Raw genomic sequence first — 57,671 nt, forward strand, 5'->3', positions numbered from 1 at the left:
CCAGGTCGTAATAGTACGTCAGTTTTATTCGATAATGACCCGGCTCCTGATTAACGTTGGTCATCTGCATATGCCCGCCGACGATGTGATCTGCGTTCGCCGGTCGCATGGACAACGCAAGCAACACAAAGATTCCGCAAAGACGTAGAAACCAGTTCATTCGGAGATATAATTGGATAAAATTTTGATCAATAGCTTTTTAGATTGCAGAAAGCCTGATCTCGGTGTTTGAATTTACGCAGATTGCCCTACCTATACGCTTAAATCAACGGAGCGGCCCGTACTCCCTGTTGAATATCTATTGAACGGTTAGCTAAGCAAAAAGCCGCCTGAGATCGTCAGAGCGGCTTTTTGTTACGAAACTTACGTATCAATCAAACTCAAGGTTTCGTTATCCTGATTCGTTGCCCTTCCTTAACGCCGACGTCGGTCAGGTTATTCCATTCCCGAATCTGCTCAATCGTTACGCCGTATTGCTTCGAAATGCGAAACATAGTCTCGCCTTTCGCGACGGTATGATACGAGGTTTCAGACTGGGATGAAGCCGGACTCTTTGACGGCGACGAAGGCTGCACCACCCGACCAACGGTCGGTTTTACGGCCAGTTTCTGACCTGCTTCCAGCACGTTATCGGTCGTCAGGTTATTCAATGTCAGCAGTTCATCAACGGTCAGGCCATAGAGTCTGGCGATGCTGTAATACGTCTGGCCGGGTTCGACGGTGTGCGAACTCGCAGAACGATTGACTGGCGCTGTTGGCCGGGTCGCTGCCGATACCGAAGGGATAACGGGCTTCGGCTCAGGAGTGGTGGTAACAGGCGTTGACGAACGGGTTTCATTCTTTGCACTGGCGGGTGCCGACGAACGGGCCGACGATGGTACAGGCGTAATTGACCCATCGACTTGCTGTTCGCGGGAACCTTCGTAAGGCGTCCGCTCCGGCTGCGTGGCCGGTGCCGCTTTGGCCGGTTGCCGGCTGGCGTAGGTATCAGGCGTTTTAGCCGGTTTCGGGGCGGGGTCCCAGGCCGTCTGCGCAGAGGCCGACCTGGCAGCAGGCTGCTCCCGCTCCGGCGTTGTTGCAACGGGTACGGTCGTCGGCTGGGAATCCGGTGTGCGAACGATCACAACCCGCTGTGAGCCATCGCCCGTAGTGGTTGACCGGCTTGTCGTTACTGGAGCCGGTCGGTTAGCTGGGCGCTCCGATTCCGTAGGAGCCGCCGTAGCTGGCTGAGACGTACCATCGTTGGGCGTTACGCCCCCACCAACCAGCTTGGGCTGGTATACCTTTCGTTCCGACGCATTGCGCGGAATGTCGTTCAGGCCAGTCACTGACCGGCTGGAGCCGCTCGGACTGGTTGAGGCAACCTCCGGCCGAGCCGAGGGCGTGGGTGTCTGATCGTAAACGGGCTGGGTCGGTGAGTTGATAATTTCCACCGGCGTTTTGGCTGGTCGGCGTTCGCGCAGCCACATCACCCGGCCGGTTACCAGTTTCTGCACCCGATCAAGCCGGTTATAGCGCATCAGCTTCTTGAGCCGGATACCGTAACGCTGCGAAATGCTCCGGGCCGTTTCGTCGTCGCGGACGGTATGATACGGCACCAGGGCTTTCTTCCGCTTTTTGGCCAGGTAATACACGTCGTTGACAAGGATCGGGTCGCTATCGTTCATGTCGTTATAGCGCAAAAAGCTCGACAGGCTGATTTTCGCCTTACGGGCCAGCGATGCCGCGTTGTCGCCCGCCTGCGCCTGAATACCGGGCAGGCCGTTAATCTCGTACAGGACCGGATCGTTTTTGCTGCTACGGCCCACTGTTACCCGGCGCAGAACCGGAAAGCCAACGTCATTCTGCACAAACTCCGGCGTCTTTTTACCGCTGACGCTGACAATTTTCTGGCGCACATCGTTGATCTGATCGTTGGGTACCGGCACCGCCATAACATAGGTTTTGTCAACCGGTACGGCTTCGCCAATCACCCAGCGATTGTATTTCCGGAGTTCAAACTCATCGACGCCCAGCTCTTCCGCAATGGAGCGCATGGACTTGCCCCCCCCGTTCGGGTATTCGAGCAGGGCGAACTGGTTGCTGGCCTGGTGGAATTTCAGGGCGTTTTCAATCGCAATTTTGTGCGCGAAAAACCGCAGGATATACCGATCCGTGCGACCGTCGAGGGCGACCTCACGGGCGTAGGACCAGTCGGGCGGAATCAGTTTGGCAATACCACCCGCACCGAGGTAGTAGGAATAGAGTGAAGCCACCCAGTTGTTGAACTGAGCGTTACTTTTCTTGAGGTATTTGGCCGCACCGTGGGTTGAGGCCGTAATGCTTTTACGCTCGTCAATCTCATCATCAACGCGCAGACCGTAGCCCGTGGCCGTCTCGCGTTTGAACTGCCAGTAGCCTACCGCAGCAGAGGACGAAACCGCGTCGGGCGTGAGTGAGCTTTCCTGCACGGCAAGGTATTTGAAGTCGGTGGGAACGTCTTCGTCGATCAGGATAGCTTCGATCATCGGAAAATACAACGCCACCCGGTCGAGCTTGGCGGTCCAGTACTGGCGGTTGGCCAGCAGCGCATTAACATCCTGCTGAACGATACGTCGGGCGTCGGGGTCCAGCCGCACCAGGATGTCGGCGAAGGTTACCTGCTCCGGCACGAGCGGCACCGACGATTGCGCCCGGCTAACGAAGCCAATGAGGAGAAAAAGGAGAGTTAGGGAATACGTTAGTTTCTTCATAAGGTACACGTAAGGAAATAAGCCGCATCAGCGGGCCACAGTCAATATCTCACAGTTTGCGGATCATCATAATCCCGTCGCGGACGGGCAGCAGCACATTTTCGACCCGGGGGTCCTCCTGAATTTTCTGATTAAATGCCAGCACCGCCGTCGTATCCAGATCCGACGATTTGACCGGCGCGGTGACCTTACCGCTCCACAAGACATTATCGGCCAGAATGAAACCACCCGGCCGCAGCTTGTCGAAGATCAGGTCGAAGTAGAGCGAATTGTTGCGTTTATCGGCATCGATAAACACCAGGTCGAACGTCTCGTCAAGCATGGGGATAATCTCGGCAGCCGCACCAATCCGAAACTCAATCCGGTCGTTCAGGGGCGACTGCTGCCAGTAGGAGCGGGCAAAATCTTCGAGCTCTTCATTATGGTCGATGGTAATCAGCCGACCATCGTCGGTCAGCCCTTCGGCGAGGCACAGGGCCGAATAGCCCGTATAGGTGCCGATTTCGAGAATACGTCGGGGGCGAATCATCCACGCGATCATGGACAGCAACCGGCCCTGAAGATGCCCCGACAGCATCCGGGGCGCCATAACGTGGGCGCGGGTATTTCGGTTGAGCCGACGAAGCAGATCGCTTTCGGGCGAGGTATGCGCTTCGGCGTAGTCGGTAAGGTCGGCGGGCAAAAAATCCATTCGGCTATTTACCTGAAATCGCCGGAACGTTACAGGTAAGGGCTGGTTTCAGTAAAAGTAACGGATTCATTGTATATAGTGGTAACAAACGGATCAAATTCGATTCTTCGAATCAATCAGAATAGTGACCGGGCCGTCGTTAACCAGGGCCACTTTCATATCGGCCCCAAATTCGCCGGTCTGAATCGGCTTGCCCAAATCCGTCGATAGCTGGCTGATCATGGTTTTGTACAGCGGAATGGCGACTTCGGGCCGGGCCGCTTCGATGAAGCTGGGGCGATTCCCTTTTTTGGTGCTGGCGTGCAGCGTAAACTGACTGATCAGGAGAATCGTACCGTTCACGGCGGCCAGGTCGAGGTTCATCTTGCCATCGGCATCACTGAAAATGCGCATCCCAACAATCTTCTTACTAAGCCACTCGACGTCTTCGCGGGTGTCGGTATGCGTAATACCCAGCAGGACGAGAAAACCGGCTTCAATCTGACCGTTCACCTGATTATCAATCGTAACGGAAGCCTGCGAAACGCGCTGAATAACGGCAATCATGAATAAACGGGAAGTAAAGGAGCTAATATGATGCACCAAAAATAGGGAGAAGATCACTACTTATAGGCTTTGTTGCATGGCTCTTGTAAGGTAGCCCCCTGAATGCAAATAGCACTGGAATGGCGAACTTTGAGATTGTCAAACCTCCAAAGTTACCGTCTGACGGCTTCCAGTGCTATGCAATAACTACACTTTTTACCCAAGTCGACAACCAGGCTCCGAAAGCCGAAAAAGGAACCCAGAAGCCAAAACTGCCTAAAGATAAATACCGACTCACTAACTGGGCTGATAGGTATGGTCCTAACAACCCGGACACGATACTTACTTAACTCCGTGTTTGAGTTTTTAGGACCATACCAATTATGCTTTGCAGCGTGCTTTGGACTCTACTCCAACCTGGGTTGGAACACATTCAAACTAGATAAGCGTGTGGCAGCGTAGCCCCTAACGTCTACTCAGATACCTGAAAATGGCGGTTGGAGTTGCCAAATGTTCTGTTATTTACAATCGCGTTCTTCCTCTCTATGCCACTGACCAGATGATAGTGATCGCTGAGGAGTGAATGGTTTTCGCAGCGGCAAACTTTGGGCTGGCACCTGCTAGCTCAGTCTTCTGTTAGGCAGCGTAACGTAGGTACTGAACAGGGTCAACAGGCTGGTCAGCATTTCGATCAGCTTTTTAAAATCAAATGGCTTCACCAGAAACAGATTAGCTCCCGTATTATAAGCACTCTCGATATCAAAAGGCGCGCTCGACGTCGACATGATGCAAACCGGTATGTTACGAAGCCGGGGGCTAGCTTTAAGCTCTGCCAGAGTTTCGCGTCCATCTTTTATAGGCATGTTCAGATCAAGAATAATCAGGTCGGGCAAGTGATTCGCTGAATGAAGGTACTGAAGGGCCACTTCGCCGTTCTGAGCTTCCTGTATCTTGTGCTCTTTTCCGGTCATACTAACGGCATGAGCAAACAATTCCCGATCGGTAGCATCATCATCCACCAACAACAATTCCATAAAATCTTTAGTTTAAGGCGTCAGGCAAAGATAGACCTTTGAAAGTGCAAACGATGAAAATTGGTAAATTCTAAGGCTGTCGTAATTTTGAACGCGTTAGTTGCCCTCAACATAAATCTTTTCGCTTTGCGCACCAAAACCGTTTTTGAATTACTTTACGAAGCCAGTAAAGCAATCACCTCTGAAATCGAACTGCAAAATGTCGTTCAGAAAGTCACTGACATTGGCACCGAATTAGCTGGTGCCCAGTTCGGAGCCTTCTTCTACAATGTTATCAATCAGAAGGGTGAGTCTCTGGTACTTTACACTATATCGGGTGTAGCCAAGGAAGCATTTTCCAAGTTTCCCATGCCCCGTAATACAAAAATTTTTGAGCCCACATTTGCTGCTACCGGTACGGTGCGGTATGATGATGTGACCCAACAGCCCCACTACGGAAAGAACCCTCCGCATCAGGGCATGCCCCGGGGACATCTACCCGTCAGGAGCTACCTGGCGGTGCCGGTGGTGTCGCCGTTTACAAAAGAAGCAATTGGTGGCCTGTTCTTTGGGCATCCGGAACCCGGTAGGTTTACCGAAGAATCAGAGAAATTAGTGGAGGGTATTGCCGTGCAGGCCGCCATTGCCATTACCAATGCCCGCTTGTTTGAGGAAAAGATACATAATGAAACCCGACTGAAAGAGCAGCGGGAACAGTATAAAAGTATTTTTAATGCCATCACCGACTCAGCTATTATTTACGATGAAGACGGTACCATTGTAGAGGCTAACCCAACGGCCTGCCAGCTATACGGCTATAACTACGAGGAATTGATTGGCCTGAACGCCAGTCTGTTTTTCAGAAATCCAGGCGATTTTCAGGCGCTAAAGGAAATCGCTTTATCGGGGAGAGAATATGCCGGAGTCCATGACCGGATCCGGAAGGATGGTAGCCTGATTTCGGTGGAATACAAAGGATTACGGTTTATTTTCAAAGACAGCCCCCATGTTCTTTCCGTTTCCCGAGAAGCGGCTCTGCAACGGCAAACCAAAGAAGCCCTGCAAAAAGATGAATCGCTGGCACACATCATTACCAGTACTTCGCCGGTAACACTTTGGATGACAGACAGCGGAGGGCAAACCATCTACATCAATCAAACCTGGGTAGACTGGGTGGGGGGCAGCCGGGAGTCGCACCTGGAAAACCGGTGGCTGAATGCAGTCCTGCCTGAGGACAGAGAACGGGTGGCGAGTGCTTTTGACAAGGCCTTCCTGAACCGCCGGCTGTTTTCGACCGAATTCCGCATCCACCGAAAGAATGGTGAAATACGCTGGTGTTTTTCAAACGGCAGTCCCTACTACAAGGAAGATGGTAGCTTTGGCGGCTATGCAGGTTCTATTTCCGATACCACCGACAGGAAAGCCGCCGAACAAAAACTGGCCAGCCAGAATACCCTGATCAACACCATCACGAACAATACGCAGCAGGCATTATTCCTGATGAACGACCAGCAGGTCTGCACCTACATGAATCCGGCCGCTGAACAGATGAGCGGCTTTAAAATGGAAGAGGTGCGGGATAAACCACTGCATTATTACGTGCATCACACACATCCGGACGGCAGCCACTTTCCGATTGAAGATTGCCTGATCGACAGGGCTTTGCCAACGAAGGCTCAAACCAAAGGAGAAGAAGTTTTTGTACACAAAGACGGTCATTTTTACCCTGTAGCTTTTACTGCCAGCCCCATTGTAGAAAACGGAGTGCCGATTGGAACCGTGATTGAAGTGAGGGATACGACCGAAGAAAAACGAATTGAAGAGGCCCTGCGCAACAAGGAAAAGCAGGCCATGCAAATGCTGGAGGAAAAGGTAAAAGAACGAACCCAGGCCCTTGAGAAAACCAACTTCGAACTGCTACGGTTTACCAGCATCGCTTCACACGACCTCAAAGAGCCCGCCCGGAAGATCTCTATTTTCAGCAAGATGCTGCAGGACAGGCTTGATAACAACCTGGACGAAATCTCGGACAGGCACCTCCATAAAATCATACAGTCCTCCGACCGTATGGTGCTGCTGATTGACGATCTGCTTACTCTTTCCCGTCTTTCCAACACCCAGCGGCAGGTTGAGAAGGTAGACCTGAATCAGGTCATTAACGAAGTGATCAATAGTCTGGAGATACCGATACAGGAGCAAAATGCCCAGATAAAGCTGGAAAATCTTCCGGTCGTGACCTGTGTGGCCATTCAGATGGAGCAGGTGTTTCAGAATCTGATTAGCAATTCCCTGAAATTTTCGCATAAGCAGCGTTCAGCCTTCATTCACATTAGCGGTGAGGACAGCTGGCTAAACGGAAAAGAGGCCGTTACCATACTTTACAGGGACAACGGTATTGGCTTTCGATCTGACCAGGCAGAAAAAATATTTGATATTTTTTACCGCCTACACAACAAGGAGGAGTTTGAAGGCACGGGCATTGGGTTGGCCATCGTCAAAAAAATTATCGATACGCATCAGGGGACAATACGTGCAGAAGGAAAGGTAGGCGAGGGCGCTTGCTTTGAAATAACACTGCCGAAGTAAATGCACGCTCAGCACTTTCTGGTTTTATGTCGCTGATGCAGATGAACAGAACCTGAACGTTAAAATCAGGTGCACACGAATAAAAAAGCCACTTACAAGATAAAACTTGTAAGTGGCTTTTTTATTCGTGTGCACTCGTAGGGAATAGTATTTTAATCTGATTAACAGTATGTTGCACCTTATAAAAGCAATTTTTTACCAAAATAATATCAATTAATCTTAAAATACCTTAAATTACAATGTTGCCTATGATTAATAGGCAAATATTTACATATACACAAATTATACAATGGCAAAAAAGACTTTCATCTCCTTTAAAAGTGAAGATATTCTCAAAGTTTGGGCTTTGAGAGGGTTGTCAGAATTTAAGAATGTGGAATTTGAGATGGATGATGTCTCCTTGAGGGACGCTATTCGGAGTAGTAATGAAAGTTACATTAAGAGTATAATCAGGCCTAAAATTAAGTCGTGTGACGTTTGTTTATGTTTGATTGGAGACAATACTTATCGCAGCAGAAAATGGGTGCCGTGGGAAATGCAGTTGGCTAGTGATGAAGGTAAGAAAATTATTGCAATGCGGTTAAAAGATAAAACTAAGAATGTGTTTGGGAATTATCTTTTGCCATTCAAATGATCCGTTGCAATATAATCTGAATGTTGGCTAAGTACAGCCAGCAAACCGAAGATGATATCGTGTATTCATAATCTTTGACAATCCTTCGAAAGTGATTCGTCCAAGCAATGGTCCGTTCCACTACCCACCGTTTGGCTACGGGTACAAAGCCCAGAGTTGATTCAGGACGAGACGCTTTTTCAAAATCAAGGCTCCATCTAGCCAACTCTTGAGCGAAGACGCCATTATAAGATTGATCACCGTAGACTTTCTCCAAACGCTCTCCAACTAGCCATAGTAAGTCACTGACCATCGATACGGCTGAAGGGCCATCCGCTTGATTAGCAGAATGGACATCTGCTAGCCATAGACGCCCTTGGGTGTCAACGATGAGTTGCCTTTTTCGGCCATTCACTCGTTTATTCGCGTCGAGACCTCGGTTCTCCCAAATCATCGGAGCCAACTTAACACTTTGTGAATCAATACATACTGCAGATGGATATGCTTCTTTACCGACCCGCTTACGGTCAAGTTGATTTAAGGCCAGATTGATTCGACCAAAAGTACCATCCTGTTTCCAACGTCTAAAATAGTAATAGACGGTTTGCCAATTAGGCCACTCGGTAGGCAGATTGCGCCATTGGCATCCTGTGCGTAGCAGCCACAAAATACTGTTAACAATCTGTCGCAAATCATGAGTCCGCTGACGATCAAGTGGTAAAAAAGGAGAAATTGCATCCCACTGGGCGTCGGTCAGTGGCTTCCACTGTTTGGTCATTGCTTTGCATCTTGGTCGATACAAAAATGACTCGACGCTCAGCCTTTAACAATTCCCAAACAGCTTCTAATGCAATTACTCCTAAAATTATTACCGATCTAGGTGTTACCCCTTTCGATTGGAATCTTGACAAACTGTTCGGAATAGTACTAAGCTAAATCACTCTATCATGCAAGAACCTTTGTGTTTTGTCCTAATGCCATTTGGAAACAAGAAAGACGAAAATAATAAAGAATTTAAATTTGATGAAATATATAATTCTGTAATTGAACCAGCAATAGCAAATGCAGAGCTTGAATCGCTAAGGGCAGATGAAGAAATGGGAGGTGGAATAATCCATAAACCTATGTTAGAGCGATTAATCTTGTGTGAATTTGCCATTGCTGATTTAACTACGGCAAACGCAAACGTTTTTTATGAATTAGGATTACGACATGCCGTAAGGCCATGGAGTACTGTTCTAATTTTTGCAAAAGGGACAAGATTGCCTTTTGACGTTGAGGAATTAAGAGCCTTACCATATGAAGTAGATTCAGACGGTAAACCCATAAATATTTCGACAACAATAGATGCTTTAACTACAAAACTGAAATATGCAAAAAAAGAATCTAGAGAACATGAAATGGGTGGCTTTACTGATAGTCCGCTTTATCAACTAGTAGAAGATTACCCTCAAATAGACCATACTAAAACTGATGTGTTTAGAGAGAGGGTAGCTTATTCAAAGCAGAAGAAAAAAGATTTGAAAGATGCAAGGAAGAAGGAGACAGTCTCAAAAGCAGAACGCATAAAAATTATAAAAGAGATTGAAGCAAATGCAGGTGACATTGCTAACCTTGAATCAGGCTTACTAATTGATTTTCTTCTTTCCTACCGGGCCTTGAGTGCTTGGGACGAGATGGTGAGACTGGTTTTAGAAATGCCAAAATTTTTAGCAGGTACAATATTAGTACAAGAGCAATATGCATTTGCTTTAAATAGACTAGGAAGAGGTGAGGAGGCAGAGGAAGTTCTTAAAGAAGTTTTGAATAAAAGAGGCCCAAGCAGCGAGACACTTGGTTTGTTAGGACGAATTTACAAAGATCGTTGGCAAACAGCTAAGAAGAACGGGGAAACTGTCCTTGCGAATGCTTTACTAGGAAAAGCCGTTGAAACGTATTTACAAGGTTTTGAAGCTGATTGGAGGGACGCTTATCCTGGAATAAACGCATTAACTCTAATGAGCTTACAAGAGGAAAGAGACAGTAGGTTTGATAAAATAATTCCAGTTGTCAAATACTCTGTGGAGCGTCGTCTAGAGACTAAAGAGGCTGATTACTGGGACTATGCTACAATGGTTGAGTTAGCCATTTTAGATAGAGACAAACAACAGGCAGGAAAGTATCTGGGAAAAGCGTTGGTGCTGATTAGAGAAAAGTGGGAGCCAGAGACAACAGCCAGAAACATTAGGATGATACTTGAGGGCTCAACTGATGATCGAGAGTATTCAGATTGGGTTAGTCAAATTGAGTCAGTTTTACAACAATATTCAAATTAAAAAAAAGTATTCATGGCTTATCTAAATTTATCTAGGCTTCCAGATAGAAGATTCATGAAAGCTCAGACGCTCAATGAATCTCTCGGCAGTAGTTTATTTAATAAATATATATTCCTTTCATACAGAAGAAAAGACAGAGATTATGTAACGAAAGTTGCAGAGTTCTTAGAAAAACTTTCTGCTAAGGTTTATATAGATTATTTGGATGATGAATTACCTAGTACACCAAGTGATGCAACTGCTATTATATTAAGGAGTAGAATACAAAAATGCAGAAAAGTAATACAGTTCGTTACACCTAATTCTTCTGGATCAAAATGGATGCCTTGGGAGTTAGGCTTAGGAGATGGATTACTCGGATACAGAAATTCAGTTATTCTTCCTACTTCTATAGATTCTAATAACTCTGTCGATCAAGAATACTTAAATATATACGGTAGTATAAAAATGGAGAGCATTTATGAATCCTTTTATCCTTTGGATGATGAATGGATAGTTAAATATCCACAAGGCCAACAAGTATCTCTAAAAGTATGGCTTAATAATTAATATTAAAGCAAGAGGTAAAAAATAGTCAAATTTTTACCTCTTGCTTTACGTTTATATATCCTTCATTAATTCAGGATATTTAGCTCTGAGTCGCTCATTATTTTTTAAATGAGCTATCTCTTTTGCCGATAAATGAGTATATTGGTCTACTGGTTGACCAAATATTGCTGATTTATTGACCTGTGACTAGTCACAGGTCAATTATTATTTTGCGAATTGGGTTAAACAAGTATATCTTTATCAATAGTAACACATTATATTACCAATCTATTCACACCCAAATATTAATTCATGTGCAAATTATGTGCAATTAAAAAAGCCACCCACTACATTTTTTGTAGTAAGTGGCTATAATCAAAGTGCACTCGTAGGGTATGTAGCTAATATTCATCAATGCCTTATAAATCAATGTGTTAGATTAATAAATTCTTTTTATGTGACTCGAAAAAAAACTGAACCCTGATAGTATAGCAGCTATATGAATTTAAAATTGCCAAATTTGGCATTATAATGTGACTCATTGCAATTGTTTGTAAGTCGAAATGGTACTAGATATTAATGCTTGTTAAGGATATATGACTGTTAGCTCACTTACGTTTTTAGTGAAAGAAAGTTAATATATAACTTCGTTATAATACAGAATGCAGGCTAAAGGCATTTGTATAAATGAAGTACAAAATTGTATTTAGCGCTATATTGGTCAAGTACCATTGCTTAAAGCTCTATTAATGATGCTAGATTTTTAAGTAAAGGAACCTTTTTCCAATGTCTTAGCAAAGCCTCTTTGAATTCATTAGGCATCAAACCAGGAGCGTTTGATGTACTCCATGAATTTGCAATACTTTCTAGTGTTTCTCTAACAATACTAATTGTTTCCTTAACATTTCCACCACTTCGTTCTACCAAGCGTACAAAAGATGTTTCATCTATAGAATATAAATTTTTAGTGCCTGCAAACTTCAATGCCCATTGCCATACGTAAGGCTTTTCTAGTGGCCAAGCAATTGTTACGACTTGATCATAAAGAGGTGTAAGTTCTGCTGTTATACCATCGGGATATAAAAGAGACCAATTCTTTAAGTGAGCGTCAGTATTCCCTGTGGCGACCATAAATACTAAGCGCCGAATAAATTCATTATAACCTTCAACGCCACAAATAGCTAATACCAATTTAGCGCAGCTTTCATAGGTAATTTGATCATACTTTAGTGATGGTCTAAGATTAACAACTTGAGCAAAATCTTCTTGGTGAATTCGCTTGCCTTGTTGTCTATCATATCTACGAATTAGGAATACATTACTTCCAGGAGGAGTATTTGCTTTTAATTCTGGAGGTAGAGAATCGGCAGGTAATATCTGGCATTCTGGTACATTAAAACCAGCGTTTCTTGCCCATTCTAATGTAGCGAATTCATTTTCAACTAGCTTTGGAAAACGAAGTGAATCTTGCTTAACAATCCACTCTCCAAGTTGCCCCTTAACTGGAATAGTTAATCTATCATTTTCTTTCAAAACAGAAAACTTCATTTGGACGCCAGCTAATGAGAACCTAAATACAGGTTCCATTTTTTCAACTATTCCAATATCTTGATAGTCTGTGTTGCTATTTATTTCAAAGTTAAAAGATTGATCGCTTTTAATTATTTCTATAGCACCTGGTAAGTCTAGCCCTACCGCACTTAAAAGAGCTAAGTCATCGCCTTCCGGAATCTGAAGAGAATGCTCAAGTAACTCTCGTAAAGGCCCTTCTGGCGTCAAATTTGCAAAGAATGGAGGAAGCCCACCGGCACTTCCAGTATATACATTCTTTAAGTCATCCTCGAAGTACTGGAGCTGCTACATTTGACTGGACATTAAGTTAAGCATGATCTAACTTAGTGGACCATGAAAACCAGGAGACAATACGACGACAAATTTAAACGAATGGCGGTGGAGCTCTCAGTTACCAAGGGCTCATTAAAAGCGACCGCTGAAGAATTGGGTATCACTCAACAAATTCTGACTCGATGGCGCCGAGAGCATTTAGCTTCTAAAGCAGTTACGGCCGGTGAAGGGGGCCAAGTCAGCCAAGAGCAACAGGAAATTCTACGGTTGAAAAAAGAACTTCGACAAGCTGAGTTAGAGCGAGATATACTAAAAAAGGCGGTCAGCATCTTCTCCAGGAACGACGGGAAATATTTAGATTCATAAAAGCTCACCAGGGTGAATTTTCCGTTGAGATGATGTGTAACGTATTGAAGGTGAGTCGTAGTGGCTATTACTATTGGTTAGCCCAACGGCCCACCAAAAGAGCCAAAGAGAATGAAACGCTTATCGTACTAATAAGTGATTCGTTTACAGCCAGTAAGAAACGTTATGGCAGTCCAAAGATCACCCGAGAACTGAGGGCCAAAGGCATAAAGATATCTCGACCCCGAGTAGCCAGGTTGATGAGGAAGGCTAACCTGAAAAGTGTCATTCAGAAGAAATATGTGGTTACCACAACTGATTCCAAGCACACTTACCCAGTGGCCGAAAACCATTTAAACCGCCAGTTCAATCCTAGAAAACCGGGTCAGGCATGGGTTTCTGATCTGACGTACATTGCTACTTGTGAAGGCTGGCTCTACCTGACGATCATCATGGATTTGTATGATCGAAAAGTGATCGGTTGGGCTTTAAGCAAGTCGATGAAGGCAGCTGAGACGACCATTCCGGCTTGGCAAATGGCCCTTAAAAATCGCCCTATCGAACGGAATTTAATTTTCCATTCGGATAGAGGAGTGCAATATGCCTGTCATGCGTTTACCCGGCTGTTGAAAAAACAGCCGCTGGTTTTGCAAAGTATGAGTGGGAAAGGTAACTGTTGGGATAACGCTGTGGCGGAAAGCTTCTTCAAAAGCTTAAAGTCAGAAATGATCTACCAACACGATTTTAAAACTATTGAAGCGGCTAAACAGGCGACGTTTGAGTACATCGAGATCTGGTACAACCGGCAACGGAGGCATTCATCGCTGGGGTATGTTTCCCCTTTTGACTATTATAATGGGCAACTTCAACATGTTGCTTAAAGATTTGTCCAGTATTTTGTTGCAAGTCCAATCCTATCAAATTTGCCGCTTGCACTGTTACCATTTTTGTCCGGAAAGAAAGTAGCATGCTCGGTTTTCGAGTACGGTGCTGTGGCAAGAACAGTCCTTTTAAGTCATTAGGTATCAAGCTAAAACCTAATGAGTTCAACTCGAAAACGCTCCAGATTACTGGAGACCCTTACAACACTGCCCGCTTAGTTGATCTAAAAGCGAGTATCCTGAAAGTGTTTAAGGAGCGAGTACTAACGGGCCGTAGTTTAGACCCCACCTTGATTCGGGATATTGCTTTGGGATTGCGGGCCCATGACGAGCAAACACCCACCATCATCGAAGCTATTACCCGCTGGATTGAGCAAAAAGCCAAGCTCTTAGGGAATGGCCTTTCCCTTAGCTCACTTAAGCAATACCAACGCTATGGGCGAATCATCAGCGAATTCGTTACAAACACTTATGGCAAAGATGCTACTCTAGATACCTTAAAACCAGCTGTTCAGCATGAGTTGCTTGTCTATATGAAAGGCGATCGAAAGACCGGTCATAACTATGCCATTAAGACAATCCAGTTTTTAAAGGCAATCCTCGATTATGCAGTGGCTTATGAATGGTGTGATCGTAATGTGTTGCAATCGGTGCGATTGAATAAACAGCGTAAAGAAGTACGCACGCTGACAATGAACGATCTGGAAACAGTCAAAAACACGCACTTTGTCGAAACAACACTTAACGAAGTCCGAGATGTGTTCCTGTTTTGCTGTTACACAGGCTTGGCTTATACCGATGTGGCTAGTCTGAGCAAAGATTATCTGATTACGGTTGATGAGATTCAATGCATTTTAAAAGATCGTAATAAATCGGGGCAGCAATCTTTTGTGCCCCTTTTCCCAGAAGCTAAGGCTATCCTGGAGAAATACCGCTACCATCCCATTTGCCGCCTAAAAGGCATCTTATTACCCGTTTTAAGCAATCAGAAAATGAACAAGTGGCTAAAGGTGATTGGAAATGTGGCAGGTATTAAAGAACCATTACACACCCATTTAGCTCGTAAAACCTTTACCATGTTTGCTGAAGAACGCGGTTTCAAACTTGATCAAACCTCTATAATGATGGGCCATAGCCGTACCTACATGACTGAGCAGCATTATTATAAAGGTCGTAGAGAAACTGTCATTAAAGAGTTTAAGAAAATTCAACAGAACGACTCGCAAAAAAGAGCTAGCTAAGGATGGTCAGTGTACCTAGAGCGGACTCTGATAAGCTCTACTAATCCCAACCAATTAAACAAAGAAGCCCTACCAATCCTGGCGGGGCTTACTCCATTCGCTTTTATTAAACTTAAAGAATAGTGCAAAATTAATGATTAACACCAATCTACCAGCTAAGAACAAAGAATTGCCCACAAAGAGAAAACAGAAAGAGTCTGAATCAACATCGCCAGCCATACAGAGTAAACGGAGGCTGATTGAAGAATACTTGTCTTTTCGCTTCCAGTTCCGCTATAACGTCCTCAATGGCCGAATTGAGTATTGTGGTAAAGTCAAAGCCAATTTTGAAGCTCTAGAAGATTACTCGCTCAATTCCATTGTTCGACAGATAGACAATGAAACGGGTATACCTACAAGTCCGGAGAAGCTTAAGGTTATTCTTAAATCGGATTTTACACCCCGGTATAATCCCTTACACGCCTATTTTCAATCGTTACCGGCTCCTGCCTCAACCTATACACCAACCATTAAAGCGTTGGCTCAAACGGTGCAAACTGAGGACAACGAGCTATTTTGTTTGAGTCTGACCAAGTGGCTGGTGGCTAGCATTGCCAACGCCTTAAATGCTGATGGTTGTCAGAATCAAACTTGCCTTGTACTGACGGGCTCTCAGGGAGCTTTTAAAACGACTTGGTTGAATTTACTCTGCCCACCGGCCTTACTGCGCTATTTGTTTTGTGGTAAAATCAACCTAGAAAGTAAAGATACACTGATCCTGTTGGGAGAAAAGTTTATTGTCAACCTGGACGACCAATTGCGTAGCCTCAACAAGCGAGATGGTGAGACAGTAAAAACATTGATTACTCAAGGCAACATTACGATTCGTAGGCCGTATGATGCGCTTTCCTCAGAACTGCCTCGTATTGCTTCCTTTCTAGGCAGTGTCAACGGCAATGATTTTCTTACCGACCCCACTGGTAGCCGCCGGTTTTTACCCTTTGAAGCTTTTAGCATAGACATTCAAGCCGCTCAACAACTTGACATCAATCAGGTATGGGCCGAAGCCTACCAGCTCTTTCGGGAAGGATATACGTATTGGTTTACCGCTGAAGAAACGGCCGATCTATTTTCTAATAACGAAGCGTTCCAGGTGCATACGCTCGAATATGAGCTACTACTGGAGTATTACGAGCCGGTGGCTGAATCAAATGTGACGACTTCTTATCTAACCACCTCTGCCATTCAAACCTTTCTGAAAGCGGCTACTCGTCAGGAGATTCGCTCTAAACAATTAGGCGAAGCGCTGACCAAACTCAAGTTTCATCGCAAAAGCAAGAAAGTCAATGGCAAACCGCTGTACGTATGGGCGGTGCGCGAGCGCATGCTAATGGAACGCAACGAGCAAACCTGCCAAGAGTAGACCTGGCGGTAGTAGGAAGGGTAGTAAGGGGGTAGTAGGAAAGTGCCTACTACCCTCATTCATTTCTGAGCATCAGTAGGATAAATGATAAGCGTCTCATAGCCAGTCTACTTTCAGAAAATGACTTCTAGATTACCAAGTTCTACTTACTACCTTACTACCAGCCACAATAGAGTTCATTTCAAGCTTATCAAAGCTCATTCCTGGTAGTAAGATCCATCCTACTACCCACTTACGACCATCTTACGACTAGAGCTAGTAGTAAGGTAGTAAGACAAACCGACTACAAATCACAAACCATAAAATCCCACTAAGAAAAAAGTCAGTATGATTACCTTACAAACCATTCAAATTGCTAAAGCTGTAGCCATTGTTGATTACCTAGCTTACAAAGGTTTTCAGCCCGTAAGCCATCGCGGTCAACGATACGTATATTACTCCCCATTTCGCTCAGAAAACACGCCCTCTTTCTCAGTAAATACGGCCATTAACCGATATAAGGATTTTGGCAGTCCAGAAGCGGGAGATGATATAATTCGGTTAGTTCAACTGCTAAGTAGCTGTAGCTTCTCCCAAGCGGTGGCCAAGCTCACCAAGTTTGCCGGATTGGAAAGCAAGCCTTACTTTTCCCTTAGTGGGCCAATCCAGCCTACCCAATCTAAAGAGGAAATCCGTTCGGTAAAGTTGCTAGCTAACACGCAGCTCATCCGATATGTGGAGAGCCGGAAAATCAGCTTTCCTATTGCCCGAACGTATTGCCGGGAAGTATACTATAGCCAACATGGAAAGAATCTCTTTGCGCTCGGTTTCGCCAATGATCGAGGAGGGTATGCTTTGCGCAATGGCGTAGGCACGAAACGCAATCTAGGACCAGCTGGCTATACGACCATACAGGCTCCGCAGGCTACAACGATCAATGTATTTGAGGGTGTATTTGATTTCCTGTCAGCACTGGAATATTACAGGCTTAGTTCGCCTACTTTCCCAACTTTGGTGTTGAATTCAACGACTAATTTGGAAAGTGCCTTACCTGTCCTGAAAGGCTATCAGAAGGTAAACGCCTATTTCGATAATGATAAAGCTGGGCAAGAGGCCTTAAGTAGACTTTCCAATTCAGATGTGACTGTGACTAACCGCTCTGCTCTTTACGCCAGTCATAAAGATTTTAACGCCTTTTGGTTGGAAAGTAGTTCATTAATGCTTTGCTAAGGAGAATACCTACTTCAAACTTTCCTATGTAACGGCCATATGCTGCAATCGACTGTAAATCAATGTCTTACTCAAATACGGAAAAGTCGCACCCTACTTTTGGATTAATTGATTATTATTGAGTAAGTTACAGAAGAACACCCATCATTTTCGGGTGTTTTTTTTTCTTTTGACCCCGCCCTTTATCATTTTGGAAAGTACAAAGGAGGCCCCTTCCGAATATATGAAAATGCCATTATTGTGCTAAAATGTAGTTTTACCGCATCATTAACCTTAATTTCAACTAGTGTGAATATAGTTAGATAATTAGATTTGCTTAATAAATTAGTGATTAGCTAGCATATGTTATTCGACCAGATACTATCCGGAAGAATTGAGTATCAATAAGCCAATCATACATTATTTCTTAAGAGGAGAAATGGATAAATAATCCATTAATAATGCCTTTACTTAGCTATTATGACTCAACTAGACAGCCTACTCCACGAGATAATTGCGTTCAGAGATGAACGGGACTGGAAACAATTCCATAACTCTAAGGACTTAGAACGTGTTTTGGAATTATGTTTGGCTTGGAGGCTAGATACGTTGTAGCATAAGTTGAATATTAGCTAAATATAGCCAACTCACCGAAGAAGATGTGGTGTACTCGTAATCCTTGACCACACGCCGGAAGAAATTGGTCCACGCAATTGTTCGCTCCACGACCCATCGTTTAGCTACGGGTACGAAGCCTCGAGCCGATTCAGGTCGGGAAGCCTTCTCAAACTCAATACTCCACTCAGCCAGTGTATGGGCGAACACGCCGTTGTAAGCTTGATCGCCATACACCTTCTCCAAGTGTTCACCCACCCGCCATACCACATCAGCGATTAGGCCAACCCCCAATGCCCCGTCTGCTTCATTAGCAGCCCCTACGTCAGCCACCCATAAGCGACCCTGGGTGTCGACCACAAACGTGCGTTTACGACCGTTCACGCGTTTGTGAGCATCCAGACCACGATACTCACCACTCATGGGAGCTAACTTAATGGACTGTGTGTCAATACATAGCACTGAGGGCAGGGCTGCCCGTCCGTTACGGAGCCGATCCAACTCGTTGAGTGCGGCATTCAATCGCTCAATGGTTCCATCCTGTTTCCAGCGATGGAAATAATAACAAACGCTTTGCCAGGGCAGGCCCTCAAAAGGCATATTACGCCATTGGCATCCGGTGCGTAGCGGCCACAAGATGGCATTGACAATGCGTCTAAGATCATGCTGGCGTTTGCGCTGAATAGGCAAAAAAGGCGAAATTGCTGTCCACTGAGCGTCAGTCAGTGGAGTCCACTGTTTGGTCATTACTTCATGTCTTGGTCGACACAAAGATGCCCTGACGCTCAGCCTTTCTCAATTCCAAAACACGCTCTAAGCTTTAGCGGTATCAATTGAAGCAGCGGAGTTAAATGAGTTGTTTCTCTGGAAATCGGCTAATCAAGTCGATGTGCAAAAACTCAGCCATGAACTAGCTGACATCATGGCTTACTGCCTGTTACTCGCTCACAACCATAGCGTTGATCTGGAGCAAGCCCTCAGAGCTAAGCTAGAAATTAACAAGGCTAAGTACCCGGTCGACAAGGCGAAGGGAAATGCCAAAAAATATACTGAACTGTAGTCTTCAGCCATTTCATTACTACTTTATCGTTTACCTGCCTATATGCGGTTATATTCAGGGACCACTGCTCAATTCATCAAAGACTCTACACTTAATCAAATCGCTGACAAACTGAAGTTAGCTTTCTTTAACTACTACCGCTACAATCCTTCTCCGAACGAGCTTAATTCCTGGCGTAACTCCTTACGTGCTACCTCTCAGGTACTCCAGCATGCTAATTTGACCCAAAATGGCATTCTATTAGAGTATCAACTTCCCTTATCTTCCAAGCGATTGGATGCTATGATCTGTGGCAAAGACTCGCTTGGCAATGATAACGCAGTCATCTTGGAGCTTAAGCAGTGGGATCACTGTAATGATTCGGACGGAGCCAATGAAGTGATGACTTTTCTGGGAGGAGCCAAGCGAGACGTATTACACCCCTCGGCTCAAGTAGGTCAATACAAAGCATACCTAGAAGACTCCCATACCGCATTCTACGAGGGAAACAAGGTCAGTCTATCTGCGTGTTCGTATCTGCATAATTACAGTGCCCCAGCAGATGACGTACTCTTTAGCGATAAGTTTACTAGTCTATTGCAGGTAGCACCTGTCTTTACAGGTGATCATGTAGAAGAGTTAAGTGACTATCTCAAAACAAAGCTGGATGAAGGTGATGGGGAAAGGGTACTGGGTAGAATAGAGGAAAGTAAGTACCGACCCAGTAAAAAGCTGATGGAGCATGTAGGTCAGGTGATTAAAGGCCAGCCGCAATATGTCTTGTTAGATGAACAGCTTGTTGTGTATGATCGGGTCTATGCTTGCGCTAAGAAAGGTTTCCATGACAAAAGAAAGTCGGTAGTGATCGTCAAGGGAGGGCCAGGTACAGGCAAATCCGTTGTTGCCATTAACTTATTAGCAGATCTGTATCTTAAGGATCAATTCAATGCTCAATACGCTACAGGTTCTAAAGCCTTCACAGAAACCTTGCGGGAAGTGATCGGGAAAAGAGGGGCTTCGCAGTTTAAATACTTCAACAGCTATACGCAAGCCGAGTACAATGAGATAGACGTACTCATATGTGATGAAGCCCATCGCATCCGAAAGACCAGCAACAACATGTATACACCTGCGGCTAAACGAAGTGATGTAGCCCAGATTGAAGAGATCATTAACGTAGCCAAAGTAGCAGTATTTTTCATCGATGATAACCAGATTGTGCGGCCTGATGAAATAGGCTCGGTACGTTACATTAAAGAGTACGCCCAAAAAAATGAATGCAGCTTGTTTGAATTTGAGCTAGAAGCGCAATTTCGTTGTAACGGCTCGGATGGGTTTGTGAACTGGATCAACAACACACTGGGTATACAAAAGACCGCGAACGTGATCTGGGATAATAAGGAGGCCTTCGACTTTCGAATAATGAGTAGCCCGGAAGCCTTAGAACAAGCAATACACCAGAAAGTAGATGAGGGGTATACAGCTAGGATGACAGCCGGTTTCTGTTGGCCTTGGTCTTTACCAGACACTAAAGGAAACCTGGTAAATGATGTTACAATAGGCAGTTATCAACGGCCTTGGAATGCCAAACCGGATGCTAAGAAGCTAGCCAAGGATATTCCTAGGGCTCCCCTATGGGCATATGATAAGAACGGGATTAACCAAGTAGGTTGTATTTACACAGCACAAGGCTTTGAGTTCGATTATGTTGGTGTAATTTTTGGGCAAGACCTAGTATACAGGTTTGATAAAGGAGGTTGGATAGCCAACAAAGAAGCATCATTTGACACAACGGTAAAAAGGTCCCGAGATCAATTTGTTGATCTTGTAAAGAATACCTACCGAGTTCTTTTATCTCGCGGAATGAAAGGTTGTTATGTTTACTTTCTTGATAAAGAAACGGCTTTGTTGCATAGCTACATTGAATGCTGTTTAACCGCTTTGGGCATTCCCAGTTTAACGAATCGATTTAGACAACTAGCTTTGATTTGGGCCTCGGTTTGCTGATTCGCTAACAAGCGTGTCGATAACCGTTCGCCAAAACTCGTCTTCCACCGAAACATAGCGGTCTCTGCTTTACTACGACGATGGTAGCCGCATTGCCGTTTCCAAGCCGATAAACCGATTGCCTTAATCGTGGTAAGTAACTCATTACGAGAATGCATCAAGACAATCCCCGCTTCATCAGTCCAGATAACAGCATTCGCCCGAGGTGGAATCAGGGGCTGAATGTGGCGGCTGGCCAACTCATCATACACTTTGACCTGATCGTAGGCCCCATCGCCACCTACTTTAGCAATCAACTGCTCAACATCGGTCAATAAGGGCTTGACCATCTCCGCATCGCTAACCGCATTGGTCGTCAAGTCAACCGCGTGGATGGTGTTGGTGGCCTCATCGGTTGCCAAATGCAGTTTACGCCAAGTACGGCGTTTATCAGCTCCATGCTTTTTGACCTTCCATTCGCCCTCGCCATACACTTTTAGCCCTGTACTGTCAACGACGATATGAAGGGGTTTAACAGGATGCTCTTCAGGGGGTATCGGAGCAGAAAAGGCGACCAACCTGGCCTGCCGGCGACAGAGTTGGCTATAACTTGGTACTTGTAAATCCATCTTCATGATCGCTAACACGCTCTGAATCAATCCTTGCACTTGTCGAAACGCGAGTCCAAAGACCGCTTTGAGCGCCAGTGCCGCCTGAATGCATTGGTCGGAATAGTGAATCAGTCCACCGGCAGTACGAGTCCCTTGAAAATACCAGTTTGCCAGCGTGTCTCCATCAAGCCAGAGCGTAACAAATCCCCTGTTAATCAGGGCTTTATTGTAGTCAGGCCAGTTAGTGATCCGGTATTTTTCTTTGGGCGTTTTTGGCTTCTTGGGTTCTTTTTCGTCTTTTGGAGCTTGATGGTCGGCTTTGGTAAAAAAGTGTAGTTTGGGCATAGCACTGGAAGCCGTCAGGCGGCAGCTTTGTAGGTTTGGCGATCTCAAAGTTCGCCATTCCAGTGCTGTTTTTACTCAGGGCGGGCGGAGCCATGCAACAAAGCCGCATGAGAAACAAAAATCCCTCATAATTAGCTAATTATGAGGGATTTTCAGATTTTTTGTGCACTCGTAGGGATTCGAACCCCAAACCTCCTGATCCGTAGTCAGGTGCTCTATCCAATTGAGCTACGAATGCATTGCTCGTTGGCATTTCCCGTTGATTGGGAGTGCAAAAGTAGGGACAAAAACGGCGTCTGTCAACTTATTTGCCCGAAAAATTTGCTTTCCGCTTCATCAGGAACGCGCCAATGCCTTCGGCCGCATCGGTTGATCTGCCTAAGGCGTCTTGATTTTCAGCTTCTTGTTCCAGCTGGTGGTCGAGGTCGGAATAGAGCGATTGGTTCAAAACTTTTTTCATAGCCCCAATGGCTCGTGTCGGCGCAGCGGCATAATACGCGGCCACTTCGTTTATAGCCTGGTCCAGATCGGCAGCGGGAACGGAGCGGCTAACAAGACCTAGTTGCGCGGCTTCGGGGCCATAAACGCGCCGACCGGTACTGCACAGCTCAAACGCCTTCTGCGGGCCAACCAGCCGGGGCAGAAAGAACGTAGAGCCCGCGTCGGGCATGAGGCCGATGTTGACAAAAATCTGGCTGAAATACGCTTCGTCGGCACATAGCACGACGTCGCAGGCCAGCGCCAGTGAGCAGCCCGCCCCGGCCGCTACGCCATTGATGCGCCCGATAACCGGCTTCGGTAAGTCGCGAATTGCCCGGATCATGGGGTTATAGGTCGTGCGCAGGGTGTCGCCGAGGTCCATCTGACCGCACGATGCCATAGCCGAAGCCGCGCCTTCTTTCAGGTCGGCGCCCGAGCAGAAGGCTTTGTCGCCCGCTCCGGTCAGCACCACCACCCGAACGCTGTCGTCGGCTCCCGCGGCTTCAATAGCGGCCGTAATGTCACGGATCAGGCCGGGACTGAGCGCGTGATAAACCTGCGGGCGATTGAGCGTAATTCGGCAAATGCCGTGGGCAACATCGTAAAGAAGGTTCTCAAACATGGAAAGGGCCGTTTATCGGTAAAGCTACGGATTATACCAGCCAGAACACGGCCACTACGCTGATCGTTAATCCCAGCAGCAGCCCTGCGCCGATCTGGGCGGGTGTATGGGCGTTAAGTTTAAGCCGCGCGCTCCCCACAAAGCCCGTTAGCAGAACGAGCACCAGCAGGGGAAAGAACAAATCGGTCTGGCCGAACTTCAGCATGATGCCCCCAATGGCGCCCAGAACCCCGCCAATCCCGACGCTGTGGGCGCTGATCTGCCAGTAGAGACTAATCAGCGCCACGAGCAGAATGGAGATCGTAATGCTGCCCAGCAACACCGCAATTTCGGGCGCGATGGTCGAAATGAGTTGCATTCGGAAGGCAAACAGAAACGTAACGGCGGTATAGACCAGCGCCGTCAGGAAGTAGGGGAGCCGCCGTTCTTCAAGCGTAGTCATGTGGAGCGTTCGAATATAGCCGCTGCGAAACAGGTAATAAATCAGCAGCGACGGCACGCCGAACGTACCGACGAAGATCAGAACGAGCAGGCTAAGGCGCAGAGTTGGCGTAAAGGCATCCATCCCTAAAACACTGGGAACCTGAAACAGCAAAACGCCAAACAACAGGGTTGGCATCAGCAGCGGATGAAACGCAACGGAAAGGAAACGGGCCAGTGTGGTTGTCAAGGATACCAATAGAATTATAAATCGGTCCGACCGGGCGGATAAGTGATTTGCGAGCGAATGAACCGTCTGTTTTACAAAGGTACTAACTACGCTCATTCATCATTTAGTCGCCGGATGGGCCAATTCAGTCTGCATCCTGTTTTAGAGTTCTTTCCGGAGCCGGGCCACCGGAATATTCAGCTGCTCGCGGTATTTGGCAACGGTCCGGCGGGCGATGTTGTAGCCCCGTTCGTTCAGGATTTTCTCGAGCTTATCGTCGGAGAGCGGGTTGAGCTTCGGCTCGTTGTCGATCAGTTCTTTCAGGATGTTCTTTACCTCGCGGCTGCTGACGTCCTCGCCGGAGTCGGTGGCAATACCTTCTGAGAAGAAATATTTCAGCGGATAAATGCCGAATTCGGTCTGAACGGCCTTGCTGTTGGCGACCCGCGAAACGGTCGAAACGTCCATGTCGATCAGCGTGGCAATGTCTTTCAGGATCATGGGGCGGAGTTTGGACTCGTCGCCGGTCAGGAAGAAATCATACTGAAAGCGCACGATGGCGTTCATGGTCTTGAGCAGGGTCTGCTGACGCTGTTTGATGGCGTCGATGAACCACTTGGCCGCGTCGAGCTTCTGCTTGACGAAGGAGACCGTCTCTTTCAGGGCTTTGTTCTGCTTGCTGCTTTTGTCGTAGGTGTCGAGCATATCGGCAAACGACCGGCTGATGCGCAGTTCAGGCGCGTTCTTGGAGTTCAGCGTCAGTTCAAGCTTGCCGTTATTATTGGTCAGGATGAAATCAGGAATCAGGTACTGAGCCGTGCCCGATTCGCCTTCGACCGAACCCGGCTTGGGATTCAGCTTGATAATGATGTCGATTACCTTCTTCAGCGATTCGTCGCTGATGTTGAGCCGACGCTGGATTTTATCGAAGTGCTTTTTCGAAAACTCCTCGAAGAACTCTTCAATGATCCGGATGCCGAGGATAATGTAGGGATCGCTCTGGTCCTTGCGCTGGAGCTGGAGCAGCAGGCATTCCTGCAGCGACCGGGCGGCAATACCCGGCGGGTCGAAGGTCTGGATTTTTCGTAAAACCTGCTCCAGTTCGTCGGTGTCGGTGAAGACGTTCTGCGAGAAGGCAAGGTCGTTGACGATAGCCTGCATGGACCGGCGAATATAGCCGTCGGCTTCAATGCTGCCGATAAGCTGCAGGCCAATGATCCGTTGCTCTTCGGTCAGGTTCAGGTAGCCAAACTGCTGCATCAGTGAGTCGATCAGACTCGAACTGGTAGCCAGCGGTACGTCGCGATCTTCTTCGTTGTAGTTCCCGTCGCCCTGCATCTTGTAGCCCGCATAATCTTCGTTCTGGATGTAGCTGTCAATATCCAGATCGTCGTTGCGGTCTTTGTAATCATCCTCATATTCATCGGCGAAGGGGTCTTCCTCTTTCTGATCGTAGTCTTCATCCATACCCTCTTCCAGCGCGGGATTGATTTCCAGTTCTTCTTCAATCCGGGTATCCAGTTCGGCGGTAGGAATCTGCAACAGCTTGATAAACTGGATTTGTTGAGGAGACAGTTTCTGCTGTAGCGACTGGGTAAGACTTAACTTCTGCATGGGCGGTAATCGGCGGCTAAATACTAAAGTTACGTTGAGTAGGCGTTGACAAACTGCGCCCGACAAATATCAGACCAATTTAATCTTTTTTTGTTTTAGCCGGTCGGGAATTTTGCACCAATTTCCCGGCCACTACCTTCGCAGCATGATCAAGAACGTATACGATACCTCCCTGAGTCTACTGACGGACCTTTATCAGCTAACGATGGCCTATGGATACTGGAAGTCTGGTACGAGTGAAAAAGAAGCCGTCTTTAACCTGTATTTCCGTAAAAACCCGTTTGGGGGCGGTTTCACTATCGCCTGCGGGCTGGCGCAGGCTGTCGATTACGTCAATAACTTTGGGTTCTCGGCAGCAGACCTGCACTACCTGCGGTCACTAACGGGTAATGACGGGCAGCCGCTTTTTGAGGAAGCTTTTCTGGACTATCTGGCTGGTCTGAAGCTTACCATCGACCTGGAGGCCGTACCCGAAGGGACCGTTACGTTCCCGAATGAGCCGCTGCTGCGGGTACGGGGACCAATTTTGCAGTGTCAGCTGCTGGAAACGCCCCTGCTGAACCTGGTTAACTTCGAATCGCTGATTGCGACCAAAGCCGCCCGGCTGCGGCTCGTGGCCGAAACCGATACGGTGCTGGAGTTCGGGCTGCGCCGGGCGCAGGGAATAGACGGAGGCCTGACGGCCAGCCGGGCGGCTTACATCGGCGGCTGCGATGCTACTTCCAACGTTCTGGCGGGTAAACAGTATGACATTCCGGTGCGGGGAACTCACGCGCACAGCTGGGTGATGTCGTTCGACAGCGAGCTGGAATCGTTCGAGACCTATGCCCGCGTGATGCCGAACAACGTTACGCTGCTGGTTGATACTTATGACACGCTGCAGGGCGTTCAGAACGCCATTGAAACGGGCCGGCAGTTACGTCGGCAGGGCTACGAATTGTCGGGTATCCGGCTCGATTCGGGTGATCTGGCTTACCTGAGCATTGAAGCGCGTAAGCTGCTGGACGAGGCCGGCTTTCCGGATACGGCCATCGTGGCCAGTAATGACCTCGACGAAACGATCATTGCCAGCCTGAAACAGCAGGGGGCCAGAATCACGATCTGGGGCGTAGGCACGAAGCTGGTTACGGCCTATGATCAGCCGGCGCTGGGTGGGGTGTATAAACTGGCGGCCATTCGTCACGAAGCGTCGGGCGCGTGGGACTATAAAATGAAGCTCTCGGAGCAGGCCATCAAGATTTCGACGCCGGGGCTCCAGCAGGTACGTCGGTTCCGCGATGAGCGGGGGTTCCTGGCCGACATGATCTACGACGAAGAAATGAACGGTGCAGAACGGCTGGTGACCCTGATTGATCCGCTGGATTTTACCAAGCGCCGACGATTTGACGTTGGGCAGCCGTTTGAAAACCTGCTGGTGCCGGTGTTTCGGGCGGGGCAGTGCGTGTACGCCAACCCGGATATTCATACCGTACGGGCGCGCGTGCAGACGCAGCTTGCCGGGCTGCATCCGGGCGTCAAGCGGTTCGTCAACCCACACATCTATCCCGTTGGTCTGGAACAGGGGCTGCACGAACTGAAAACGGAATTAATTCTCAAACTGCGGGAAGGACGGTGAAGGCTTCTCACCGAATGAGTCGACATAGCATGCCGACTCATTCGTGACCCGATACCGGTGAGAAGTACTAACTGGCGTATGGATAGAAGCGGCAAGGTCTGGCTGATACAACTAGCACATATTGTGTAGTCACATATATTCAGGATAGTCGCTTAATTTCAAACTTCTCTTTTTCTCTACACTCAAGCAATCCTGGCTTTGTCAAATCGGGGTTTTTTCTTGCCAATCCTGCTGTTTTTTTTGTAGATGGTCAGTTACAACCTTAGCCATTTTAGTACATTTGGTACGTGACGTTTAACACTGGTACCGACCTAAACCTGCAACCCGGATGTTTCGCCGTTCAGTTCTGTGCCTTAGTGGCTTATGCCTCGGCTGGTTATTTGTTTCCGGCGTGGTCATGGGACAGGACGTTACCCACCTCAAACTGCAACCTGATCGCTTACGGCACGCCCGGGAAGCCGAGCGGCAGGCTATCGCGGCCAGCGACTCGCTCCAACTGGCCGAAGCCTGGTATCTTTACGGCAAAACCTATGTCTTTGCGGGCGATTATCAGACTTCGCAGCGGTATTTTCTCAAATCCATGCGGATTCTCGAGTCCCGGGGCGATTCGGATGATCTGGCGCGTATTTACGTCAGATTGAGTGAAAACGAAGGTCGGCTTGGCCGGGAGAACGATGCGCTGCGCTACGCGAACCTTTCCATGCAAATGGCTCAGCGTATCCAGTCCGACAAGGAACTGGTGCGGGCCTATGGAGCCATAGGACGAGCCTGGGAAAACCTGTGGAAGAAGCAGCCATCTGCTGCAAACCGGATGCAATTCAAGAATAGTCTGGTTTACTATCGGAAGCAGGAGGCTCTGTGTTATAAACTAAAGGACTCGCTGGGTATTGCTGAAGCAACGTTGCAACTGGGAACCCTCTTTACGCAGGCCAGAGACCCGCAGGCGATTCCATATCTGGAGAAGGCGTTATCGTTATTCGTTTTATTGCACGAAAACCGGCTCAGGACAAACGTCATGCTGCACCTGGCCGCGGCTTATCTTGAATTCGGTAAACAGCAAATGGCCTTCCAGACGCTACTTAAGGCTGAACAGCTTTACAACGCTAACCGGGTCGATGAATATGATACCCGCCTGGACCTGGAAAAAGAATTTGTTCGTTATTATCAGACGACAGGCCAATGGAAAGAAGCATTTGACCACGTAAAAAAACAGAGTGAACTGGAAAAAATCGGGCTTCTGTCGGATCGGGACGGTAAAATTGCCCAGCTGAACGTAGCGTACGAATCCGAAAAAAAAGAAGCCCTGATCAGGGCGCGTAATCGCGAACTGGCCCTGAGCGCCCAGACGCTCCATACCCAGCAACGCTTTACGCTGGCTACGTCGACACTGTTTATCGTGACGGCCGGAATGAGCGTGGTGTTTTTTCGGCTCTACCGAAAAAATCAACGCATCAGCCGACGGAACGAGACCCTGGTGCGCGAGCAGAACCACCGCGTTAAAAACAATCTGCAGGTTATTTCGAGCCTGCTTAATCTTCAGTCCAGACGATTATCTGACGAAGCTGCCCGAACGGCCGTAGCGGAGAGCCTGCTTCGGGTGCAGTCAATGGCGATTGTGCACCGGCGGCTGTACGATGGGGGTCAGTTAGCCGAAGTAAATCTGAGCGAGTTTATTCAGGAGCTGGTCGAAAGTGTTCTGAAAACATATGGACACTACACCGTACAAACCTCATTTGATATTGATGACATCAGCCTGTCGGCCGATAAAGCCGTGCCGCTGGGTCTAATTCTGAATGAACTGACGACCAATGCCTGTAAGTATGCGTTCCCGCATTCGGCCGGGCCCCGGTTCAGTGTCGTCTGCTACCGGAAGCATGCCCACCTGACATTCATCGTAAAAGATAACGGTCCCGGACTGGCGGGATCTGAATTGAATGATTCTATGCCGGGGCTGGCTGCGGGTTCCCATTCGCCGGAAAACGGTTCATTCGGGATGCAGCTCATTCAGGCTCAGGCTCGCCAGTTACGGGGAACGCATAAATTTCGCTCCGATGGTGGAGTCCTATTCACCCTGGAGTTTACCATCTGACGCTGAACATGGAGACACTGCAAATCCTGATTGTTGAAGATGATACTATTACGGCGATGGATCTGCGCGAAACGCTGGAAGAAGCCGGACACACCATTACGGGCGTTGCGCACGACTTTCTGTCGGCCGTAAAAGCCGTTAAAAACCAGTCGCCCGATCTGGCCCTGATCGATATTGAGCTCGTGGGCTCTATCCGCAACGGAATTGATACGGCTAAGGAACTGCTGACGTATCACCGGATGCCGATTATGTACCTGACGGCCAACTCCGAACCCGACATGTTTCAGTCGGCGAAGGCAACCCGGCCGGCGGCCTATCTGCTCAAACCGTTTCGGCAGGAGGAACTGAAACTGCAGATTGAGCTGGCTTACCATTATTTCCGGCTGAATCAAGCCGTCGATTCGTCAGCTTCGAAGCAGTTATATCTGCCGGTTGACAAAGGCTATGAAAAAATTAACATTGACGATGTGCTGTACCTGAAAGCGGATGGAGCATACGTAAAGATATTTCTGCTAAACCGTGAGCAATCTTACCATATTAGCATGAACCTGAGCCATCTGGCGCAATACTTCCCTCTGCCCAACTTTTACCGGCTGTCGCGGTCACTGCTCATCAACCTGAACTACCTCGAACGGGTAGAGCAGAATCATCTGTTTATGGTCGGCCATAAACCGGCAATTCAGATTCCGGCCAACAGCCGCAAGGAACTGATGCGCAAACTGACGGTTGTCCGCACCAAATAAGCACCGCTTTTGTGAATGATTTATTGCCCCGGCTCGCCCGGCTGCTCGTTCGATTTTTTGATTTCTTAATATCGTTTTATAGCGCCCGCATCAAAAGTTTCCGTTGCTTTACAGCTCGTTCAAACGATAACTTCAGGCATGCAACCCATTGAATTAGTGGTTTTTGATATGGCCGGCACTACCGTTACCGATCACCATGAAGTTGAGCGGTGCTTTGCGCAGGCAGCCGCCGAAACAGGTCTGTTCGTTACCGACGAACGGATTCTGGCTATGCAGGGCCTGGCTAAGCGGTATGTATTCGAGACGCTCTGGAAAGAGCAGCTGGGCGAACTGCACCCCGACGTTCGGGCGCATGTCGATGTCTCCTACGCGTCGTTCAGGCGGATTCTGGAAGATCATTACCAGACGCAGGGCGCAACGCCCACGGAAGGGTGTCTGGAAACGTTGGCATATCTGCGGGAGCGGGGCATTGCCATTGCGCTCACTACCGGTTTCTACCGCGCCGTAACTGACATTATCCTCGACAAACTTGGCTGGCTGGCCGATCTTGACGGTCGGCGGGTGGGCCGTCCGGACAGTATGATTCAGGTATCCATTGCCAGCGACGAGGTGGAGCGTGGCCGACCCTACCCACTGATGATCGAGCGGGCCATGCACCTGCTGGGCGTCAATAACCCAAAGGCGGTTGTGAACGTTGGCGATACGCCTTCTGATCTGCTGTCGGGCCGGGCGGCCGGCGTAGCCTTGAACCTCGGCGTAACGAACGGTACCCATTCTCTTGAGCAGCTTGAGGCTTACCCGTACGATTATCTGCTGGCGTCGCTGGCTGAGTTGCCGGCGCTGCTGGCCGAAAAAGAACTGGTTGCTGTGTAGCGGTTCCCAGCCTATAATGACTACCTCTACGACCAAACCCCGAATCTATTCGTGGCTACTTACGATCTGATTATTGTCGGCGCGGGCGCGCTGGGCTCGTTTCATGCCTATCAGGCGGCCAAAGCTGGCCAGCGCGTCTTACTGCTGGAAAAAGACCGCTACCCCGTAGGGGCGACGGTACGTAATTTCGGGCAGGTCGTGCCATCCGGGCTGGCCGGGCGATGGTTCGATTACGGTCGCCGTAGCCTGGAGATTTACCGTACCATCCAGCGCGAAACTGACCTGACCGTGCGCGAAAACGGAACGGTCTATCTCGCGTCGGATGCGGACGAGTGGACGCTGGCAAATGAACTGCATGACCGCTACGAGCGGATAGGCTATCCCAGCGAGTTGCTGAGCAAAGCGCAGTGTCTGGCTAACTATCCGGGGCTGCAACCGGATTACGTTATGGGCGGGCTGTTCTTTCCGGGCGAAATGAGCGTAGAGCCGGAGCAGATGATTCACCGGCTGATCGCGTTCATTCAGCGTAGATACGGCGTCGATTACCGGCCCGGCTCCCTCGTAATTGACTGCCAGTCGAATTATAGCGGAGCCATCGTGACGCTGGCCAACCGGCAGCGGTTTCAGGCCGGGCGGGTGCTGATCTGCGGGGGGCATGAGGTGCGGCTGTTGTTCCCGGAGGTACTGGCCGAGGCCGAACTGGTGGTCAGTAAACTGCAGATGCTGCTGGCTGAGCCGGTGCCGGGGCTGATCCTACCGGGGAATATCCTGACGGGGCTAACCATTCGGCGGTACGAAGCCTTTCAGGAGTGTCCGTCCTACGCCCGACTGAAAACGCCCGAGCATCTGGCTGAACTCAAAAAATGGGGGATTCATATTCTGTTCAAGCAGGCGACGGATGGCTCAATCATCGTGGGCGACTCGCACGAATACGCCGATGCGACGCAGGCCGAAGACCTGGGCTATCACACGCAGGATTTTATCAACGACCTGATGCTGACCGAAGCCCGGCGGATTGTGCAGTTTCCGCTGACGATTCGTAAAACCTGGGCGGGGTTTTATAGCCAGACAACCGCCGAAATCTTCGAGCACGACATCGACGAGAACATCCGGATCGTAACGGGTATCGGCGGCAAAGGCATGAGCTCGGGCGCGGGGTATGCCGAAGACAGCATACGGCATTGGCTTGGGGTATCTGCATAGAAGCCCGCGCGCGATACGTGCAAAATAACCCGGACTTCCAGATTAAGCGAGCATGAACTTTCTGGAGATTTCGTTCACAAATGATTGACAATCAGTCAACAGTGGCGTAATAGTGCGATTGTACTTTTGCAGGAACACCCAACTAAGGCTAACCTGTAAATGTATGAAAGAACTATCTTTACGTTTATCCCTGCCCCCATCCGCACGCCTGCACCAGCGGGCGCGTCTGCTGGTCGGTATTGTTACGCTGACGTTTCTATCCGCGCTGTTGTCGGCGGTGGCCGCTCAGGCTCAGTCAGTGAGCGGTCGCGTTGTATCGGCCGATGACCAGCAGCCACTGCCGGGCGTATCGATTGTGGTGAAGGGCACCAGCACCGGTACAACGAGCCGCGCCGATGGTACCTATAGTCTGAACGCGGTGAGTCCGCAGGCCACGCTGACGTTTTCGTTCATTGGCTACGAAACGCAGGAAATCACCGTTGGTAACCGCAGCACGATCGACATCAATCTGACAGGCAGTCCCAAAGCCCTGAATGAAGTCGTCGTAACGGCTTTTGGCATCAAGAAAGACATACGTCAGACGGGCGTCGCCATTCAAACCCTCGACGGAGCCAGCGTTATCAAAGCCCGCGAGCCCAACCCAATCAACTCGCTGGTGGGTAAGGTGGCGGGCCTGACCATCGGACCGAGCGCCGAACTGCTGCGCCGACCCAACATTGTTCTTCGTGGGAATACCGACGTGCTGTTTGTGGTCGATGGGGTTCCGGTCAATTCTGATACCTGGAACATCAGCCCCGACGATATTGAAACTTATTCGGTCCTGAAAGGAGCCTCGGCTTCGGCGCTCTATGGGTTCCGGGGTAAGAACGGCGCCATCCTGATCACGACCAAGCGGGGTACAAAAGACAAGCGGGGCTTCTCGGTCGACGTCAACACAAGCCAGATGTTCGACAATGGGTTTCTGGCTATTCCTAAACTGCAAAATGAATACGGGCCCGGCGACCACGGGGTTTATGCTTTTGCCGATGGGCGCGGGGGCGGCTATAACGACGGCGACTACGATATCTGGGGGCCACGCTTTGAAGGGCAGCTGATTCCGCAGTACGACAGCCCGATTATGCCTGGACAGACCTTCACGACCACCTTCCCGAACCCGGCCGTGAAACCGTTCGTCAGTAACCGCCAGCCGACACCGTACGTAGCCCGGGGTGCCAATAACCTGTCGCGCTTTATTCAGACGGGTATTCTCTCGACCAATAATGTAGCCGTTTCCTCGTCGGGCGAGAAGTACGACCTGCGCTTTTCGCTCTCGCATACGTATCAGAAAGGGCTGGTGCCGAACACCAAGCTCAACAGCACGACCTTCAAGATTTCGTCGGGCTACAACTTCACGGATCGGTTGCGGTTTGCGGCCGACATCCAGGTGAACCGGCAGTACACCCCGAATATTCCGGACATTAATTATGGGCCCAACTCGCTGATTTATAACGTAGGTATCTGGGGCGGAGCCGACTGGGATGTCGATGAGCTGAAAAACTACTGGCAGCCGGGTAAGGAAGGTATCCAGCAGATTTACGCCGAATACCAGCGTTATAATAACCCCTGGTTTGTGTCGAAAGAGTGGCTACGGGGGCACTATAAAACCGATATTATTGGCCAGACGTCGCTGAACTATAACCTGGCGCCGGGCCTCGACGCAACCCTGCGGACGCAGGTTTCGACCTGGAATCTGCTGCGGACCGAGAAAATGCCCTATTCGGCAACCGCCTATGGCCGGGAGGAAGCCCGCGGAGATTACCGCGAAGACCGCCGGAACCTGATCGATAACAACACCGATCTGCTGATTAAATTCAACCGGCAGGTTGTACCCGCCCTGACCGTCAACGCCATTGCTGGTGGGAACCTGCGGCTGTACAACTACAACTCGAACTTTACCTCGACCAACTACCTGAACGTACCCGGCGTGTACACCTTCGCCAACTCGGCCAATCCGCTCATTGCGTCCAGCTATTCGGCCAATATGCGGGTGCTGTCGGCTTACTATTCCGCCGATTTTACTCTGCGCGACCGCGTGACGCTCTCGACGACGGGGCGGATGGATAAGCTGTCTACCTTGCCCAGGGGCAACAATACCTTCTTTTATCCCTCGGTGGCCCTGAGCACGGTCGTGTCAGATTACGTAAAGCTGCCCGATGCTATTTCATTCCTGAAGCTACGGGCTTCGTTTGCCAACGTAAAAGACGCGCTGACCCAGGCCACAATCGGAATTCCGCAGTTTCCGCTGGGCTATGGCGAGCAGTATATGTCGGCCTATGACGGTCCGACTTACCAGAACTCGGCGGTTTACAGCACTCCGCTGACCTACAACAACCAGCCGTCGGCCTACTACACCAATACGCTGAACAACCCTAACATTAAACCGAACTCGACCTCGCAGGTTGAAGCCGGTCTGGATATGCGTTTCCTGAGCAACCGGCTCACGTTTGATGCCGCCTACTACATCAGCAACGATGGACCGCGCATCTTCAACCTGCCGATTTCTGAAACAACGGGCTATGCATCCCTGCTCGTGAACGGCATCAAAACCCAGAAAAAAGGCGTTGAACTTTCGCTGACGGGAAAGGCCCTGCGTAGTGCCAGCGGACTGAACTGGGACGTCCTGGTGAACTGGTCTACCTATACCGAACGGTATAAGGAGTTTTATCCGGGCGTATCATCGCTGAACACGTTCTTTAAAGTGGGCGACCGCGTTGACAAGTACTACACCAATACGTTCGTGTACACGCCCGATGGGCAGATCATCAATGATGCCGGTGGCCGCCCGATCATTGGGCCCGTCGCTCAGTTTGTGGGGTATATCAATCCGGACTGGGTATGGGGCGTCAACAACCGCTTCAGCTATAAAGCCCTTACGTTCAGCTTCCAGTTCGACGGGCGCGTGGGGGGTGTTATTTCCGACTATGTGCAGCAGAAGACCTACGCTGGTGGCCGGATCATCAATACCGTGCAGGGCGTTATGGGCGAAGCTCGTCGGCAGGATGTTCTGGGCGTGAAGTCCTACGTTGGCGAAGGCGTCCAGATTTCAAACAACGGGAAGATCAACTACGATGCCGATGGCAACGTAACGAACTACGGCGAGCTGCAATTTGCGCCCAACACCACCAAAGCGTTTCTGCAGGACTATATCGCCCGGCGGTATGGTTTCGACGGCGGCAACCTCATCAGCCGCAGCTTTGCCAAACTCCGCGAAGTGGTGATCGGCTACAGCCTGCCCGCCCCCCTGCTGAACCGGATCGGGGTTAAACAGGCGTCGATCTCGTTTGTGGGCCGTAACCTGCTCTATTTTGCCGAGAAGAAAGACATTGACATCGACCAGTTCACCAACGGTGGCCGTTCGGACCTGCAAACGCCAACTACCCGCCGGTACGGGATTAACCTGAATCTGACCTTCTAATTCAGGGGCAATACTGCCCCGGCTCATAAATGACTTTAGCCATGAACATTTATAAACTGATAATACCGACGCTTGCCCTCGTCCTGCTGCTGACGGGCTGTGAGAAGTCGTTCGACGAACTCGAAAAAGACCCCAACCGCCCGGTCAATGCGCCCGCGTCGCTGGTGCTGCGGGGTATCCTGAACGATATGTACGATGCCAGCAACAGCCCGTCGGGCTTTGCGGGCGTAACCTATTCGCCCTGGGGTGCCGAGCAGCGCTACAACCAGTTTTACGCCAGTAACTACAACTATTACGCCACTAACGAATACGCCTGGACGACGACCTCGCTGAACTACTACACCCTCAAGGACATTCTCCGGATGGAAGCGGAGGCTAAGCGGGCCGGAGCCGCCGATGTGAATCCCTATTCGGCGCTGGGTAAGTTTCTGCGGGCTTTTTTCTACGAGAACATGACCCGACGGGTAGGTGATGTGCCGCTTTCGGAAGCGCTGCAGGGACAGGCCGACCTGACGCCGAAATACGATGACCAGAAAACCGTTTATCTGCAGATTCTGAAGTGGCTTGATGAAGCTAATACCGACCTGACCACCATCATTGCCCGGGGAGACAACACGCTGGCGGGAGATTTTTATCTGAACAATGACCTGCGGAAGTGGCAGAAAGTGGTGAACACCTTTAAACTGCGCGTGCTGATCAGTCTAAGTCGGAAAGAAGCTGATCCGGATCTGAACATTAAGCAGAAGTTTGCCGAAGTGGTAGCTAACCCGGCTAAATATCCTGTGATGGCCGACATGAGCGATAACCTGCAGTTTATCTACAACAACGTAACCAAGTACCCGCGCAGCCAGGACACTTTTGGGCAGAATGCCACGCGGGAGAACATGGCCAAGACGTTCGTGGATGCACTGGTCGAACGCCGGGATCCGCGTATTTTTGTGGTGGCCGAGCCGGCAGCCGCCAGGCTGAAAGCTGGTCTCAAGCCAACCGATTTTGGAGCATTCGTTGGCGCCAGCTCCGGCGAAGACCTGCAGGATATGGCAACGAAGGCGCTCCAGGGCGAATATTCGTTTCAGAACCGGAAGCGTTACTACACCACCTATGCCGGCGAACCCGTATTTATCATTGGCTATCCGGAGCTGATGTTTAACATGGCCGAAGGGATCAACCGGGGGTGGGCAAGCGGGAATGCCGCCGACTTTTACCAGAAAGGAATCGCAGCGTCGATGAATTTTTATGGTCTGAAAGACGGCGACAATACCGTAACGTTTTCGCACGATGGCGGCATCGCCAGCTTCGATACCTATACCATCAACTTCAGCCTGAGCGATTACCTCGCTCAGCCGATTGTGAAGTACGCGGGCAACACGACGGAAGGCCTGAACCAGATCCTGACGCAGAAATACCTGGCTTTTTTCCAGAACTCCGGTCTGGAAGCTTTCTTTAACCAGCGCCGGACGGGCGTGCCAACGTTCCTGACGGGCGTGGGAACGGGTAACAGCGGCCAGATACCTAAGCGGTGGCGGTACCCGAACAACGAGCGGACGACGAACGGCGAGAACCTGAATGTGGCCCTGGCCGCGCAGTACGGTGGCGTCGACGATATCAACGCCACCATGTGGCTGCTGAAATAAATCTGACTTAAAAGGTAGCTGGTGCGAAATCAAACCCTTTGCACCAGCTACCTGCAATTACTATAATCGCTTCATGAACCGCAGAACCCTTCTCAAAACGGCCGGCCTGCTGCCCATCGCTGCCGCGCCCGGCCTGATTACGTCTCCTGCCTTGGCCCGTAAACTGCTGACCCGCTTTGCCTATATCGGCGATACACACATCACGGCGCAGCTTAAGCCTATGGAAGCCATTGCCCGGTGTCTGCATCATGCCCAGGATCAGGCCGACAAGCCGACGTTTATGCTGCATGGGGGCGACGTGATAATGGACGCGCTGGCGCAGGACCGCGACAAGGTAACGAAGCAGTGGACCGCGTGGCATGAGGTGGTAAAAGCCGACAACTCTCTGCCCGTTGAGTACTGCATCGGCAATCATGACGTATGGGGCTACGAGAACGCCAAAAATGATCCGCTTTACGGCAAAAAATGGGCCGTTGACCAGATGCAGATCAGCGGTCGCTACCGGAGCTTCGATCGGAATGGCTGGCATTTTATTATGCTCGATAGTGTTCAGCCGACCCCCGAGGGCAAGTGGTACACGGGCCATATCGATCCCGAACAGATGGCCTGGCTGAAGCAGGATCTGGCGGTAACGGACTCTAAAACGCCGGTTCTGGTTCTGTCGCATATTCCGATCGTATCGGCAACGGTCTTCTATGATAAAGCCAACGTAAAGAACGGCAACTGGCAGATTCCGGGCAGCTGGAACCATACCGACGCCGTTGATCTGATCGGCCTGTTCTACCAGTATCCCAATGTGCGGGCCTGCCTCAGCGGGCATATGCACCTGCTGGATCGGGTAGAATACAACGGGGTAACGTATTTCTGCAACGGAGCCGTGAGTGGCAACTGGTGGAATGGGGATACCTACCACGAAACCAAAGCGGGTTACGCGCTCTTTGACCTCTACGACGACGGCAGCATCGAACGGACGTATCTGCCCTATGCGTAACTTGGCGGGTAAACCGCCGATGAGTGTAGGGGCTATTCCTTACGTTGCGTTTAGCTTGTCTGTCTATGGAAACCATTGCCCAACTTTTTGCCCAAAGCGGCCAGGACGCTTATTTCGGGGAGCCTGTTACGCAGCTTGAACACGCGCTGCAGTGCGCCCAACTGGCCGAACAGGCCGGAACGGATGCCGACACCGTCGTAGCGGCTTTCCTGCACGACATTGGTCACCTGCTGCCCGCCGAAACCGCCGATGGCTACATGGATGGCTACGGTACGATTGACCACGAACGGCTGGGAGCCGACTGCCTGCGGAAACTGGGCTTTTCGGAAAAGGTCGCGCAGTTGATCGAGAACCATGTAAACGCCAAACGGTACCTGGTTTTTAAGAACCCGGATTACTTCGCCCGCCTGTCGGAAGCCAGTCTGAAAACGCTGGTCTTTCAGGGAGGGCCAATGACGACCGACGAAGCCGCTGCGTTTGAACGTAACCCGTATTTTCGCGAAATTCTTCAGGTGCGGGGCTGGGATGAACAGGCCAAAATACCGGGTCTACCCACGCAGGGCGTGGACTACTACCTTGATTTATGCCGTCGGCAACGCAATTGATATGAGCAACTCCTTCTACTTTTTTTTCCTCCTGCTTACCCTTCCCGCCTTCGCTCAGAAGACGTACACAACGCTGCAGGTGCCCGGTCGTGCGGAGTTCTGCAGCATTGACCCGGCTGGTAAATCGGTATTACCCAGCGGACGCTACGTTAGTCCGGCGGGTAATACGATCCGCGTGACCAACGATCCATTCGGGATGGCACTCGCACCCAACGGTCAGCGCGCCGTTTTGCTGCACGACGGCGTTCTGACGGTGATGGACCTGACAAAGGCCCCGAAGGCCATCCGCGTGCCTGACTATGCCGGTACGATCCCCCCTGTGCTGAAAGGCGGTTCATTTCTGGGCGTTGCCTTTGCACCCGACAACCGCACGGCCTACCTCAGCAATGGCGACAAAGGGCGCGTGCTGGTTTTTGATACCGATGCACTTCGACTGGTGGACAGCATTAGCCTGGATGGCAACGGCTACGAAGACAGCTTTACGTCGGACCTGCTGCTGAACGGCAATGAACTGCTGGTACTCGACCGGGCCAATTTCCGGCTCGTCCGGATTGACCGGGCCACCCAGCGCATTACGGCCTCAATTCCAACCGGACGGCAGCCGTTCGGGCTGGCTCTCAGCCCCGACCGGAAGCTTGCTTTTGTGGCGAACGTGGGTCTGTATGTGTATCCGAAAGTGCCGGGCGTAACCAGAACCAACAAAGACACGATGGCCCTGAAATTTCCACCCTACGCGGCTCATACGAAAGAGTCGGCCGAGGGAGTTGAAGCCGAAGGGCGACGGATTCCGGGACTGGGCAGTCCGCTGGCCGACGAGGCCATGAGCGTCTGGACAGTAGACCTGGCAACGAATAAGGTTGTTAATCGCTTCAAGACCGGCGTGCAGATTGGTGAGATGATTGAGGAGGCCGAAGTGGTTGGCGGGGCCTCGCCCAACTCAGTGGCCGTGGGGGGGCGCTATGCCTACGTCTCCAACGCAACCAACGATAACCTCTCGGTGATTGATTACCGAACCCGCAAACTGGCAGGCACAATTTCGCTCCGTATCGACCCAAAGCTGGACCGCTACCGGGGCCTGATGCCGTTCGGACTGACGCTGACCGCCGACCAGAAAACGATTTACGTCGCCCTGCTGGCGCTCAACGCCGTTGCCGTCGTGGATGTTCCGACCCGTCGGGTCCGGGGCCTGATTCCTACGGGTTGGGGACCAACGCGCGTGGCGCTTTCTCCCGACGAAAAAACGCTTTACGTTACGTCTGCCCGGGGCTACGGTGCCGGGCCGAACGGTGGGCAGAGTTTCGTGAAACCCCCGCAGGGAACATACATCGGCGACATTCAGCTCGGCACGTTTCAGGCCATCCCGGTGCCCACACTGGTTCAACTGGCGGTTTATACAAAGCAGGTGCTGGCCAACACCTATCAGACCGTTGCGCTCACCGACAACGGCCGGAATCCGCTGCCGGTGCTGCCTAAAACGCGGCTGTCGCCAATCAAACACATTGTATATATCACCAAGGAAAACCGCACCTACGATGAAGTGCTGGGGCAACTGGCAACCGGCCGGGGCGATTCGACGCTGGCGCGGTTCGGGACGGGCGTAACGGTGCGGAGCCGGATTGCGACCAGCCGGGGCACCAGCGGCCGGACGAATGACCAGCCCGGCGATACGGTACGGATTACAGCCGCCGACATTTCGCCCAACCACGTTCACATTGCCCGCCAGTTTGCCTTCTCCGATAATTTCTACTGCGATTCGGATGCCAGTATCCACGGACACCACTGGATGATGGGTACTATCCCGAACGAGTGGGTAGAGGCCAATGCTGCGTCGGAAGGGCGATTCGACGCCTTTTCGAAAGCGCCCGGCCGGCGGTTTCCGAAAACGACCGGTGCCATCGACCCCGAAGATTACAACGAAATTGGCGGGCTGTGGGAAGCCCTGGAGCGAAACCGGGTTTCGTTTTTCAACTTCGGCGAGGCCAACGAGTATGCCGGGTCGGTGGAGGAGTGGACTACCACGCAGTTCGGTGCTGCGCAGTCGGTGGTGTTTCCGATGCCCAAGGCCGTCTATCCGCACACTTCGCGCAATTATGCGGGCTACAACACGAACATCCCCGACCAGTACCGGATGGAGCAGTTTGAACAGGAGTTCACGGCAAAATGGCTTAACGGTAAACAGACTATGCCGCAGCTCGTTACGGTCATGATTCCGAACGATCATGGCGCCAGCCCGCGTCCGGATTTCGGTTACCCGTATCTGCACTCCTACATGGCCGATAACGACCTGGCGCTGGGCCGGATTCTGCACTTTCTGTCGCGCACCAAATACTGGAAGAACATGCTCGTGGTTGTTACCGAAGATGACCCGCAGGGGGGCGTTGATCACATTGATGCGCACCGCTCGCTGCTGATGCTGGCCGGGCCGTATGTCAAACGCGGGTACGTGTCGCATACGCACGCCAACTTTGGCTCCATCCTCAAAGTGATCTACAACATCCTGGGCGTTGGCTACGTGAACCAGTACGATCTGACGGCCTCGCTGCTGCAGGATTTCTTTACCGACAAACCCGACTTCCGGCCGTACGATGTCGTCCTGCCTGATGGGCGTATTTTCGATCCGCAGCAGGCGATGAAACCCTACAAAAAGCCATTCGACTGGCGTAAAATCCAGAAAGGCCCGGAGATGGACGACCGCGCTGACCAGCGGGCCGAGCATTACCGGCAGCAGAACGAAGGCAACTAAACGCCGGGTAACCTCTGTACGGGAACCCTTTATCTTTCCAACTTTTCATCGGATGGTTCAACTCTATACGTTCCTGCTGTGTCTGTTTGTTAGCTCTGGGTATGCCCAAACGCTTACCGGTCTGGTAAAGGATAACCGCACCAACCGGCCACTGGCGGGGGTAACGGTGCAGCTTCTAACGACAACGAAGGGAACGCAGACGGATGCGCAGGGGCGTTTTTTGTTTCAATCGTTACCCGAAGGAAGTTACCGGCTCAGCCTGAGTTCCGTAGGGTATCGTACCCACGAGCAGCGCGTAACGTTGACCGGGGAGCCATCCGGCGAGGTGATAATTACCCTGGAGCCCGCCGTTCTTCAACTGAATGAGCAGATGGTTACCACGGCCCAGCGGAGCGAGACTCCGGATTTTGTCCGGCCGGAAATAACGACGGTCCTCACCAGCCGCGACCTTCGGCAGCGCTCGCCCAGAACCGTGCCCGAAGCGTTGTTCGGAGCGACGGGCGTCTGGCTGCAGAAGACGACCCATGGCGGAGGCTCGCCGTTTGTACGCGGCCTGACGGGTCAGCAGACGCTCCTGCTGGTGGATGGTATCCGGCTTAACAACGCGACGTTCCGCTCGGGGCCGAACCAGTACCTGAACACCATCGACCCGCAGAGCGTCGGGCAGATAGAGGTCGTGCGCAGCAGCGGCTCGGTAGCCTACGGCTCTGATGCCATCGGGGGCGTGGTGAATGTCTTCACGAAGACCCCGCAGTTCAGGGATCAGCGCGGCTTTTCGGGCAGCGTTTTTGTGAAAGCGGCTACGCAGGGTATGGAGGCCACCGGTCGTGCTGAGCTGGACTATCAGTCGCCTGGCGTAGCCGTGCTGGGCGCCATCGCTTACCGCAAATTTGGTGATCTGGTGGCGGGGCAGGGAATCGGCCGTCAGGCACCCACGGGTTATAACCAGCTTTCGGGCGATGTGAAGGCCCGCTTCCGGTTGTCGGACCGGTACCGGCTGACCGTCGCCTATCAGGATCTCAACCAGGACAGCGTACCTGTTTACTACCGTGTCAAACTGGAAAATTACGCCTATTACCAGTTTAACCCGCAACGGCGGCAACTGGGTTACGCGCGTCTGGAAGGATTTTTTAACCGGCGGTTTCTGCATACTGTGGAACTGACAACCTCCTGGCAGCGCCAGACCGAAGGGCGGCAGAGCCAGCGAAACGGCAACCCAACGGCCGTTTATGAGCGCGACGAAACTACCACCACGGGGCTTACGCTGCTGGCCCGTGCGAGTCCGGCCCGCAACTGGCAGATGCAGAATGGAGTGGAATGGTATTTCGACCGGGTGCGCAGCGGGCGCGAGGATTTCAATACACAAACCGGCATCGGAACGCTCAAACGGGGACTTTATCCCGACCGGGCGACCATGAGCAGTCTGGGCGTGTTCTCGCTGCATACAGTTACGGTAAAGCGGCTCACCCTGACGGCGGGTGGCCGCTACAACGCTTTCCGGATTGTTACCCCGGAAGCTACGCTGGGTCAGGCCAGCATCCGGCCGTCGGCACTGGTAGGTAACCTCGGGGCTTCGCTGGCGCTGCTGTCGACTGTTCGGCTGGTGGGCTCGGTGCAGTCGGCGTTCCGCGCCCCGAACGTCGATGACCTGGGTACCCTCGGGATTGTGGATTTTCGGTATGAAGTCCCGAACCCGGCGCTGCAGCCTGAGCGGTCATTTAACAAAGAGGCAGGCGTAAAAATCCGTACCCAACGATTTTCGGCTCAGGTGCTGGCGTATCATAACCACCTGAGCAACTTTATCAGCCGGGTTCGGGCCGGCCGGGATTCCATTCAGGGGTACCCGGTTTATCTGAAGCAGAACAGCGCGGAGTCGTTCATTCGGGGGCTGGAAGCCGAAGCCGAGTATGAACTGGTCGCCAACTGGCTTGCCTACGCGGGCATGACCTACACCTACGGTCAGAACGTGTCGGCGAACGAACCCTTCCGGCGGATTCCACCCCTGAACGGCCGTGTGGGACTGACCTATCAGTCGGCAGGCTGGTGGGCGCGGGCTGAACTGCTGTACGCCGGGGCACAAACCCGGCTGGCCAGGGGCGATCAGGACGACAACCGCATTGCAAAAGGGGGCACGCCTGCCTGGCAGGTCATCAACCTCAACGGCGGCTACCGCTGGCGTGGGCTAACCATTAGCGCCGAACTTCAGAACCTGACCAACGAAGCGTATCGCACGCACGGCTCAGGACTGGACGGCGTTGGACGGAGTGCGTGGCTGTCGGTGTTGGTCGGTTTCTAGAAAATCGCTTTATTGAAAGCCGATGGCCACCCGTGGTGCATGCCGGACTATGTGGCAGTTCTGAATGACGCCCGGTGGCAACCGACAACCTGAAGCAGACTCATGACAAAATCGTTTCTTCGCCACCCCACCGTTTTTATGCTTTTTGGCGCAACGGCTGCCTTTTGTACGTATGCCTGCATGTACGCGTTCCGGAAAGGGATCACTGCCGTTACATTCGAAGGGCTGGCGTTTGCGGGCATCAGTTACAAAATATGGCTCATTACGGCGCAGGTACTGGGCTACGCGGCTTCCAAACGAATTGGTGTCAAGGTGGTGTCGGAGATGTCGCCGGGACGCCGGGCGGCCAATATCCTGCTGTTTATCGGCTGCGCTGAACTGGCACTGCTGGGATTCGCGCTCGTTCCTGCTCCTTACAACATTATTTTCCTGTTTCTGAACGGCCTGCCGCTGGGTATGGTGTACGGGATTATGCTCGGCTTTCTGGAAGGTCGCCGACAAACCGATGCATTAGTGGCGGGACTGACCGCTTCGTTTATTTTTGCGTCGGGCTTTGTTAAAACGGTCGCTCTGACCATCCGGGCCGATTGGGGGGTGTCGGAGTTCTGGCTGCCGTTCGTGACGGGACTGCTGTTTGTGCCGCCCCTGCTGCTGGCCGTGTATGCCCTGACGCTGCTGCCCCCGCCCACGGCCGAGGACCGTGCCCTGCGCACCGAACGACGACCCATGGATGCCAACGAGCGCCGGGCGTTTGTGCGCAACTTCGGGCCGGGGCTGGTACTGCTCATTGCGTCTTACGTGCTGCTGTCGGCCTTCCGGGATTTTCGAGACAACTTCGGCCCCGAGATCCTGCGCGATGCCGGGGTGGAAAATGCCGGGATTTTTGCCCGCACCGAAACGCTGGTAGCCGTTGGGGTCTTGATTGTTATGGCCCTGCTGCAGCGCGTAACGAATAACTTCCGGGCCTTCATGCTGCTGAACGGGATCATGCTGGCGGGCGGGCTGCTGGTGGGCGTCAGTACCTGGGCGTACTCAACGGGACTACTGAGTCCGGGCACCTGGTTTCTGCTGACGGGGCTGGGGCTGTATATGGGCTATGTACCCTGCAACGGGCTGTACTTCGAGCGGCTGGTTGCTGCCTTCCGTTACGTCAGCACCGTCGGCTTCATCGTAACGCTGGCGGACTGGTATGGCTACCTGGGCAGCGTGGCCGTGCTGCTATACAAAAACTTCGGACAGGCGTCCATCAGTTTCCGCGAGTTCTTTGTAAACGGAGCTTACATCCTGTCGGTGGTATACGGTGTGCTGGTCATCCTTTCGTTTCTCTATTTCCGGCAACGATACCGCCAGGAGCCGGTTGTCGCGGAGCCAGTGGCTTGATTGCTACCGGCTGGTTACATTCTGCGTAAAGAAAAAGCTATCTTGGGTCACCAATCCGGTTCTTATGAACGTGTTTTTTCTGTGGGCTGCTCTGTTTGCTGGCAGCGGAATTGCCCAGTCTGTATCGGCCCAGTCGAGTAAGAGCACCACCGATGCCGTTGCGCGCTATGACGCCTACGTGCAGCAGGCCGTGCGCGACTGGCGGGTGCCGGGCCTGACCGTAACGGTAGTCAAAGACGGTCGCGTGCTGCTCAAAAAAGGCTACGGTGTCCGCGAACTGGGTAAGCCCGACCCTGTGAATACCCAGACGCTTTTCGCAATTGCATCAACCACCAAAGCCATGACGGCGGCTTGCCTGGGCATGCTGGTGGACGAAGGTAAACTCCATTGGGACGATCCCGTCAGCAATTACCTGCCCGATTTTCAGCTCTACGACGCGGCCGTTACGCGGGAACTGCGGGTGCGGGATCTGCTGATTCATAATACAGGAGTGGGAAACGCAGATTTCCTCTGGACGACCCTTCAGCTAACACCCGACGAAATTCTGCGCCGGATGCGGCTGATCAGGCCCGTCTACTCGCTTCGGGCCGGGTTCATCTATCAGAATATCATGTACCTGGCTGCCGGTAAGGTAATTGAAAAGGCAGCCGGTATGCCGTGGGAGACGTTTGTCCGGCGACGCATATTCGAGCCGCTTGGCATGCGCCGGACCCGGGCGCTTTTTCGGGAGGTTACCGACGAAAACCGGGCGAAACCACATGTCATCAGCAACGATACGCTCCGGATCGTTGGTAGCCGGGCGGAGGAAGCATCGGTGGATGCGATTGGGCCGGCCGGGTCGGTCTGGTCGTGCGCCGATGATCTGGCGATCTGGATGCAGTGCATGCTCGATACAGCGCGTGTGGTGGGTGGTAAACCCCTGCTCAAACCCGCCACCTGGGCCGAGTTGTTCCGGCCGCAGACCCTCGTTCCGGCCAGCCAGTTTTACCCCACGCAGCAGCTGACGCAGCCAAGCTGGACAACCTATGGCCTGGGCTGGTTTCAGCAGGACTACCGGGGCCATCGGGTTAACTTTCATACAGGCAGTCTGACGGGCATGATCGCCCTGCATGGTCAGTTGCCGGATCAGAAACTGGCTGTGTATGTGCAGGGAAATCTCGACCATGCCGAACTGCGCCACGCGCTGATGTTCCGCGCCTTTGACGACTTTGCGCTGGGCAGTAGCCGCGACTGGAGCGCGGAGTTTCGAAAACTTTATGACGACCTGCACCAGAGCGCCAGAATGACCGATCAGAGAACCAGTAACCTGCGGGTGGCTGATGCGAAACCATCGTTGCCGCTAACTGCCTATACCGGCACTTATACGGATCCGCTCTACGGCCGGGTCGACGTCACGCTGCAGGATAGTACACTGCAAATTTCTATCAATAACGTTCTCACCGGGAAACTGACGCACTGGCATTTCAACACGTTTCGGCTGGTGTATGATCAGTTCTGGAACGGGCACGATTCCGTTGGCTTCTCACTCAATGCCGAGGGCAGTCTGGTCCGGCTGAGCTGGGCCGGAGCCGAGTTTACCCGTACGCCCGAAGCAGGTACGAAGGGCGTAGCCGAGCGATAATTTCTGCCGTTAACGCCGGCCAAATCAGGTCCTGTTGAGCCGTTGGCTAACGCGCTGCTATTAATTCTATTAAATTCATGTATTAGTCAGACTAAAATTCAAACAGTTGGCTGAAACGCGCCGTTACCCGACTGAATAACACAACAATAACACAACGTTTAACTCAACTAAAACACGTTATGAGGAAAGGAACAATTGCTCTGGGACTGCTGATGGCATTTTCGGCGACGGGCGTTTCGTTTGCACAGCAAAACAGTGCGATGACCAATTCGGGTACCGCGATGACGGTAGGCCGGGAAAGTAAGGCAGAATTCGATCGAATGAATCAGAAAGGAGCTGCTATGGTGGCCGCTATTCAGCCGACGAGTGCCAAATTGTCGAGCGCCGATCAGGCCCTGATGATGGAAGTAGCGAAGGGTGGCATGATGCAACTGGAGGTCAGCAAGATTGCGGTTCAAAAAGCGAGCAATGAAGAGGTACGCCAGTTAGCGCAGGCCGAAGTAGAAGAACAGACCGGACTGTCGGCCAAACTGAAAGAGATTGCCGATGCGAAGGGTGTTACGCTGCCCAGTGCGCCGGATGCTGAGACGCAGACGAAGCTAACCCAGATGCAGGGAATGTCGGGTGCCGAATTCGACCGGACATATGTTAGCGAAAGTGGCGTAAAAGGCCATGAGAAACTCGATATGGTGATGAGCAAAGTGCGGTCAAACGCGTCGGACAGCAACCTGAAAAACATCGAAAAGGCGGCTCATCCGCTGGTGAAAGCCCACCTGAAGGTGTCGCGGGAGATCATGAATAAAATGTCGGGTAACGGTATGTCGGGATCGCGCTAAGCCGTCAATCAGGCCAGTGGGCTGAAGTAAAGCCCGGTTTTCGAGTTCCTGAAGCGGGCAGATGACGTCGTGTCATCTGCCCGCTTTTTGTTGGTTAGCTTCCATTAAATTCAGGTTTCATTTTTGTATATTTGACGGATAAACCTGAATGAGATAACGAGTGAAACGACGTAGTGCTCTTCTAAATCTGGCCGGAGCCGTTGGCGGCCTAATCAGCCTGCCGGCCTGGGCCAGCGGCTGGACATCCGAAACGGTCCGTCCCCTCAACCCGTTTTTGTCGCGCAGTCAGGACGAGCTGCTGGCCGATCTGGCCGAAACCATTATCCCGGCAACCGACACGCCCGGCGCCAAAGCCCTGAACGTTCATCAGTTTATTCAGAAAGTTGTGGCCGACTGCTACGACAAACCATCTGCCGAAACCTTCCGGAAAGGACTGGCCGCTGTCGACGAACTGGCGCAGAAGTCATTCGGGAAGCCGTTCAGTCAGGGCGACACTACCCAGCGCATCGGCGTTCTGAACCAGCTCGCGCAGTCGACGGATGCGGACCAGAAAAACTTCTACTCGATGGTGAAGGGGTTAACGATTCGGGGCTACATGAGCTCGGAATACGTCATGACCAACCTGACTCATTATGAGATGATACCCGGCCGCTACCACGGCTGCGTTCCGGTTCCGGCCAAACCCATTTCCCAAACAAAATAATTGTCATTGGTTGTCAGCTGCAATGAATGACTACGCAATGACTTTTCAATAGCATGGCATATCTGAATATTGACGCTCAGGCTCAGAATACCTACGACGCCATCGTGATTGGCTCGGGCATTAGTGGCGGCTGGGCCGCTAAAGAATTAACCGGCAAAGGCTTACGTACGCTTGTCCTGGAGCGGGGCCGCGATGTCCGGCACGTAACCGATTACCCCACCACGATGATGCAGCCTTGGGAATTTGAACACCGGGGGCAGCTGAACCGGGAGGTTCGCGAACAGAATCCCATCATCAGCAAGTGCTACGCTTTCTACGAAGGAACCGAGCAGTTTTTCGTCAAGGACGCCGAGCATCCCTACGTACAGGAAAAGCCCTTTGACTGGATTCGGGGATATCAGGTGGGCGGAAAGTCGCTGCTGTGGGCTCGGCAAACGCAGCGGTGGAGTGATTTCGACTTCACCGGACCTGCCCGCGATGGCTTCGCCGTCGACTGGCCAATTCGTTACGCCGATCTGGCTCCCTGGTACAGCTACGTAGAGCGGTTTGCCGGTATTACCGGCAACAAAGACGGCCTGGATACGCTGCCCGACGGGGAGTTCCTGCCTCCGCACGAGTGGAACTGCGTTGAAAGTCATTTCCAGAAGCAGGTGGCGGCCCGTTACAAAGACCGGCATGTGATCATGGGTCGTGCGGCTCACATCACGCAGCCTCAGCCCATTCATCTTCAGCAGGGCCGGGCGCAGTGCCAGCACCGGACGATCTGCGAACGCGGCTGCCCGTTTGGCGGCTACTTCAGCAGCAACTCCTCGACGCTGCCCTGGGCCGCAAAAACGGGTAAGATGACGTTACGTCCGCATTCGGTGGTGCACTCGATCATTTACGACGAGAAGCTGGGCCGGGCAACGGGTGTGCGGGTCATTGATGCCCAGACGAAGCAGATGCAGGAGTTTTATGCCCGCATCATTTTCCTGAATGCAGCCGCGCTGAACTCCAACCTTGTCCTGCTCAACTCGACCTCAACCCGGTTCCCGAATGGTCTCGGTAACGACAGCGGGGTGCTGGGTAAATACGTAGCGTTCCACAATTACCGGGCGGGTGTTTCGGCGCAGTACGACGGCAACCTCGACACCACGACCGAAGGCCGGCGGCCCAACAGTCCCTACATTCCGCGTTTCCGGAATGTGTATAAGCAGGAAACCGACTTCCTGCGGGGCTATGCCGCCGGTTTCTCGGCCGGACGTATTTCGCGTTCCAACCAGGATGGCTTGGGCGCTGATCTGAAAGAAAGTCTGCTGAACCCAACGCTGGGCGGCTGGTATGTTGGCTCGCACATGATGGGCGAGACAATCCCGAAAGAATCAAATTTTGTCGCACTCGATTCGTCGCAGAAAGATCCATTCGGCATCCCGCAACTGAAAATCTCCATTGCCTACGACGATAATGACGAGAAGATGGTGAAGGATTACCAGGAGCAGATGACCGAAATGTTTACGGCGGCCGGCTTCACCAATATCCGCGTTCGCGACGACAAGCGTAATCCGGGTCTGGACATCCACGAAATGGGCGGTGCCCGCATGGGTAAAGACCCCAAAACGTCGGTGCTGAACAAGTGGAACCAGCTTCATGCGGTAAAGAATGTTTTCGTGACCGACGGCGCCAGCATGACCTCGACGTCAACGCAGAACCCATCGCTGACGTATATGGCTATGACGGCCCGGGCCGCCGATTATGCCGTGAAGGGTCTGAAAAAAGGCCTGGTGTAACCAGCGCTGGTTAACCGCTACTAACTGCAAAAGCCAGTCACATGACTGGCTTTTGCAGTTAGTAGCGGTTACTGAATCGTCTTTCTAAACCTTTACCTCGTTACGGCAGCGCAAAGGCTACGTATTGATTCCCTTTCCTGGCACCCAGTTTGGCTCCACCGCAGGCGATGACGACGTATTGTTTACCGCCGACCTGATAGGTAGCAGGCGTAGCGAAACCAGCCGCCGGAAGCATAGTTTCCCAGAGGAGCTTACCCGTTTTTTTGTCGAAGGCCCTGAACTTCTCGTCTTTCGTGGCTGCGATAAACAGCAGGCCGCCCGCCGTTACGACCGGCCCGCCGTAGTTTTCGGTACCGGTGTTGCGGATGCCCTTAGCCGCCAGTTCTTTTTCTTCGCCGAGGGGAATCTTCCAGACGTACTCGCCCGTGTTCAGGTTGATGGCATTGAGTGTGCCCCAGGGGGGCGCAATACCCGACAGCCCCTTGCTGTCCAGAAATTTGTTATAGCCCGAAATTTTGAAGGGAACGTAAGGCGTCTTGCTGGCGGCCGAGGCTGCGGCCGTCACTTCCTGCTTCTCGTCACCGAACAGAAACGCGACCAGCGCCCGTTTATCATCGGCGGATAACTGGGTGAAGCCGGGCATCATACCTTTGCCATGACTGATCAAATCCGTAACGTAATCGCGTTCGCGCCGTTGGCTGATGTTGACCAACGATGGGTAGCCGCTGGCCGTGTTCCCTTTACGGTCGGTGCCGTGGCAGCCGGAGCAATTGGTCGTGTAGAGCCGGTTGCCAGCGCTGAGATGCGCCAGGGCGTCCTGACGGGGTGTTTCCTGCATGGCAATCAGCCAGGCCGCTTCATTCGCGTTGACGTAAAGAATTCCCTCGGGATCGGTGGCGGCACCACCCCATTCGCCCCCGCCGTCGAGACCCGGAAACACAAACGTTCCCTGTCGGCTCAGTGGCTGGAATATGCCACCGCGGCTGCGCCGAAACCGCGCCAGCAGCGAGTCACGGTCTTCCGAATAGGGGTTCAAATCCCGTTCGCTGAACGTCTGCCGGGCAAAGGGCGCTGGGCGTAGGGGCAGGGGCTGCGTAGGCCAGGCTTCTTCGCCGGGAATATCGGATTTGGGGACGGGGGTTTCCCTGATGGGAAACAGAGGTTTGCCGGTTACGCGGTCGAACACGAATACGTGCCCCGACTTGGTGATCTGGGCCACGGCGTCAATCTTTTTGCCGTTCTGAGTTACGGTCAGCAGGTTTGGTGGAGCCGGAAAATCGCGGTCCCAGATGTCGTGGTGAACGGCCTGGAAGTGCCACAGCCGCTTGCCGGTCCGGGCGTCGAGCGCCAGCAGGCAGTTGGCAAACAGGTTCTGGCCTTTGCGGTTGCCGCCGTAAAAGTCGAAAGCCGCCGAGCCAGTTGGTACGTACACAATCCCGCGCGGCCGGTCGACGGACATCCCCGACCAGTTGTTGGCTCCGCCCACGTCCGTATTCTTATACGTCTGCTTTGGCCAGGTATCGTAGCCATACTCGCCGGGCTGCGGAATGGTATGGAACGTCCAGGCCAGCTTGCCGGTCCGAACGTTGAACGCCTGAATGTAGCCCGGCGCTGCGTCGGCCCCTTCGGACAGACGCATGGGCATGATCAGCAGGTCTTCGAATAGGGTGCCGGGGGTATTCGAAATCACGAACTTGTCTTTGGCCTGTTCGCCCAGGCCCGTGTGCAGGTCGGCGCGGCCATTCTCGCCGAAACTCACAATCGGCTTCCCAGTCCGGGCGTCCAGTGCGTAGAGCATTGAGCCGACCGTATAAAGAATCCGCTTGTCCGGTTCGCCGGTTGCCTCCTTCGATTGCCAGTACGTTACACCCCGGCTGGTACTGTGCCAGACCTTGAGTGGATCACCAAATCGCCAGATTTCTTTGCCGGTTGCCGCATCGAGTGCAAACGCCTGCACGGTGGGCGTAACGCCATACAGTACCCCGTCTACAATAATCGGATTCGTCTGAATCTGGCCGCTGTCAGGTGCGGCATAAGTCCAGGCGACTTTAAGCTTGCCGACATTTTCCGGCGTAATCTGCGTCAGGGCGGAGTAGTGGCTCCGGTCGGGGCCGCCGAGGTATTCACCCCAGTTGGTATAATCATTCGGTTTAGTGTCGGTCGGATTCTGGTGGAATTGCGACCAGCCAAGCGCCAGAGCGGTCAGCGTTGCAAGCGGAAGAAGCAGGCGTTTCATACCTGCTAAAGCAGCGAAGAGCGGAAATTTACCGGATATCCTCAAACCACCGTTTGAGTTTGTCGGGCGGATAACCTACGCCCCAGAGAAAGCCGATGACCAGGAAAATACCGTTGGCTTTCCAGAATCCCCATTTAGCCACGCGCCGATCTGAGGATTCAACCACGCGGTTTACCTGACGCACACGGCCAAAGCGAATAAGTTTGAGCAGCAGGTCGGCTTCCTCCATGATCGGCATGGTATCGGTGTACCCGCCAACGGACATAAACTGCTCCCGTCGGCAGAAAATAACCTGATCGCCAAACAGCAGCCGGGCACCCCTGAACAGAAACAGATGGGGCCGGAAGAGGAGGGGGGCGTAATAGGTTTTGAGGTAATTATGCAGGGAGGTGACCCAGCGCGTACTGCTGGGGCCGCGCATAAGGGAAATAAACCCGCCCGCCGATGTTCTGGCGTCTGCCAGAGTCCGCTGCATAACGGCCAGGGCATCGTCGGGCAGGGCGGTGTCGGCATGTAAAAAACAAAGAATATCGCCGGACGCTTTGGCAGCTCCGGCGTTCATCTGGCAGGCCCGGCCCGCCTGGCGGCAGCGGACTACGCGCAGCGACCGGAAACACGGCCGTATGGCGTCAATTAGCTGAACCGTGCGGTCGGTACTGCCGCCGTCGGCGACGATAATTTCAATCGGCTCGGGGCAGAGTCGCTGGAGTAGTCGTAGTGCGCGGGGTAAAGTCCGTTCTTCGTTGAGAGTAGGAATGATGATGGAGACGCTGAGCATAGACCTCATAAACCAATCTGACGCAAGACGGTTTACGGAATCCTGTCCGAGGAAGAGTGTCCACTGATTACCGGTGGTCACAAGGTTCTTTTTTCAGAGCACTACGATTTTTCGTAAGCCAAAGGCGATCGGAAATGAGCTTCGGGAAGTGTTTTCTGAGGTACTTGTCTAAATTGCTGAAAAATCAGTTACAGAATCAGTTTATAGCCTATTCCTCGCACATTAACGATCTGGATGGAGGAATCATCGCGGAGGTGGCGACGGAGTTTGGTGATAAACACATCCAGGCTCCGGCCATTGAAAAAACTGTTGTCGCCCCAGAGTTCCAGTAAAACGGCGTTTCGTTCCAGCACCTGATTCCGCTGCTCGTATAAGTGACGCAGCAATTCGGCTTCGCGATGCGACAGGAGAATCGCCCGTCCATCGAGCGAGAGCTTTTGTTTGGATGCGTCGAACTGATAGCGGCCAATCCGGACCCATTCGGCTTCTGAAACGCCCGACTGGGGAGCAGCCCTACGGCGGAGGAGCGCGTTGATTCGGACGATCAGTTCATCGAGGCTAAAGGGCTTTTTCAGGTAATCGTTGCCGCCCAGTTCAAAGCCGCGTACCACATCGGTTGTTTGCGAACGGGCCGTCAGAAACATAATCGGTACGTCAGGATTAGTCTGGCGAATTTGCTGGGTGAGCGAAAAGCCATCCAGATGGGGCATCATGACATCGGCAACGACAATATCGGGTTGCTCCTGCTGAAACAGAGCCAGTCCAGCCTCACCGTCGGCGGCATACAGCACGGTAAACCCCCGCACCGTCAGGCTATCCCTGACAATCAGTCCCAACGCAGAATCATCTTCGATTAACAAGACGGTTGCCATAGGGTCAGGAAGCAAAATGGAGCGGATTGCGGGTGATGCGGAAGCGTTTAATACCGGCCTGTCCGGCACTCCCTGCCAGGGGGACGAGTACCGTAAATTCACTACCCTGACCGGGTTCGCTGGTCACCTCAACGAGACCGCCGTGCCGCTCGACCACCTGCCGCACATACGACAGCCCCAGGCCAAAGCCTTTGACGGGATGCAGATTACCGGTCGGCACGCGGAAAAAGCGGTCGAAGATGGCACCCTGATACGCTTTAGGAATCCCAATGCCGTTGTCTTTGACCGATAACCACCAGATAGGCCCCTCTTGCCGGCCCGCAATCCGGATGCTGACCGACTCACCCGAATACTTGATCGCGTTGTCAATGAGGTTGTTGAGGGCGTTCGCGAAGTGCACCCGATCAACCGTCACGAGGGTATCGGCGGGCATATCGACCTGGAACGTAATGGATTTAGGCGCTTTCAACTGGTGGTTCGCAATCAGCTCGCTGACCATCGCCCGCGGATTTATGGGTTCGGGCCGCAGAGCGAGTTCACGCTTTTCTTCGACGGCCAGGTTCAGCACTTTCTCGACCAGGTCCGACAGGCGCTGCAGGTTGTTCTGCGAAATGGCCAGATAGGTCTGGGTTTTCGCAGGGTCGTCCAGAGCGCCGAAATGCTGCAACGCTTCCACGGCGGCTGTTACGGTAGCAATGGGCGTTTTCAGTTCATGCGTCATGTTGTTGATGAAGTCGTTCTTCACCTCCGACAGTTTTTTCTGACGCAGAATCGTACTCAGCATAAACAGGAAACTACCCGTTGTCAATAGTAATATAAACACCGAACCGCCTAAAAGCCAGCCCATTCGGCGCAGCAAATAGAACGTTGGCGTTTCAAAGGTCACCTGCGCGAACAAATTCCTAACCGGATTGACCGGCATGACGATCTTGTTCAAAACGTTCGGCGTGCCACGCTGTTCCGGGCGCGTATCCACCTGATGCACCCGTGTCGCACTGGACGTCTTTTGAGGCACGCTTACGGTATCGAGTGTAAAAGCGGGGTTTATATCCCGCTGAATAAGCTCAGCCCGGTACGCATCCGACAGCCTGGCCAAATTGATACGGGTTCCTTCGGTCCAGTCGAGCAGTAACAGCGTCGAAATTCGATGAGCAAGCGTATCCGGTGATTCAAATACGGGTACTTCCGTTCCGGGTGGTAGTGGCTGCTCAACTTTAACAAGGGTTACCGTATGCAAATCAGGCGGATGCGTGCCCCTGGCGCTTAATGGCGGCCTGGAGGGTCTCCTGATGACTCGAACCTGCTGCTGACTGGCGCGGTCGATGAACGGGTGAATACGCATTCGCATCGGCTCCTTATTACCCTGTCTGGCGAATAAGCGGTTAGCCTCGGCTACCTGGTGTTGCTGCAATACCGAGAACAGCGCATCCCGCATCATCTGATTGTACTGCTGGCTTTTAAGGTGATACGTTGTCCAGAGCCAGTAACCCTGAAAGGCGTTGATCCCGATGATGCAAAGCGTCATCAGCCAGAATATCGAGCGAATACGTCGGTTCATACACAAAGCTACATCGTCCGGGCGGGCTTCGGATAGGCGTTAACACTGTTTAACACTCGATAACAGTGCGTTACAAAACTCCGCCTGACCTTTGACGCATCAAACCAGCAATTTTTATGAAAACATTCAACACCTGTCTGTCTGTAGTTGTCAGCTTCTTCATTGCCGTTCTGGCCACGCATCCAATTATCGCTCAAACGGCCCCAACGGCGTGGTCCGGTCAGATTACCTACGAGGGCATCCACAAAATTGACCCGACGAAGCTGAAATTTCTCGATGCTAATGGCGAGTTGATGAAACCCGGCGATCCGAACTGGCCAAAAGACATCCCCGATAACCGAATGTCGGAGCAGAAGGTCCTCATTAACGGTACGTATGCAAAAGTAACCCGCGACGATGAGGTGATGCGGCAGGTTACGGGACCGGGTGGGCAAAGCCGGGTGATGGGGCGTCCGTTTACCGAGCGGACGTTTATTGACCTGAGGGACCTCAAAAAAGTAACGATACTCACGGTGGGCAAAGACGCCGACGCGAAAACGTATCAGGCCGAAGCGCCCATTCAGCGGGTAAGTGGGTGGCAGTTAACCGACCAGACCCGAAAAATAGCCGGCTATACGTGCCAGAAAGCCACAGTGCCCTACAAAAACGAATCCTACACGGTCTGGATAACCACCGAGTTGCCCTTCACCTATTCGCCCATTCAGGAACTCACCCCCGACACGGGCACGGTCCTGCTGATTGAAGGAAGCAAAGAGCAATTCAGGGCCATAAAAGTGGCTAAAACCAAGCCCGATGCGTCGGTGGCTAAACCGAGTGTGCAGGCACAATCGGTTACGATGGACCAATTAGCCGAGATCCGGCAGAAAGCCATCGCCGAGTTTATCGAAAAAAACGGTCGCCCGGGCTTTGGGGGCTGAGCCGGTGTATAGCCGCATCCCGTTACCCTCATCCCTCCGCTACCCCATGAAACTGATTCTCTTATTTTTCTGCCTTTTTCTGACCACCTCTTTATTTGCCCAGCGTACCGGGGCGAAAGCGGAGATCGGGGGGATGGTCGTCGATTCAGCCAGCGGCAAACCCCTGCCGCTGGCGTCTGTTTCGCTGATGAATGTCCGCGATTCAAGCTACATCATGGGGACGGTTACCGATGGCGATGGGCTGTTCCAGCTCCGTAGCGTAGCACCCGGAAACTATCGGCTGCTCGTTACGTTCCTGGGCTACCGGAACCGCTCCGGGTTAATAACCGTAGCGTCGGACGTACCCGCGATTAACGTGGGGATTCTACGGATGGTTGAGCAGAGTAATCAGCTTCAGGAAGTCGTTGTTCGGCAGGAAAGCCCACCCATTCGGGTAAAACAGGATACGCTGGAGTTCAACGCGGGGTCGTTTAAGACGCAGCCGAATGCCGCCGTGGAGGAGTTGCTCCGCAAACTGCCCGGTATGGAAGTGAGCCGCGACGGTACGATCAAAGCGCAGGGACAAACGGTAAACCGGGTGCTGGTGGATGGAAAGCCGTTCTTTGGCAATGACCCGAAGATGGCCACCCGCAATCTGCCCGCCGACATTGTTGATAAGGTGCAGCTGTACGATCAATCGTCGGACCAGTCGCAGTTTTCGGGTATTGACGATGGCAACCGGGAGCGAACCATCAACATAACCCTCAAAGGGGATAAACGGAAAGGCTATTTTGGTCAGAATTCGCTGGGAGTGGGCACGGCCCGCGACGGGGAGGCCAATCGGTACCAGGGAAAACTGAATCTGAATCGTTTCAACAACCGTGGCGACGGTGATGCGGCACACGGGCCGGGA

44 protein-coding genes, 1 tRNA gene and 1 pseudogene (2 of these 46 running past the window's edge) are annotated in these 57,671 nt (G+C 51.9%); 28 read left to right on the forward strand and 18 right to left on the reverse strand.

Annotated elements, in window-relative coordinates; all coding sequences use genetic code 11:
• The 5 genes from HNV11_RS07340 to HNV11_RS07360 all read right to left on the reverse strand — a co-directional run.
• Positions 1-160, reverse strand: the 5' end (the start) of a protein-coding gene (locus HNV11_RS07340; RefSeq protein ID WP_171739058.1) for a gliding motility-associated C-terminal domain-containing protein. It extends 2,249 nt beyond the left edge of the window; the window shows 160 of its 2,409 coding nt (coding positions 1-160); the start codon lies at positions 158-160; its stop codon lies off the left edge, out of view.
• Positions 161-380: 220 nt separating this feature from the next.
• Complete coding sequence (locus HNV11_RS07345; RefSeq protein ID WP_171739059.1) at positions 381-2,732, reverse strand: LysM peptidoglycan-binding domain-containing protein; 2,352 nt, start codon at positions 2,730-2,732, stop codon at positions 381-383.
• A gap of 49 nt (positions 2,733-2,781) precedes the next feature.
• On the reverse strand, positions 2,782-3,423 hold the full coding sequence (locus HNV11_RS07350) for an O-methyltransferase (protein WP_171739060.1): 642 nt from the start codon (positions 3,421-3,423) through the stop codon (positions 2,782-2,784).
• A 93-nt stretch (positions 3,424-3,516) separates the two neighbouring features.
• Positions 3,517-3,969 (reverse strand): D-aminoacyl-tRNA deacylase, encoded by a 453-nt coding sequence (gene dtd, locus HNV11_RS07355; protein WP_171739061.1) that lies wholly within the window; start codon positions 3,967-3,969, stop codon positions 3,517-3,519.
• 599 nt (positions 3,970-4,568) lie between these two features.
• Positions 4,569-4,982, reverse strand: a complete 414-nt coding sequence (locus tag HNV11_RS07360; protein ID WP_171739062.1) for a response regulator — start codon at positions 4,980-4,982, stop codon at positions 4,569-4,571.
• Between the two features lie 126 nt (positions 4,983-5,108).
• Here HNV11_RS07360 and HNV11_RS07365 point away from each other — a divergent pair, with 126 nt between their 5' ends.
• A complete protein-coding gene (locus tag HNV11_RS07365; protein WP_240163823.1) occupies positions 5,109-7,547 on the forward strand; it encodes a PAS domain S-box protein in 2,439 nt (812 codons plus the stop codon).
• 289 nt (positions 7,548-7,836) lie between these two features.
• Positions 7,837-8,181 (forward strand): TIR domain-containing protein, encoded by a 345-nt coding sequence (locus HNV11_RS07370; protein ID WP_171739064.1) that lies wholly within the window; start codon positions 7,837-7,839, stop codon positions 8,179-8,181.
• Here the strand turns inward: HNV11_RS07370 and HNV11_RS07375 are convergent.
• A complete protein-coding gene (locus HNV11_RS07375) occupies positions 8,174-8,938 on the reverse strand; it encodes an IS5 family transposase (RefSeq protein ID WP_171738357.1) in 765 nt (254 codons plus the stop codon). The genes HNV11_RS07370 and HNV11_RS07375 overlap by 8 nt on opposite strands.
• A gap of 169 nt (positions 8,939-9,107) precedes the next feature.
• Between HNV11_RS07375 and HNV11_RS07380 the strand changes: the two genes are divergently transcribed.
• Entirely contained in the window at positions 9,108-10,475 is a 1,368-nt protein-coding gene (locus HNV11_RS07380; RefSeq protein WP_171739065.1) for a TRAFs-binding domain-containing protein, read from the forward strand.
• A 54-nt stretch (positions 10,476-10,529) separates the two neighbouring features.
• Positions 10,530-11,024, forward strand: coding sequence for a toll/interleukin-1 receptor domain-containing protein (locus HNV11_RS07385; protein ID WP_171739066.1), 495 nt, complete (start codon positions 10,530-10,532; stop codon positions 11,022-11,024).
• A 714-nt stretch (positions 11,025-11,738) separates the two neighbouring features.
• Here the strand turns inward: HNV11_RS07385 and HNV11_RS07390 are convergent.
• A complete protein-coding gene (locus HNV11_RS07390) occupies positions 11,739-12,590 on the reverse strand; it encodes a type II toxin-antitoxin system HipA family toxin (protein ID WP_262889974.1) in 852 nt (283 codons plus the stop codon).
• Between the two features lie 87 nt (positions 12,591-12,677).
• A pseudogene (locus HNV11_RS24065) lies at positions 12,678-12,803 on the reverse strand (HipA N-terminal domain-containing protein); the annotation flags it as partial.
• A gap of 105 nt (positions 12,804-12,908) precedes the next feature.
• Here HNV11_RS24065 and HNV11_RS07395 point away from each other — a divergent pair.
• From HNV11_RS07395 to HNV11_RS07410, 4 genes are all read left to right on the forward strand, one after another.
• Positions 12,909-14,074, forward strand: a protein-coding gene (locus HNV11_RS07395) for an IS3 family transposase (protein WP_171738713.1) whose coding sequence is annotated in 2 segments (ribosomal slippage) — positions 12,909-13,158 and positions 13,158-14,074 — 1,167 coding nt in all. Because the reading frame shifts where the segments join, the coding sequence is not laid out codon by codon here.
• 86 nt (positions 14,075-14,160) lie between these two features.
• Positions 14,161-15,315 carry a site-specific integrase gene (locus tag HNV11_RS07400; protein ID WP_171739068.1) on the forward strand — a complete coding sequence of 385 codons (1,155 nt, stop codon included), beginning with the start codon at positions 14,161-14,163 and terminating at the stop codon, positions 15,313-15,315.
• A gap of 133 nt (positions 15,316-15,448) precedes the next feature.
• A complete protein-coding gene (locus HNV11_RS07405) occupies positions 15,449-16,717 on the forward strand; it encodes a VapE domain-containing protein (RefSeq protein WP_171739069.1) in 1,269 nt (422 codons plus the stop codon).
• 327 nt (positions 16,718-17,044) lie between these two features.
• On the forward strand, positions 17,045-17,926 hold the full coding sequence (locus tag HNV11_RS07410; protein WP_171739070.1) for a toprim domain-containing protein: 882 nt from the start codon (positions 17,045-17,047) through the stop codon (positions 17,924-17,926).
• Between the two features lie 579 nt (positions 17,927-18,505).
• On the opposite strand, the gene HNV11_RS07415 is transcribed toward HNV11_RS07410, so the two are convergent.
• Positions 18,506-19,267, reverse strand: a complete 762-nt coding sequence (locus HNV11_RS07415; protein ID WP_171738942.1) for an IS5 family transposase — start codon at positions 19,265-19,267, stop codon at positions 18,506-18,508.
• Positions 19,268-19,376: 109 nt separating this feature from the next.
• Here HNV11_RS07415 and HNV11_RS24195 point away from each other — a divergent pair, with 109 nt between their 5' ends.
• Together HNV11_RS24195 and HNV11_RS07425 are read left to right on the forward strand one after the other, a co-directional pair.
• The gene (locus tag HNV11_RS24195; RefSeq protein WP_205402745.1) at positions 19,377-19,580 is read left to right on the forward strand and encodes a MazG-like family protein; all 204 of its coding nucleotides are present in this window, start codon (positions 19,377-19,379) and stop codon (positions 19,578-19,580) included.
• A gap of 42 nt (positions 19,581-19,622) precedes the next feature.
• Positions 19,623-21,566, forward strand: coding sequence for a DUF2075 domain-containing protein (locus tag HNV11_RS07425; protein ID WP_171739071.1), 1,944 nt, complete (start codon positions 19,623-19,625; stop codon positions 21,564-21,566).
• On the opposite strand, the gene HNV11_RS07430 is transcribed toward HNV11_RS07425, so the two are convergent.
• From HNV11_RS07430 to rpoN, 5 genes are all read right to left on the reverse strand, one after another.
• Positions 21,476-22,501 (reverse strand): IS5 family transposase, encoded by a 1,026-nt coding sequence (locus HNV11_RS07430; protein WP_171739072.1) that lies wholly within the window; start codon positions 22,499-22,501, stop codon positions 21,476-21,478. The genes HNV11_RS07425 and HNV11_RS07430 overlap by 91 nt on opposite strands.
• Before the next feature lie 164 nt (positions 22,502-22,665).
• Positions 22,666-22,739: transfer RNA gene (locus HNV11_RS07435), tRNA-Arg, on the reverse strand.
• 66 nt (positions 22,740-22,805) lie between these two features.
• Positions 22,806-23,603, reverse strand: coding sequence for an enoyl-CoA hydratase/isomerase family protein (locus HNV11_RS07440; protein ID WP_171739073.1), 798 nt, complete (start codon positions 23,601-23,603; stop codon positions 22,806-22,808).
• A 31-nt stretch (positions 23,604-23,634) separates the two neighbouring features.
• The gene (locus tag HNV11_RS07445) at positions 23,635-24,273 is read right to left on the reverse strand and encodes a hypothetical protein (RefSeq protein WP_317168081.1); all 639 of its coding nucleotides are present in this window, start codon (positions 24,271-24,273) and stop codon (positions 23,635-23,637) included.
• 141 nt (positions 24,274-24,414) lie between these two features.
• On the reverse strand, positions 24,415-25,866 hold the full coding sequence (gene rpoN, locus HNV11_RS07450; protein ID WP_171739074.1) for an RNA polymerase factor sigma-54: 1,452 nt from the start codon (positions 25,864-25,866) through the stop codon (positions 24,415-24,417).
• Positions 25,867-26,011: 145 nt separating this feature from the next.
• On the opposite strand from rpoN, the gene HNV11_RS07455 reads away from it, so the two are divergent.
• The 16 genes from HNV11_RS07455 (at position 26,012) to HNV11_RS07530 (ending at position 50,418) form a co-directional block, all read left to right on the forward strand.
• Positions 26,012-27,481: a nicotinate phosphoribosyltransferase gene (locus HNV11_RS07455; protein WP_171739075.1), complete on the forward strand. Its 1,470-nt coding sequence runs from the start codon at positions 26,012-26,014 to the stop codon at positions 27,479-27,481.
• 328 nt (positions 27,482-27,809) lie between these two features.
• Positions 27,810-29,570, forward strand: coding sequence for a histidine kinase dimerization/phosphoacceptor domain -containing protein (locus HNV11_RS07460; protein WP_171739076.1), 1,761 nt, complete (start codon positions 27,810-27,812; stop codon positions 29,568-29,570).
• A gap of 8 nt (positions 29,571-29,578) precedes the next feature.
• Positions 29,579-30,313, forward strand: coding sequence for a response regulator (locus HNV11_RS07465; RefSeq protein WP_171739077.1), 735 nt, complete (start codon positions 29,579-29,581; stop codon positions 30,311-30,313).
• Between the two features lie 138 nt (positions 30,314-30,451).
• Positions 30,452-31,186 (forward strand): HAD family hydrolase, encoded by a 735-nt coding sequence (locus tag HNV11_RS07470; RefSeq protein WP_171739078.1) that lies wholly within the window; start codon positions 30,452-30,454, stop codon positions 31,184-31,186.
• Positions 31,187-31,237: 51 nt separating this feature from the next.
• Positions 31,238-32,389 (forward strand): TIGR03364 family FAD-dependent oxidoreductase, encoded by a 1,152-nt coding sequence (locus HNV11_RS07475; RefSeq protein WP_171739079.1) that lies wholly within the window; start codon positions 31,238-31,240, stop codon positions 32,387-32,389.
• Between the two features lie 163 nt (positions 32,390-32,552).
• On the forward strand, positions 32,553-35,843 hold the full coding sequence (locus tag HNV11_RS07480; protein WP_171739080.1) for a SusC/RagA family TonB-linked outer membrane protein: 3,291 nt from the start codon (positions 32,553-32,555) through the stop codon (positions 35,841-35,843).
• Between the two features lie 41 nt (positions 35,844-35,884).
• A complete protein-coding gene (locus tag HNV11_RS07485) occupies positions 35,885-37,477 on the forward strand; it encodes a SusD/RagB family nutrient-binding outer membrane lipoprotein (protein WP_171739081.1) in 1,593 nt (530 codons plus the stop codon).
• 73 nt (positions 37,478-37,550) lie between these two features.
• A complete protein-coding gene (locus HNV11_RS07490; protein ID WP_171739082.1) occupies positions 37,551-38,468 on the forward strand; it encodes a metallophosphoesterase family protein in 918 nt (305 codons plus the stop codon).
• A 65-nt stretch (positions 38,469-38,533) separates the two neighbouring features.
• Positions 38,534-39,073, forward strand: coding sequence for an HD domain-containing protein (locus HNV11_RS07495; RefSeq protein WP_171739083.1), 540 nt, complete (start codon positions 38,534-38,536; stop codon positions 39,071-39,073).
• Between the two features lies 1 nt (position 39,074).
• The gene (locus tag HNV11_RS07500; RefSeq protein WP_171739084.1) at positions 39,075-41,816 is read left to right on the forward strand and encodes a phosphoesterase; all 2,742 of its coding nucleotides are present in this window, start codon (positions 39,075-39,077) and stop codon (positions 41,814-41,816) included.
• A 52-nt stretch (positions 41,817-41,868) separates the two neighbouring features.
• Positions 41,869-44,112, forward strand: a complete 2,244-nt coding sequence (locus HNV11_RS07505; protein ID WP_171739085.1) for a TonB-dependent receptor — start codon at positions 41,869-41,871, stop codon at positions 44,110-44,112.
• A gap of 102 nt (positions 44,113-44,214) precedes the next feature.
• Positions 44,215-45,492: a DUF5690 family protein gene (locus tag HNV11_RS07510; RefSeq protein WP_171739086.1), complete on the forward strand. Its 1,278-nt coding sequence runs from the start codon at positions 44,215-44,217 to the stop codon at positions 45,490-45,492.
• Positions 45,493-45,556: 64 nt separating this feature from the next.
• On the forward strand, positions 45,557-47,113 hold the full coding sequence (locus HNV11_RS07515) for a serine hydrolase (protein ID WP_171739087.1): 1,557 nt from the start codon (positions 45,557-45,559) through the stop codon (positions 47,111-47,113).
• 179 nt (positions 47,114-47,292) lie between these two features.
• Positions 47,293-47,949, forward strand: coding sequence for a DUF4142 domain-containing protein (locus HNV11_RS07520; protein WP_171739088.1), 657 nt, complete (start codon positions 47,293-47,295; stop codon positions 47,947-47,949).
• 187 nt (positions 47,950-48,136) lie between these two features.
• Positions 48,137-48,652: a gluconate 2-dehydrogenase subunit 3 family protein gene (locus HNV11_RS07525; protein ID WP_171742095.1), complete on the forward strand. Its 516-nt coding sequence runs from the start codon at positions 48,137-48,139 to the stop codon at positions 48,650-48,652.
• A gap of 53 nt (positions 48,653-48,705) precedes the next feature.
• A complete protein-coding gene (locus HNV11_RS07530) occupies positions 48,706-50,418 on the forward strand; it encodes a GMC oxidoreductase (RefSeq protein ID WP_171739089.1) in 1,713 nt (570 codons plus the stop codon).
• 100 nt (positions 50,419-50,518) lie between these two features.
• On the opposite strand, the gene HNV11_RS07535 is transcribed toward HNV11_RS07530, so the two are convergent.
• The 4 genes from HNV11_RS07535 to HNV11_RS07550 all read right to left on the reverse strand — a co-directional run bounded on the left by HNV11_RS07535 (position 50,519) and on the right by HNV11_RS07550 (position 55,862).
• Positions 50,519-52,654, reverse strand: coding sequence for an outer membrane protein assembly factor BamB family protein (locus HNV11_RS07535; RefSeq protein ID WP_171739090.1), 2,136 nt, complete (start codon positions 52,652-52,654; stop codon positions 50,519-50,521).
• 28 nt (positions 52,655-52,682) lie between these two features.
• Entirely contained in the window at positions 52,683-53,441 is a 759-nt protein-coding gene (locus HNV11_RS07540) for a TIGR04283 family arsenosugar biosynthesis glycosyltransferase (RefSeq protein ID WP_240163826.1), read from the reverse strand.
• A gap of 179 nt (positions 53,442-53,620) precedes the next feature.
• Positions 53,621-54,304: a response regulator transcription factor gene (locus HNV11_RS07545; RefSeq protein ID WP_171739091.1), complete on the reverse strand. Its 684-nt coding sequence runs from the start codon at positions 54,302-54,304 to the stop codon at positions 53,621-53,623.
• Positions 54,305-54,308: 4 nt separating this feature from the next.
• Positions 54,309-55,862, reverse strand: coding sequence for a sensor histidine kinase (locus HNV11_RS07550; RefSeq protein WP_171739092.1), 1,554 nt, complete (start codon positions 55,860-55,862; stop codon positions 54,309-54,311).
• 116 nt (positions 55,863-55,978) lie between these two features.
• Between HNV11_RS07550 and HNV11_RS07555 the strand changes: the two genes are divergently transcribed.
• Both HNV11_RS07555 and HNV11_RS07560 read left to right on the forward strand, forming a co-directional pair.
• On the forward strand, positions 55,979-56,779 hold the full coding sequence (locus HNV11_RS07555) for a GLPGLI family protein (RefSeq protein ID WP_171739093.1): 801 nt from the start codon (positions 55,979-55,981) through the stop codon (positions 56,777-56,779).
• Between the two features lie 46 nt (positions 56,780-56,825).
• Positions 56,826-57,671, forward strand: the beginning of a protein-coding gene (locus HNV11_RS07560) for a TonB-dependent receptor (RefSeq protein WP_171739094.1). Its footprint extends 1,992 nt past the window's final position; 846 of the gene's 2,838 nt are visible here — the first part of the coding sequence; it begins with the start codon at positions 56,826-56,828; the stop codon falls past the right edge of the window.

This window comes from Spirosoma taeanense (assembly GCF_013127955.1).
Lineage (GTDB): Bacteria > Bacteroidota > Bacteroidia > Cytophagales > Spirosomataceae > Spirosoma > Spirosoma taeanense.

Coding starts and splice junctions, on each gene's coding strand:
- HNV11_RS07550 (WP_171739092.1), bottom strand. CDS start 55,862: ATGAACCGACGTATTCGCTCGATATTCTGGCTGATGACGCTTTGCATC.
- HNV11_RS07545 (WP_171739091.1), bottom strand. CDS start 54,304: ATGGCAACCGTCTTGTTAATCGAAGATGATTCTGCGTTGGGACTGATT.
- HNV11_RS07465 (WP_171739077.1), top strand. CDS start 29,579: ATGGAGACACTGCAAATCCTGATTGTTGAAGATGATACTATTACGGCG.
- HNV11_RS07350 (WP_171739060.1), bottom strand. CDS start 3,423: ATGGATTTTTTGCCCGCCGACCTTACCGACTACGCCGAAGCGCATACC.
- HNV11_RS07500 (WP_171739084.1), top strand. CDS start 39,075: ATGAGCAACTCCTTCTACTTTTTTTTCCTCCTGCTTACCCTTCCCGCC.
- HNV11_RS07425 (WP_171739071.1), top strand. CDS start 19,623: ATGCGGTTATATTCAGGGACCACTGCTCAATTCATCAAAGACTCTACA.
- HNV11_RS07440 (WP_171739073.1), bottom strand. CDS start 23,603: ATGTTTGAGAACCTTCTTTACGATGTTGCCCACGGCATTTGCCGAATT.
- HNV11_RS07510 (WP_171739086.1), top strand. CDS start 44,215: ATGACAAAATCGTTTCTTCGCCACCCCACCGTTTTTATGCTTTTTGGC.
- HNV11_RS07495 (WP_171739083.1), top strand. CDS start 38,534: ATGGAAACCATTGCCCAACTTTTTGCCCAAAGCGGCCAGGACGCTTAT.
- HNV11_RS07405 (WP_171739069.1), top strand. CDS start 15,449: ATGATTAACACCAATCTACCAGCTAAGAACAAAGAATTGCCCACAAAG.
- HNV11_RS07345 (WP_171739059.1), bottom strand. CDS start 2,732: ATGAAGAAACTAACGTATTCCCTAACTCTCCTTTTTCTCCTCATTGGC.
- HNV11_RS07430 (WP_171739072.1), bottom strand. CDS start 22,501: ATGCCCAAACTACACTTTTTTACCAAAGCCGACCATCAAGCTCCAAAA.
- HNV11_RS07370 (WP_171739064.1), top strand. CDS start 7,837: ATGGCAAAAAAGACTTTCATCTCCTTTAAAAGTGAAGATATTCTCAAA.
- HNV11_RS07400 (WP_171739068.1), top strand. CDS start 14,161: ATGCTCGGTTTTCGAGTACGGTGCTGTGGCAAGAACAGTCCTTTTAAG.
- HNV11_RS07535 (WP_171739090.1), bottom strand. CDS start 52,654: ATGAAACGCCTGCTTCTTCCGCTTGCAACGCTGACCGCTCTGGCGCTT.
- HNV11_RS07360 (WP_171739062.1), bottom strand. CDS start 4,982: ATGGAATTGTTGTTGGTGGATGATGATGCTACCGATCGGGAATTGTTT.
- HNV11_RS07520 (WP_171739088.1), top strand. CDS start 47,293: ATGAGGAAAGGAACAATTGCTCTGGGACTGCTGATGGCATTTTCGGCG.
- rpoN (WP_171739074.1), bottom strand. CDS start 25,866: ATGCAGAAGTTAAGTCTTACCCAGTCGCTACAGCAGAAACTGTCTCCT.
- HNV11_RS07490 (WP_171739082.1), top strand. CDS start 37,551: ATGAACCGCAGAACCCTTCTCAAAACGGCCGGCCTGCTGCCCATCGCT.
- HNV11_RS07480 (WP_171739080.1), top strand. CDS start 32,553: ATGAAAGAACTATCTTTACGTTTATCCCTGCCCCCATCCGCACGCCTG.
- dtd (WP_171739061.1), bottom strand. CDS start 3,969: ATGATTGCCGTTATTCAGCGCGTTTCGCAGGCTTCCGTTACGATTGAT.
- HNV11_RS07380 (WP_171739065.1), top strand. CDS start 9,108: ATGCAAGAACCTTTGTGTTTTGTCCTAATGCCATTTGGAAACAAGAAA.
- HNV11_RS07375 (WP_171738357.1), bottom strand. CDS start 8,938: ATGACCAAACAGTGGAAGCCACTGACCGACGCCCAGTGGGATGCAATT.
- HNV11_RS07515 (WP_171739087.1), top strand. CDS start 45,557: ATGAACGTGTTTTTTCTGTGGGCTGCTCTGTTTGCTGGCAGCGGAATT.
- HNV11_RS07455 (WP_171739075.1), top strand. CDS start 26,012: ATGATCAAGAACGTATACGATACCTCCCTGAGTCTACTGACGGACCTT.
- HNV11_RS07555 (WP_171739093.1), top strand. CDS start 55,979: ATGAAAACATTCAACACCTGTCTGTCTGTAGTTGTCAGCTTCTTCATT.
- HNV11_RS07530 (WP_171739089.1), top strand. CDS start 48,706: ATGGCATATCTGAATATTGACGCTCAGGCTCAGAATACCTACGACGCC.
- HNV11_RS07505 (WP_171739085.1), top strand. CDS start 41,869: ATGGTTCAACTCTATACGTTCCTGCTGTGTCTGTTTGTTAGCTCTGGG.
- HNV11_RS07460 (WP_171739076.1), top strand. CDS start 27,810: ATGTTTCGCCGTTCAGTTCTGTGCCTTAGTGGCTTATGCCTCGGCTGG.
- HNV11_RS07410 (WP_171739070.1), top strand. CDS start 17,045: ATGATTACCTTACAAACCATTCAAATTGCTAAAGCTGTAGCCATTGTT.
- HNV11_RS07390 (WP_262889974.1), bottom strand. CDS start 12,590: ATGGAACCTGTATTTAGGTTCTCATTAGCTGGCGTCCAAATGAAGTTT.
- HNV11_RS07385 (WP_171739066.1), top strand. CDS start 10,530: ATGAAAGCTCAGACGCTCAATGAATCTCTCGGCAGTAGTTTATTTAAT.
- HNV11_RS07485 (WP_171739081.1), top strand. CDS start 35,885: ATGAACATTTATAAACTGATAATACCGACGCTTGCCCTCGTCCTGCTG.
- HNV11_RS07470 (WP_171739078.1), top strand. CDS start 30,452: ATGCAACCCATTGAATTAGTGGTTTTTGATATGGCCGGCACTACCGTT.
- HNV11_RS07540 (WP_240163826.1), bottom strand. CDS start 53,441: ATGAGGTCTATGCTCAGCGTCTCCATCATCATTCCTACTCTCAACGAA.
- HNV11_RS07415 (WP_171738942.1), bottom strand. CDS start 19,267: ATGACCAAACAGTGGACTCCACTGACTGACGCTCAGTGGACAGCAATT.